We start from the raw sequence: 52531 nt of genomic DNA, 5'->3' as shown, positions 1-52531 counted from the left end.
CCGCCCGCATCCGCCCGCATCCGCCCGCATCCGCCCGCATCCGCCCCCTGCCGCATCCGCCCTGGGGGCATCCGCATCCGACGCCTGCTCTGCCCGGGGACGGGTTTGGCTAACTCAGGAGAATTCGCATCTGCGTCCGGTGGGCCCGCGGACCAGTGCGGCCGTTTCCCTTCGCCGCACTGGATCTCCTGAGTTAGCCACGAGCGGCGGTGGACACGAGCGGCGGTGGACACGAGGGGCGGTGGAGACGCGGGCGGGAGGGACGAGTTCGCCACAGGGGCGGGTGGGCCGGCGTTGTCCCCAGAACCATCGGAGGCCGGAATTCGCGGGCCGCGGGTCGTCAGGCTGCTGGCCATGAGCTGGGCCGAATACTTCCGCGACAACCGAGTGCAGATTGCCGAGACCGCGGCCCTGAACTCTGCCGGTGCCACCTGGCGAGCGCTTCGAGGCGCCGTAGACGCTGGACACCTGATCCGCGTGCGGCGGGGTCACTACGCACTGCCGGATACGGACGTCCACATCCTGGAGGCCGTGCGCGTCGGCGGACGGCTGACATGTGTTTCCGCCGCGGCGGACGTGGGCGTGTTCGCCTTTGACAGCAGGCTCGCGCATGTCCAGATTGATCCCACGGGTTCCCGTTTGCGCACACCTCACGACCGATTCCAGCTCCTCACGGACCAGAACCGACACGGCGTCGAGCTCCACTGGAACGTACTGCTCCAACCTGACGACGGCTCCGAGTACCGAGTCGGGCTCATCGACGCGTTGGTGCAGATTCTTCGCTGCCAGGAGCCCAGGTTCGCGCTGGCCTCCCTGGACAGTGCCCTGCACCAGCGCCTGATGCCTCCGACCGCGCTTTCTGTGATCTTCGCCGCGGTGCCGCGGGAAATCCTGTATCTCAGGCGCCTCGTCGATGCGCGCAGCGAAGCGGGTCAGGAAACCGTGCTTCGCTTCATCGTCGGGCAGGCCGGATACGAATTCGAGATCCAGGTGCGCATTGACGGGGTCGGTCGAATCGACATGATTGTGGAAGGGTGCATCGCCGTCGAGGCGGACAGCCGGCAGTTTCACGATGGCTGGGACGCCCACGCGCGCGACCGGACTCGTGATTGCGAACTGGCGATGCTCGGATACCTGCCCCTTCGGGTGCTCTACCGCGACATCATGTTCCACCCCGAGCGCGTGCTCGCCGCAATCGCAGGCCTGCTCGACGCAAGCCGCCACTACCGCCGCACGTTCGCCTAGCTGGGCCGTCCGCCGCCTGGCCGGCCCGCTCCCGGAGGTGACCCGCCCGGCCCCGGAAATGTGTGACCGGCCCGGTCCCGGAAATGTGGCCAGCCCTCTTCCGAAGGTGTGAGCGGCTCTCTCCCGGACGGTGCCGATGGCCTCCATCAGAGCGACTGCGCGTCCCTCGCGGTGGCTAACTCAGGAGATTCCGGATGCGTCGGGTGCCCTGAACCGCCATTTCGGGGGCCGGAGAACGCCGGATACGAATTCTCCTGAGTTAGCCACACCCGGCGGGTGAGTCGGCGCCGGGCGGGGGATCGCCAAGCGGTTGCTCGAGGGGCCAGCCGTCCTTCGGCTCCCGGGTGTCGGAGGAGCGGAGCACGGCGTGCCAGGACGGGGGATAGGTGCCGTCGCGGTGCGCCTGGATCGCCGGCCCGACCCCGGTGAACGTGAACCCGGCATTTCGCGCGCTGCGCGCGGACGCCATATTCCCCTCGAGGCATTGCCAGCTGATGGTGTCGACCACGCCGTTCGCGAACGCCCACTCGATCACCAGCCGCTGCGCCTCGGGGATGTGGCCGTGGCCGCGGTGGGGGGCGCCGAGCCAGTAGCCGATCGAGGCGCTCGGCAGCCGCAGGCCGATGACCCCCAGCAATTGCGCGGTCTCCGGGTCGCGAACCGCCCAGGTGTACTCCGAGTCCGCCGCCCACGCCGCCGGTATATACCCGGAGACGAATGAGTCGGCGTCGGAGCGCTGGTACGGCCACGGGATGTGCAGGTAGCGCTCGAAAATCGGGTCCTGGCAGTACTCGTAGACGCGCTCGGCATCGGCCGGGAGCAGCTGGTCCAGCCGCAGGAGCGGCGAGGACAGGGTGACGGGCCGCACCATCAGCGCCTCGGCAGCAGGCCGACGGCGTCGTAGGCCCGCGCCAGGGTGACGTCGGCCACGGCCGCGGCCCGGTCGGCGTTGTGCGCCAGCAGGCGGTCCAGCTCCGCCGGGTCGTCCAGCAGCTCGATCACACGCGAACGGATCGGCCCGAAGGTGCCCTCGACGACCTCGACGAGGCCCTTCTTCAGGTCGCCGTAACCGCGCCCCGCGTACTCGTCCTCTAGAGAGCCGATCGTGACCCCCGCCAGCACCGAATAGATCGTGAGCAGGTTCGCCACGCCGGGCTTGTTCTCCCGGTCGAAGACGACGCCGCCCTCCGCGTCGGTGACCGCACGCATGATCTTCTTCTTCGTCACCGACGGCTCGTCGAGCAGCCAGATCACCCCGGCGTGCGACTCGGCCGACTTCGACATCTTCGAGGTCGGGTTCTGCAGGTCGTAGATCTTCGCGGTCTCCTTGACGATGGCCACCTCCGGCACCGTGAAGGTCGAGCCGAAACGCGAGTTGAAGCGTGCCGCCAGGTCGCGGGTGAGCTCGACATGCTGCCGCTGGTCTTCGCCGACCGGCACGATCTCGGTCTGGTACAGCAGGATGTCCGCGGCCATTAGCGTCGGGTAGGCGAACAGTCCGACCGTCGTCGCGTCCTGTCCGTGCCGGGCGGACTTGTCCTTGAACTGGGTCATCCGGCTGGCCTCGCCGAAGCCGGTGATGGTGTTGAGCACCCAGGCCAGCTGCGCGTGAGCGGCGACATGCGACTGCACGTACAGGGTCGACGCCGAGGGGTCGATGCCGGCGGCGATGTACTGCGCCGCGGTGCGCCGGGTGTTCTCCCGCAGTGCGGCGGGGTCCTGCGCGACCGTGATGGCGTGCAGGTCGACGATGGAGAAGAACGCGTCGTGCGTCTGCTGCAGCGCCTTCCAGTTGAGCAGGGCGCCGATGTAGTTGCCGATCTGCAGCGATTCTGCGGAGGGCTGCATGCCGGAGTAGAGGCGGGGCTTGTCCATGAGGTCAGGTCTCTCGTGCGTGTGCCGTGGGCGGCAGGAAGGTCAGATGGCGTAGTCGACGACGACGGGCGTGTGGTCCGACCAGCGCTGGTCGTAGGCGGCGGCGCGGTCGACGGCGTAGTTGGTGACGGATGCCGCCAGCGCCGGGGTAGCGAGCTGGTAGTCGATCCGCCAGCCGGTGTCATTGTCGAAGGCCTGCCCGCGCCAGGACCACCAGGTGAACGGCCCGTCGACCTCGCCCGCCCACTTGCGGCCGACATCCACCCAGCCGAGGCCCGCCCCGGCGTTGTACGCCGGGTCGTCTTCCGCGCCGAGGATCCGGTCGAAGTAGGCGCGCTCTTCGGGCAGGAAACCGGCCCGCTTGACGTTTCCCTTCCAGTTCTTGATGTCGAACCTGCGGTGGCCGACGTTGAGGTCGCCGAGCACCACGACGCGGTCGCTGTGCGCGGCCAGCTCGGGCAGGCGCGCCAGCATGGCGTCGAGGAAGGTGTACTTCTCGACCTGCTTCGGGGTGTCGGCCTCGCCGGAGTGGACATAGGTGCTCACGACGGTGACGATGGTGCCGTTGACCTCGTAGTCGGCCTCGAGCCAGCGTCCGGCGCTGTCGAATTCGTCGGCGCCGAGCTGCACCCGGTGGATCGTGGCCGTCGATCGGCTCGCGATCGCGACACCGGCCCGGCCCTTGGCCGTCGCCGCGTCGTGCACTACGCTCCACTCCGGGCCGAGCAGGCCTTCGAGGTCATCCGTGGATGCCCGCACCTCCTGGATGGCGAGGATGTCGACGTCCCGGCCGGCGAGCCAGTCGCCCATGCCCTTGCGGAAGGCGGCACGCACGCCGTTCACGTTGATGCTGGCGATCCGGAGCGGTTTGGCGGGTGTGGCGGGGGAAGACGGCATGGATCAAGTCTAGTTTGGGCGCAGCCGCTTACCGTTTGGCGATCGGGTCCGCACCGGCTGCGCCTTCCCGCGCTGCGCGGTCGACAGCGGCGCGGAGGCGGCGGGAGGTGCCCCATTTGCGGTACCAGGCGGCTTCCCTGTGGGCGCGGCTGGCCTCGCGCAGTTCGGTGAGCACTGCCGCGCGTGCGGCCTCTGCCTCCTGGCGCAGACGCTCCGCCGCGGCCGCCGCGGAGACCGCGGCGCCCGGCCGCCGCGGGTCGATCCCCGAGTCCTGCATGCCGACGGAGATCCACGAGGCGGCCAGCAGGGTGACCGAGTTCGTCAGGTTGAACCAGATCAGCAGCCCGATGATGACGGCGAAGGTATCCAGCAACGGGTTTCGCCCGGCGCCGCCGAGGAGCGCCCCGCCGAGCACCTTGAGCCCGCCGAGCGCCACTCCGCCCAGCAGGGAGCCAACGAGGAGGCGGCGGAGGGGGATGCGCACCCGCGAGAGCACCCGGAAGAGCACGGCGAGCGTGGCCGTGTCGATGACCAGCACGAGGAGCAGGCCGACCGTGCGCGCTGACGCGCTGAACCAGAAGGACTCCTCCGGGATCCCGGCCAGCGCGAAGATTGCGCCGAGCGCCCAGGTGCTGGCCAGGGACACGAGCGCCGACACGACGAGGGCGAGCCCGAAGAGGAGGCCGAGGCCCAGCTCCCGGAGCTTGACCAGGGCGAAGAATGTCGTGTCGTGAGGCAGGCCGAAGATGGTTCGCACGGCCGTCGCTGTCGTCGACAGCCAGCCGAGTGCGGTGACGAGCAGGCCGACGAGGGCGATGGCGCCGGTCCAGCTGAGCACGCCGGCGCTGGCGAGTTCGGCGGGGTCGATGATGCCCTCGGTGCCGATCAGGCCGGGGATCGACTGGTTGATCAGGGCGAAGAGTTCTTCGGTCAGCGCGGGGTTGGAGTAGAGCCACAGCCCGGCGATGGAGAACCCGACCCAGATCGCGGCGAACATGGCGAAGATCGACTGGTACGACATGCCGCCGGCGAGGATGCCGCCACCGCTGTTCGTGAAGTGCGTGAACACGCGCACGGGTCGCCAGGCCAGGACCCGATTGACAGTCGCGGTGATCTTCACTTGACCAGCCTAGCGAGGCGCGTACCCGGCGGTGCGGTGCACCCCCAGTTCGGGGCGCAAATCATAAGTGAGCGAGTCTCACCTCTTGCGGAGGCTGCCTCGTCCTGCGACTATTCCACTGCTGAACCACTCGAGCCGCCACTCCATACCCCCGAACGTGGAGGGTGACCATGTCTCCGACGTACCCGCAACCTCGGCTACCCGATTCCGGGCATCCGAGTCGACGGATGCGCGCTGCCCAGGTCGCCGCGGTGGCTTTCGCGCTCCTATCGTGTGCCGGCCCGCCGGCGGCGTATGCCGCCGACGGACCGGCCGGGCACGGTGCGGTTGTGGTCGAGGCAGACGCGAATCGCGTCGGCCGGCCGGTGGCGCCGCGACCCGAAGCGGCCCCACCGGCTCCGGCCCGAGTCGCCGAGGCCGCAGCAGCCGAGGCCCCAGTCGCCCAGGACAGGACCGCTCGACCCGGAGCGCTCGACTTCGTCTGGCTTCTCCCGCTGGGCAGCGGCCTGGCCGTGCTCGGTACCGGCTGGGTGCTCAGCCGACGCAACCGCAACGACGATTCCGACTAGGCGAGACCGCCCGGCCGAGACCGCCCGGCCGAGACCGATCAGGCGGAAGCTACGGCTTGCCTCGCATCATGGCCTGCTTGACCTCGGCGATGGCCTGGGTGACCTGAATGCCTCGGGGGCACGCCTCGGTGCAGTTGAAGGTCGTGCGGCAGCGCCACACGCCCTCTTCGTCGTTGAGGATGTCGAGGCGCACGGCGGCGTTGTCGTCGCGTGAGTCGAAGATGAAGCGGTGCGCGTTGACGATCGCGGCCGGGCCGAAGTACTGCCCGTCGGTCCAGAACACCGGGCAGCTCGACGTGCACGCGGCGCAGAGGATGCACTTGGTGGTGTCGTCGAAACGCTCACGCTGGGCCACCGTCTGGATGCGCTCCTTGCCGTCCTTGGGCGCCTGCTGCGACACGAGGAACGGCTGCACCGCCTTGAACGACTCGAAGAAGGGCTCCATGTCGACGATGAGGTCCTTCTCCAGCGGCAGGCCCTTGATGGCCTCCACGTAGACGGGCTTCGTGATGTCGAGGTCCTTGATCAGGGTCTTGCAGGCCAGGCGGTTGCGGCCGTTGATGCGCATCGCATCCGAACCGCAGATGCCGTGGGCGCAGGAGCGGCGGAAGCTCAGGGTCCCGTCCTGCTCCCACTTGATCTTGTGCAGGGCGTCGAGCACGCGGTCGGTCGCGTACAGCTCGACGTCGAAGTCCTGCCAGTGCGGCTCGGCGTCGACCTCCGGGTTGAACCGGCGGATCATCAGCGTGACGGTGTACGACTCGATCGCCTCGGGAACGGCGGGCGGCGTAATGGTTGCGGTGGTCACCGTCAGTACTTCCTTTCCATCGGCTGGTAGCGCGTGATCGTGACCGGCTTCCAGTCGAGCGCGATGTGGTCGGCCGCGTCGGCGGAGTGCGGGTCCCCGGTCAGGTAGGCCATGGTGTGCACCAGGTAGTTCTCGTCGTCGCGCAGGGGGAAGTCGTCGCGCATGTGCCCGCCGCGGCTTTCCTTGCGGTTGCGGGCGGAGAAGACGACGACCTCGGCGAGGTCGAGCAGGAAGCCGAGTTCGACGGCCTCGAGCAGGTCGGTGTTGAAGCGGCGTCCCTTGTCCTGCACGCCGATGTTCTTGTAGCGCTCGCGCAGCGAGTGGATGGTGTCGGTCACGTCCTTGAGCGACTCGTCGGTGCGGAACACCTGGGCCTTGGCGTCCATCGTCTCCTGCAGTTCCTTGCGGAGCACGGCGATGCGTTCGGTGCCGGTGGAGCTGCGGATGCCCTCGATCAGTCCGCGGACGAACTTCGCCGGGTCGGCGGGCAGCGGCACGAACTCGGCGGTCTTGACGTACGCGACGGCGTTGTTGCCGGCGCGCTTGCCGAACACGTTGATGTCGAGCAGGGAGTTGGTGCCGAGGCGGTTGGAGCCGTGCACCGACACGCAGGCGCATTCGCCGGCGGCGTAGAGGCCGGGCACGACGGTGGTGTTGTTGCGCAGCACCTCGGCGTTCACGTTGGTGGGGATGCCGCCCATCGCGTAGTGCGCGGTCGGCATGACCGGCACCGGCTCGGTGACCGGATCGACGCCGAGGTAGGTGCGGGCGAACTCGGTGATGTCAGGGAGCTTGGTCTCGAGCACCTCGGCGCCCAGGTGGGTGCAGTCGAGGTAGAGGTAGTCCTTGTTCGGTCCGGCGCCGCGACCCTCCGCGACCTCCTTGACCATGCAGCGGGCGATGATGTCGCGCGGCGCGAGGTCCTTGATGGTCGGCGCGTACTTCTCCATGAACCGCTCGCCGCTGGCGTTGCGCAGGATCGCGCCCTCGCCTCGGGCGCCCTCGGTGAGGAGGATGCCGAGCCCGGCGAGGCCGGTCGGGTGGAACTGGAAGAACTCCATGTCCTCGAGCGGGAGGCCCTTGCGCCAGATGATGCCGACGCCGTCGCCGGTGAGGGTGTGCGCGTTCGAGGTGGTCTTGTAGATCTTGCCGAAGCCGCCGGTGGCGAAGATGAAGGCCTTGGCCTGGAAGACGTGCAGCTCGCCGCTGGACAGGTCGTAGGCGACGACGCCCGAAGGCTGCTCGACCCCGTCGACCTCGGTCATGATCAGGTCGAGCACGTAGTACTCGTTGAAGAAGTTGATGCCGCGCTTGACACAGTTCTGGTACAGCGTCTGCAGGATCATGTGGCCGGTGCGGTCGGCGGCGTAGCAGGCGCGGCGCACCGGGGCCTTGCCGTGGTCGCTGGTGTGGCCGCCGAAGCGGCGCTGGTCGATCTTGCCCTCGGGGGTGCGGTTGAACGGGAGGCCCATGTTCTCGAGGTCGATGACCGCGTCGATGGCTTCCTTGGCGAGGATCTCCGCCGCATCCTGGTCGACGAGGTAGTCGCCGCCCTTGACCGTGTCGAAGGTGTGCCACTCCCAGTTGTCTTCCTCGACGTTTGCGAGGGCCGCGGCCATGCCACCCTGGGCCGCGCCGGTGTGGGACCGGGTCGGGTAGAGCTTGGAGATGACCGCCGTGCTGGCGCCGGGGCCGGCTTCGATGGCGGCACGCATGCCGGCTCCACCCGCTCCCACGATCACGATGTCGAACTGGTGGTAGTGCACGCCGTCAACGACGGTGGACTCCGTGGGCGCTGTGGAAGAGGCAGGCGTTGTCATGATGGGTGTGTGCAGCTCCTAAAGGGCCGAGCAGAACGAGGGGAGAAGGTCGGCGGGCTGGCCGGCCGGGCAGGGGTCGAAGGTGAAGACGACCAGGGTGCCGAGAATGATGAGGACCGCGACGCTGGCGAAGATGGCCCACTTGAGGATGCCGCGGATGAGCGGCTTGGTTGCGTAGTCGTTGACCAGCGTGCGCATGCCGTTGCCGCCGTGGATCAGGGCGAGCCAGAGCATCAGCACGTCCCAGGTCATCCAGAACGGGTTGGTCAGCTTGCCGGCGACGAACGCGAAGTTGAGGGCGCTGACACCCTCGCCCAGCCAGAGGTTGACGAAGAGGTGGCCGAAGATGAGCACGACCAGCACGACGCCGGAGACGCGCATGTAGATCCAGCCCCACTTCTCCCAGTTGACGCCCCGCTTGCGGGGCGCACGGGCGTAGGGACTGCGGGGGGCTTCGATGGTGGTTGACATGTCGTCCCCTCCTAGTGGTTGAACACGTTGGTCAGGTGGCGGGGCACGAAGGCGAGCATCGTGACCACCCAGAGGCCGATGACGACGTAGAACATCACCTTCTGGTACTTCGCGTTCCAGAAGTCGATCAGGATGATCCGGATTCCGTTGAACGCGTGGAACACGATGGCCGCGACGAGGGCGGTCTCACCGAGGCCCATGATGGGCGTCTGGTACTGGCCGATCACCGCGTTGTAGGCCTCGGGGCTCACCCGCACGAGCGCGGTGTCGAGGATGTGGACCAGCAGGAAGAAGAAGATCGCCACGCCCGTGATGCGGTGCAGGACCCACGACCACATGCCTTCTCGGCCCCGGTAAAGGGTTCCGGCGGGGCGACGCGAGGTCGTCTTTTGCTGATATGTCGGGGTTCCTGCCGTTTGCTGTGGCATGAATAACCCTCCCTGGTTGAGATGTGGCCTCGATGAGACGAGGCAGTCGCGCTCATGAGCGCGTGTTCCCAGTCTAGGTGTCGGCGCTCAGTTTTTTTGCGGACGGGCCCGCCTAACGTCGCATCGAGAGCGGCACGAGCGTGCTCGCCCAGACCGCGGCGCGCTCGTCGATGGCTCGTTCGTAGTAGTCGAGGAGGGTCCCGCACACGTTCTCCCACGACCGGCCGAGCACGCTGCGGCGCCCGGCCTCGCCCATCCTTCGGCGCAGCTCCCCGTCTCCGGCCAGGCGCGTCACACAACGCCTCATGTCCCGTTCGTCGTTCGGGGTGAAGAGGTATCCGTCCTCTTCGTGCGAGATGAGGTCGATCGGGCCGCCCGCGCGCGGGGCGACCACGGGGAGGCCTGCGGCGTGGGCCTCCTGGATGGTCTGGCCGAAGGTCTCTTCCGTGCCGGCGTGCAGGAACAGGTCGAAGCTCGCGTAGGCGGCCGAGAGCTCGGCGCCGGCCAGGCGGCCGAGCCAGGTGACGGGCATCCCGGCCAGTTCACGCCGAACGAGGTCGGAGGACGGCCCGTCGCCGACGAGGGCCAGGCGGATGCCGTCCAGCCCGCGCAGCGCCCGGAACCGCTCCACCTGCTTCTCCGGGGCGATCCGGCCGACGTAGCCGACGACGACCTCGCCGCGGGGGGAGAGGCGCTCCCGGAGCGCCCTGGCCGTCGGGTCGCTCCGATGGTTGGGGTGGTAACCGACGAGGTCGACTCCGCGGGCCCAGGGCTCCAGCCGGCGCAGGCCGATGCGACGCAGGTCGGCCATCGACGCCGTCGAGGGCACGAGGGTGAGGTCCGCGCCCTCGTGCACCCACTTGACGAGGCGCCAGGCCAGGCCGGCGGCCTGGCCGAGGTTGTTCCGGCGGGCGTAGCCGGCGACATCCGTCTGGTAGATCGCGACGGTGGGGATGTCCAGGCGGTTGGCCGCGGCGATGCCCTGGGCGCCGAGCAGGAACGGGGACGCGGCGTGCAGCACGTCGGGCCGGAAGTCCTGCAGTAGCCGGGAGACAAAGGGGCTGGGCAGGCCCACCGGGAATTGCCGGTAGGCCAGGGCCGGCACGGTGTGCACCGGAAACCCCGCGTACTCGGGCGGCGCCCCGGCCGGCGCGATGACGATGGCGTCGTGCCCGTGTCGCGCGAGGTGCTCGAGCACCCGGCACACGCTCGTGGTGACCCCGCTGATCGTGGGCAGAAAGCTTTCCGTGATGACCGCGACCCTCATGAGGCGAGCGTACGGAGGCGAGATAGCCGCCGGGTGAATGGCGGGTATCCGGCCGGGCGGCGGCGGTAGTCTGGCCAGATGCCTCAGACCAGCACCCCCATTGAGCGGTTTTACAGCGTGATCCCGGCCGGCGGGATCGGCTCGCGGCTGTGGCCGCTGTCCCGCGCGGACGCCCCCAAGTTCCTGCACGACCTGACCGGGTCCGGCCAGACGCTGCTGCGCGACACCTGGGAACGCCTGGCCCCGCTCAGCGGCGAGCAGCGCGTCATGGTCGTCACCGGCCGGGCCCACCGCGCCGCCGTCGAAGACCAGCTGCCGGAGCTGGCCGACCACAACGTGGTGCTGGAGAGCGAGCCGCGCGAATCGTCCGCCGCAATCGGGCTGGCTGCCGCGATCCTGCAGAAGCGCGAGCCGGGCGTCATCATCGGTTCCTTCGCCGCGGACCACGTGATCAAGGGCTCCGTCCAGTTCCGCGATGCGGTCACCGAGGCCGTGGCCGCCGCCGACGCCGGCTACATCGTGACCATCGGCATCCGGCCGACCGAGCCGGCCGTCGGGTTCGGCTACATCAAATGCGCCGGCCCGCTCGCCATCCCGGGGGCCCACAGCGCCCTCGCGGTCGACACCTTCGTCGAGAAGCCGAGCCTCGAGACGGCAGAGGGCTACCTCGCCGACGGCCGGTACCTCTGGAATGCCGGGATGTTCATCGCCCGGGCCGACCGCCTGCTCGAAGAAATCGGACGGTCAGAACCCGAGCTGCTGGCCGGGCTGCTGGAACTGGCCGAGGCGTGGGACACCCCGCGTCGAGGCGCCGTCGTCGACCAGGTCTGGCCGCGCCTGAAGAAGATCGCCATCGACTACTCGGTCGCCGAACCCGTCGCCGCCACCGGCAAGCTCGCCGTCATTCCCGGCCTGTTCGATTGGGACGATGTGGGCGACTTCGCCTCGATCGCGAAGATCCACTCCGGCGGGCGCAAGCACGACCTGGCCATCCTCGGGGAAGGCGCCCGCGTGCTCGCCGACTCGTCGAGCGGCATCGTCGTCAGCCACACCAAGCGGATGATCGCCCTCATCGGCGTCGAGGACATCGTCGTCGTCGACACCCCGGATGCTCTGCTCGTCACGACGAGCGCCAACGCCCAGAAGGTCAAGGCCGTCGTCGACGCGCTGAAGCTGTCGGGCTCGAGCGACGTTCTCTAGACTCGTTCCACCCCTGTGAAGGAGCGTCACATGACCCGTCGTGGTTTCATCGTCCCGGCCGTCGCCGTTTCCGCCCTGCTGCTCGCCGGCTGCGCGCCGGCGCCGGAGGAGGACGCGCGGCCCAGCAGCACGGCGGCGCCGGACTATTGCGCGCGCATGGTGACCAACTCCGGGGGCCTGGAGGACCGCTCCTTCAACCAGTCGAGTTGGGAGGGGCTCCAGCAGGCCGCCACCGACTTCGACATCGAGGTCGACGCGATCGTCTCCACGTCCGAGACCGACCTGGCGCCCAACGTCGAGCAGGCCGTGGGCACCGGCTGCGACTTCATCCTGACGGTCGGGTACGAGCTCGCCGACGCCACCACGGCCGCGGCGCTGGCGAACCCGGAGGTGCACTTCTCGATCGTCGACGAGCAGGTCGCGGGGGAGAACATCAAGCCCGTCGTCTTCGATACCGCCCAGGCCGCCTTCCTGGCCGGCTACCTGGCCGCTGGGGTCAGCCGCACCGGGATCGTCGCGACGTTCGGCGGCGGCAACCAGCCGCCGGTGACCCTCTTCATGGACGGCTTCGTCGACGGGGTGGCCAAGTACAACGAGCTGCGCGGAACCGCGGTGCGGGTGCTCGGCTGGGACAAGGCCACGCAGGACGGCGTGTTCACCGGCGATTTCGAGGACACCCTGAAGGGCAAGACGACGACCGAGAGGCTCCTCGACCGGGGCGCCGACGTGATCATGCCCGTCGCGGGGCAGGTCGGCGAGGGCGCGGCAGCGGCCATCCTCGAGCACGGCGAGTCCTCGCTGATCTGGGTCGACAACGACGGCTACGACTCGCTGCCGGCCCAGTTCCGGCCGATCCTGCTGACCAGCGTGCTGAAGAACACCCAGGATGCCGTCCTGGCGATCATCGACGCGGACCTCAAGGGCGATTTCTCCAACAAGCCGTACGTGGGCACCCTGGAGAACTCCGGCGTCGACATCGCGCCGTTCCACGATCGGGCCGGGCTTGTCTCCAGCGAACTCGCCGCCGGCGTCGAGGAGCTCCGCGCGGCCATCGTCGCCGGGATCCTCGAAGTAACCGGCCCGAACACCCCCCGCTGACCGGTCTCTTCCGGCTGAGTTTCGGACAAAGTACCTTCGTTTCGCAATTGAGGGTTCCTTTTCCGCAACTCAACCCGAACCGGCTTCGGGGGGTGCTCATTTGAGCAAGTTAGTTCGGCTATGTAACTGTTCGGTCACGACTCCGGTTTGCTCATCTGAGCAGGCAATTGTTCGCTAAGTTGTACCCACATAGCCCCTGCCCACCGCAGGGCCGCATCTTGGAGGTCGCTTTGAGAATCACATCCCGTAAGCCCGCACTGAGCGGCCTTGCCGCGCTGGGTGTCGTCGCTCTCTTCGCCGGGTGTGCTCCGGCACCGGAGGAAGGCGGGGACACAAAGGCCCCCGTCGTCAGCGACTTCCTGCCCTGCATGGTTTCCGACGCCGGCGGGTTCGACGACAAGTCGTTCAACCAGCTGGGCTACGAAGGCCTGGTCAAGGCGGCCGACGAACTCGGCGTCAAGGAAAAGCATGTCGAGTCCGCCACGGCGACCGACTTCAAGCCGAACCTGACCAGCCTGGTCGACCAGGGCTGCAACCTGATCATCACCGTCGGGTTCGCCCTCGCCGAGGCCACCGCGGAATCCGCCAAGGCCAACCCGGACATCAACTACGTCAGCATCGACGACACGATCGACCTCGACTTCGACGGCAAGACCGACGTTCCGAATGTCAAGCCCATCGTCTTCGACACCGCCCAGGCGGCGTTCCTCGCCGGCTACCTCTCGGCGGGCGTCTCCGAGACCGGCAAGGTCGGCACCTACGGCGGAATGCAGTTCCCGACCGTCACGATCTTCATGGACGGTCTCGCCCAGGGCGTCGCACATTACAACAAGGAAAAGGGCGCCAAGGTCGAGGTCGTCGGCTGGAACACCGAAACGCAGAAGGGTGTCTTCTCCGGTACCTTCAGCGCCGGCACCCAGCCCCTCACCGACGCGCAGAACCTGATCGACGCTGGCGTGGACGTGCTGCTGCCCGTCGGCGGCCCGATCTACCAGAGCGCCGCTGCGGCCATCCGCGACTCCGGCAAGGAGATCGCCCTGATCGGGGTCGACGCCGACGTCTTCGTGACCGACCCGTCCGTCGCCGACCTGCTGCTCACCTCGGTCCTCAAGGGCATCGACGTCGGCGTGGAGGAAGCCGTCCTCAAGGCCGGCCGCGACGAGTTCGACGTGACGCCGTTCGTCGGCACGCTCGAGAACGACGGCGTCGGCCTGGCCGAATTCCACGACTGGGCCGACAAGGTCCCGGCCGAGCTGCAGGATGAACTCGACAAGCTGCGCGAAGACATCATCAGCGGCGACGTCAAGGTCACGTCCTACCTCGCCGGCTAATTTCGGCACGTAGATCTGTGGGGAGGCAGGCTCCGGCCGGCCTCCCCACAACATCGTTAACCACCCTAGGATCGGGAACATGAAGCTCGAACTGCGCGGCATCACGAAGACGTTCGGTGCCCTGGTCGCGAACGACCACATCGACCTCACGGTCGAGGCGGGAGAGATCCACGCCCTGCTCGGAGAAAACGGCGCCGGCAAGTCAACGCTGATGAACGTGCTCTACGGCCTCTACCAGGCCGACGCCGGTGAGATCGTGCTCGACGGAGTGGTGCAGAAGTTCGCCGGTCCCGGTGACGCGATGAACGCCGGCATCGGCATGGTGCACCAGCACTTCATGCTGATCCCCGTGTTCACCGTCGCCGAGAACGTCATGCTCGGCCATGAGGAGACGAACGTCCTCGGCCGGCTCAATCTCGGCGCGGCCCGCAAAAAGGTCAAGGAGATCTCCGACCGATTCGGCTTCCATATCGACCCGGATGCGCTCATCGAGGACCTCCCCGTCGGCGTGCAGCAGCGGGTCGAGATCATCAAGGCGCTGTCCCGGGAGGCGCGCGTGCTCGTGTTCGACGAGCCGACCGCCGTGCTGACCCCGCAGGAAACCGACGAGCTGATGGCCATCATGCGCCAGCTCAAGGAAGCCGGGACCTCGATCGTGTTCATCACCCACAAGCTCCGTGAGGTGCGCGAGGTCGCCGACCGGATCACGGTGATCCGGCGCGGCAAGGTCGTCGGCGAAGCGTCCCCGACGGCGACGAACACCGAGCTGGCCTCACTCATGGTGGGCCGGGCCGTCGAACTGACCGTGCACAAGGACGAACCGAAGCTGGGTCACGAAGCCCTGGTCGTGCGGGACCTCTGCGTCATCGACGCGCGCCACCAGCTCGTCGTCAACCACGTCAGCTTCGAGGTCCAGGCCGGGGAAGTGCTCGTCATCGCCGGCGTGCAGGGCAACGGCCAGACCGAGCTGATCGAGGCCCTGATGGGCCTGCAGCCCCGGGTGACGGGCACGATCGAGCTCAACGGCACATCCCTGCGCGGCCTCAGCGTGCGCAAGATCCTCGACGCCGGCGTCGGATTCGTGCCGGAGGACCGCACCGAGGACGGCCTGGTCGCCGCCTTCACCGTCGCCGAGAACCTCATGCTCGACCGCAGCACCGGAGCACCGTTCGTCAAGGCGGGCACCCTGCAGCGCGGCTTCCTCGCGGATTTCGCCCGGGAGAAGGTGACCGAGTTCGACATCCGCACCCAGGGCATCGACTCCCTCGCCGGCCAGCTCTCCGGCGGCAACCAGCAGAAGGTCGTGCTCGCGCGCGAACTCAGCCGGGAACTGCACCTGCTCGTAGCGACGCAGCCGACCCGCGGCCTGGACGTCGGCTCGATCGAATTCGTGCACAAGCGCATCATCGCGACCCGGGACGCCGGCATCCCCGTCATCGTCGTCTCCACCGAACTCGACGAAGTCGTCGGACTCGCGGATCGAATCGCGGTCATGTACCGCGGAGGAATCGTAGGTATCGTGCCCGGAACCACCCCACGCAGCGTCCTTGGACTCATGATGACGGGCGAACCCGCCCCCGGAACGGAGGCCGTGGCATGAGCGACAGCACCCGGCCGCCCGCCGAGCCCGCCGGCGCCGTGGCGGCGCCAGCCGACCACCCCGACGCCCCCCGGGGGCAGGACGCCGGCTCGGAGCGCTGGTCGCAGGCCATGCGCGACATCGTGGGCGGGAGCGCCGCCATCTCGGTGCTCGCCGTGTTCCTCGCCCTCGTCGTCGGCGCCATCCTGATCGCCCTCACCGATGAGCCGGTCCAGAAAGCCTCCGGCTATCTCTTCGCCCGGCCGGGGGACATGTTCGCCGCCGTGTGGGATTCCGTCTCCGGCGCCTACTCGGCGCTCTTTCAGGGCTCGATCTACAACTTCCGCCGGCCGGGATTCGCCGCCGGAATCCGTCCGCTCACCGAGACCCTCACCTTTGCCACGCCGCTGATCGCTGCCGGTCTCGGCGTCGGCCTGGCCTTCCGGGTCGGGATGTTCAACATCGGTGGCCGCGGGCAGATGCTGATCGCCGCCGCCAGCGCCGGCTGGGTGGCATTCGCCGTCGACCTGCCCGCCGGGATCCACCTCATCGTCGCCGTGCTCGCCGGCCTCGTCGGCGGTGCGCTGTGGGGCGGCATCGTCGGCCTGCTCAAGGCCCGCACCGGCGCACACGAGGTCATCGTCACGATCATGCTCAACTTCGTGGCGCTGTACCTGGTCTCGTACCTGCTGCGCACCCCCGGGCTGCTGCAGGAACCGGGGTCAAGCAACCCGCAAACGCCGCCGATGAAACCCACCGCCGTCTTCCCCGACCTGCTGGGGCCGACGTACAACCTGCACGCCGGCTTCCTCACGGTCGTCGCCGCAACGGTCTTCGTCTGGTGGCTGCTCAGCCGCTCGAACCTCGGGTTCCAGTTCCGGGCCGTGGGTGAGAACCCGAACGCCGCGCGAGTCGCCGGAATCAACGTGCAGAGCGTGTATGTGAGCGCGATGCTCATCTCCGGCGGGCTCGTCGGCCTGGCCGGGATCAACCAGGTGCTCGGCACCGTGACCACCGGTTTCGGCGCCGGGATCGACGCGAACATCGGCTTCGACGCCATCACGGTGGCCCTGCTGGGCCGTTCGCGTCCCTGGGGGATCTTCTTCGCCGGCGTTTTGTTCGGCGCGTTCAAGGCCGGGGGCTTCTCGATGCAGGCGGCCGAGGGCGTCCCCATCGACATCGTCCTCGTCGTGCAGTCCCTGATCGTGCTCTTCATCGCGGCGCCGCCGCTGGTGCGCGCGATCTTCCGGCTCCCGACACCGGGAACCAAACCCAGGTCGCGACCGACCGTCGTGAAGAAGGAGGTGACGGCGGGATGAGCACCATCACCCAGACCGTCCAGCCGAGCCAGGGCCAGCCGGCCCTGAGCACGGTCGTGCTCCGCAGCTGGAAGGCCGCGATCGCCCTCAGCATCTTCGCGGTCCTCGGCCTGCTCATCTTCGTCCTCCTCGGCGTGGACACCCAGGGGCAGGTGAGCACCTTCCGGCTGTCCCAGTCGCGCGATCTTATCCAGCTCCCGGACCTGGTGCTGCCGACCTTCGTCACCGCTGTCGTCTCCAGCATCCTGCTGTTTGCCATGGCCGCCTGGTCGATTTGGATCACCACTCACTCCCGCAAGGTGCCGCTCTGGCTCGTCGTGGTCTTCGCGGTGGTCTTCATGATCGGGTTCCTCACCTGGGCGGCAGCAGGCTCGACGATCCCCGTCCCGGGGCTCTTCGTGGGCACCATCACCCTCAGCGTCCCGCTGATCTTCGGGGCGCTCGGCGGTGTGATCTCCGAACGTTCCGGGGTCGTGAACGTGGCCATCGAGGGTCAGCTCCTCGCCGGGGCGTTCAGCTCCGCCGTCGTCGCCTCGATCACCGGCAACCCGTACCTCGGGCTCGTCGCCGCGGCGATCGCCGGCGTGCTCGTCTCGTTCGTGCTCGCCGCGTTCTCGATCAAGTACCTCGTCGACCAGGTCATCGTCGGTGTCGTGCTCAACGTGCTCGTGATCGGGCTGACGAGCTTCTTCTTCTCCCAGCTCCTCTCACCCAATGCCGCGGCGCTCAACACACCGGAGCGTTTCCCCCGGATCAACATCCCGCTGCTGAGCGAGATCCCGATCCTCGGCCCGGCGCTCTTCCGCCAGACGTTCATCGTCTACTTCATGTATGTCGCCGTCGCCGTGATCTACTTCGGGCTGTTCCACACGAAGTGGGGACTGCGGCTGCGCTCCGTCGGTGAGCACCCCAAGGCCGCCGACACCGTGGGCATCAACGTCAACGGCACCCGGTTTTGGAACGTGTCCCTGGCCGGTGCCATCGTCGGCTTCGGCGGTGCGTACTTCACCCTCGGATCCGTCGGCGCATTCAACAAGGAAATGACAGCCGGCCTCGGCTTCATCGCCCTCGCCGCCGTCATCTTCGGCCGGTGGGACCCGCTGAAGGCGACCCTCGCGGCGCTTCTGTTCGGTTTCGCCAGCAACCTGCAGAACGTGCTCAGCATCATCGGGTCACCGGTGCCGAGCGAGTTCATGCTCATGCTCCCGTACGTCGTGACGATCTTCGCCGTCGCCGGCCTCGTCGGCCGGTCCCGGCCGCCTGCCGCCGACGGCAAGCCGTATATCAAGTGATGACTTCAGGATCGGATGACGTGACCCCACCAGCGGGCGACATTGACTGGGATGCGCTGCGCGAAGCGGCCATGACGGCGATGGCCCTGGCCTATGTGCCGTACTCGAATTTCCCGGTCGGGGTGGCGGCACTCGTCAGCGACGGGCGGATCATCAGCGGCTGCAACGTGGAGAACGCGTCCTACGGGCTCACGCTCTGCGCCGAATGCGCCCTCGTCTCGTCGCTGCACATGACCGGGGGCGGCCGGCTGGTCGCGTTCACCTGCGTCGACGGCCACGGGCAGGCGCTGATGCCGTGCGGCCGCTGCCGCCAGCTGCTCTACGAACACTCCGCGCCCGGCATGCTGCTGGAGACGGTCTCGGGCCTGCGCACCATCGATGAGGTGCTGCCGGATGCCTTCGGGCCCAGGCAGCTGGCCGAGTACCAGGGAGAATGACGGGGATGACCATGGACTCCAGTGCCGGCGCCAGCGCCGCCGCCCTTCCGGCCGGTTCGGCCGGGAGCATCGAGGCGTTCGACACCGTCGACCTCATCCACGCCAAACGCGACCGCGGCGAACTCAGCACCCCGCAGATCGACTGGCTGATCGACGCGTACACCCGCGGCTATGTGGGCGACGAGCAAATGGCCGCCATGACCATGGCCATCTTCCTCAACGGCATGACCCGCCGGGAGATCCGCGACCTGACCATGGCGATGATCGACAGCGGCGAACGGATGAGCTTCGAAGGCCTCGGCAAGCCGACCACCGACAAGCACTCCACCGGCGGCGTCGGCGACAAGATCACCCTGCCGCTGATGCCCCTCGTCGCGGTGTTCGGCGTGGCCGTGCCTCAGCTGTCCGGCCGCGGCCTCGGCCACACCGGCGGCACCCTCGACAAGCTCGAATCCATCCCGGGCTGGCGCGCCAACCTCAGCAACGAGGAGATGATCGCCCAACTGCGCGAGGTCGGCGGCGTGATCTGCGCCGCGGGCAGCGGCCTGGCCCCGGCCGACGGCAAGCTCTACGCCCTGCGCGACATCACCGGCACCGTCGAGGCGATCCCGCTGATCGCATCCTCGATCATGTCGAAGAAGATCGCCGAGGGCACCAAGGCGCTCGTGCTCGACGTGAAGTTCGGCTCCGGCGCCTTCCTGAAGAACATCGAGCAGTCCCGGGAACTGGCCCGCACCATGGTCGCGCTCGGCCACGATGCCGGGGTCGCGACCTCCGCGCTGCTCACCAACATGAACGTCCCGCTCGGCCTCGCCATCGGCAACGCGAACGAGGTGCGCGAGTCGGTCGAGGTGCTTGCGGGCGGCGGGCCGGCCGACATCGTCGAGCTCACGATCACGCTGGCGCGCGAGATGCTCGCCCTCGCCGGGAAGACCGACGTCGACGTGGAGGCCGCCCTGAAGGACGGCCGGGCGATGGACAAGTGGCGCCAGGCCATCCGCGCCCAGGGCGGCGACCCGGATGCCGCGCTGCCGGTCGCCCGCGAAACCCACGTCGTTCTCGCCGACCGGGACGGCATCCTCGTGCAGCAGGACGCCCTGCCGTTCGGCATCGCAGCCTGGCGGCTCGGCGCCGGCCGCGCCCGCAAGGGGGACCCGGTGCAGCACTCGGCCGGCGTCGACCTGCACGCCAAGCCGGGGGACGCCGTCACGAAGGGCCAGCCGCTGTTCACGCTGAGCGCCGACGAGCCCGCCCGGTTCCCGCGCGCGCTCGAGTCGGTTGAGGGCGCCTGGCGGATCGGCGACCCGGGTGAGCCGGTGCTGACCGGCGGCCCGCTGATCGCCGAGCGCATCACCGCCGACGACTGACCCGTCTGCTACTCCGGGTCGCCGATTCGCTCGAGCGCGTCGACGATCAACGACCAGAACTTCTCGTGGTCGAGGTCGACGGCGACCTGCGTGGTGCAGTCCGCCGGGGCGGGGGCTCGGAAGTCGGCGACGGTCATGCCCAGGGTGAGCGTGCCGGTAAGTTCCACATCGAGCGGGGTGCGGCGCACCGCCATCACGCTGGGATCGATCACGTAGGCCACCGCGCACGGGTCGTGCACCGGCGGGTGGTCGAAGCCCTGCGCCTCCTTGTAGGTCCCGGCGAAGAACTCGAGAAGCTCCCCGACGAACCTGGCCGGCCCGGTGCCGACCGCGGCGATCCGCGCCGCCACGGCGGGCGTCGCGAGCGCCTGGTGGGTGAGGTCGAGGCCGATCATGGTGAGCGGCCACTTCTCGTTGAAGACGATGTGCGCGGCCTCCGGGTCGATCACGATGTTGAACTCGGCCGTCGCCGACCAGTTGCCCACGTGGTATCCGCCGCCCATCAGCACGACCTCCCTGACCCGCTGGGCGATCCGGGGTTCCTTGCGCACGGCCAGGGCGATGTTGGTGAGCGCGCCGGTGGGCACGAGGGTGATCTCGCCGGGCTCGTGCGCCATGATCGTGTCGATGATGAGGTCGACGGCGTGCCGGGGGTCGAGCCGGATGACGGGCTCGGGGAGTACCGGCCCGTCGAGGCCGGACTCGCCGTGGATGCTCGGCGCCGTCTCGATCCGGCGCACGAGCGGACGCGCGCAGCCGGCCGCGAACGGCACGCCGGTGATGCCGGCCACGCGCGCGACGGACAGCGCGTTGCGGGTGACCTTGTCGAGGGTCTGGTTGCCCATCACGGTGGTGACGGCGACGAGGTCGATGTCGGGGTTGCCGTGCGCGAGCAGCAGCGCGATCGCGTCGTCGTGGCCCGGGTCGCAGTCGAGGATGATTTTGGTCGGCATGTGCCCAATCTATCCGCGCGTCGCTAGTGGCCCGCCCCGAGTGGGCGACCGGTTGAGTTGCGGGGAAAGTACCTTCGTCAGCACTGTGAAGGTACTTTCTCCGCGATTCGGCGTGGCACCCAGCGAGCATTCAGGAAACAGGGAGGCTCGCGGGGCGCTCCGCCGGTAGATTAGGGGGGTGAACACGAGCCCAGACGAATACCTGCTGCCCGGCGGCGGAGCGAGCATCAACGCCCTGCCCAAGATCTCCCTGCACGACCACCTCGACGGCGGGCTGCGCCCCGCGACGATCGTCGAGCTGGCCGACTCCGCCGGCGTCGACCTGCCGACGACGGATGCCGCGAGCCTGGGCTCCTGGTTCGTCAGGCAGGCCAACTCCGGCTCCCTGGTCGAGTACCTCAAGACCTTCGACGTGACCACCGCCGTCATGCAGACCCGCGAGGGGCTCGTGCGCGTCGCCCGCGAATTCGTGGAAGACCTGGCCCGCGACGGCGTGATCTACGGCGAGGTCCGCTGGGCCCCCGAACAGCACCTCACCCGCGGACTGACCCTCGACCAGGCCGTCGAGGCGGTGCAGGAGGGTCTTGACGCCGGTGTCGAGCACGTCGGACAGGCCGGCCACGACATCCGCATCGGCCAGCTCGTCACGGCCATGCGGCACGCGAACCATAGCCTCGAGATCGCCGAACTGGCCGTTCGCCACCGGGGGAACGGCGTCGTCGGCTTCGACATCGCCGGAGCGGAGCTGGGTTTCCCGGCCCGCAACCACGTGGCCGCCTTCGACTACCTCGCCCACGAGTTCATGCCGGTCACCGTGCACGCCGGCGAGGCCGACGGGCTGGAGAGCATCCGCGGGGCCCTGTTCGACGGTCGCGCCCTGCGCCTCGGTCACGGCGTTCGCCTCGCCGAAGACGTGAAGATCGGCCGCGCCGACGGCGACAACACATTCGTCACGCTCGGCCCGCTCGCCCAGTGGGTGCGCGACCGCGAGATCGCCCTGGAGCTGAGCCCGTCCTCCAACCTGCAGACCGGCGCGATCGCGGCCTGGGGCAAGGACCTGCTCGACCACCCGTTCGACCTGCTCTACCAGCTCGGCTTCCGGGTCACCGTCAACACCGACAACCGCCTGATGAGCAATACCACCCTCTCGAAGGAGATGGCGCTGCTCAGCGACGCCTTCGGCTACGACATCGACGACCTCGAGGTGTTCCAGCTCAACGCGGCCGCGGCGGCGTTCCTCCCGCTCGAAGAACGCGAGGAACTGGCGGATGCCATCGTCGCCGGATTCGAGAACGAGTAGGCATCGGCCGCTCCGGTCGAGCCCGCGCGAACCGTGACACGATGACGCTCCTGCCCCTTCCCCTCGACGCGATCGAGATCGGCGTGCATGCCGATACCTGGCGTGCCGCAGTGACCGCGGCGGGAGACGCGCTGCAGCGCTCCGGCGCCACCGAGGCCGGCTACACCGAACGGATGATCCGCGTCATCGACGAATTCGGTGCCTACGTCGTGATCGCCCCCGGGCTGGCCCTGGCCCACGCCCGGCCGGGGCCCGATGTGATCACCGAAGGCCTGAGCATCGTCACCCTGGCCGAACCTGTCGCGTTCGGGCATCCGCACAACGACCCGGTCGGCGTCATCGTCGGCCTGGCCGTCCGGAACGGCGACGAGCACCTGCATGTCGTCGCCCAACTCGCCAATGTGTTCAACGATCCGCAGGTGATCCCCGCGATCGCGGCGGCGACGGATGCCGAGGCCATCCGTTCCCTGCTCGGAATGACCGACCCCGCGAAGGAACCGGAATGAAAATCGTCGTCATGTGCGGTGTCGGAATCGGGACGTCCGCCATTCTCAAGGTCAACGCCGAGCGCGCGCTGGAACGGCTCGACATCGACGCCGACGTGACGGCCACCGACGTCGCCGGCGTGCAGGCGGCCGGCTCGGACGCGCAGGTCATCCTCACCTCGCCGGAGCTCGTGCACGCGATCGGCAAGACCAACGCCGACGTCATCGTGATCGACAACTACTTCGACCTGGACGAGCTCACCGCGAAGCTGGAAGCGGCCCTGGGCTAGTTCAGGCGACGCCCGGAGCCGCCGGGCCGAGGGCCCGCCTGGGCCGATTGAGCCGCGGGAACACAACGGCTGCGAGCACAACGGCGAGCACCGGAGACGCGAAGGCTGCGAGGAGCAGAGCCGCGCCGGTGAGCACGGTCAGGCCGAGGCCGATCAGGGCCGCGGTGGAGGCCCGGCCCGGTCCGACCAGCGGCAGCCGGGCGAACACGCCCACCGCGATCGCCAGCCCGTAGAGGAGCAGGCCGAGGGCGGCGAGAATCCAGCCCACGGATGACCCCGTGCCGGCGGTCAGCACGTTGTCGGCGGAGAACGCCGCCGCGGCCAGGAGCGCGCCGGCCAGCAGCGCGGCCGGAGCCCAGGCGACCCACCGCGGCGCGTGCCTCGTCCGGCGCCGGTCCGCCACGAGCGCCAGGGCGAGCAGGAGCGGCAGCGCGCCGACGAGCCCCGCCGCTATGCCCCAGCCCATTGCCGTTGTGCCGTCGAGGCCGCGCCCGAGCCACGGCCAGTGGCTGCCCGACAGCGCAAAGGCCACGGCGCCCGCGCCGAGCCCGGCGCTGAGCCAGGCCAGCCCGCCGGGGCGCGGCCGACCGGGGCGCGTCCCTCCGGCTCCGCAGCCGCAGCCGGGGAATCGGCGGCACGGGGGGCCGCGCGCGGCGCACCGGCGAAGAGCACGAGCACGGTGACCGCGATGCTCGCCAGCACGGGGGTGACCGGCGCGACGAACGACATCCCGATGGCCGGCGCGGCGAACACGGCGATCAGGCAGGCCACGATCCCGCGGCGCGGGCGCGAGAGGCTCGTCCGGCGGACGAAGACGTCGAGGGCGGTGAAGACCGCGGCCGCGCCCAGCGGCCAGTTCGTGCCGAGGAAGACGAGGAACAGGTCGGCGAACAGCTCGGCGGAGGGGGTGGACGGCCGGTGGCCGTCCGCCAGATCGAAGCCGACCGCCCAGGAGGCCGCTGCGAGTGTGCCGGCGGTGCAGGCCGCCACGCCGAGCAGGGCGGCGGTCACCGCGTGGCGGGCCGGCACGAGGCGGGACCGAACGGCCCAGCTTGCGAGCACGACCAGGAGCAGGGCGGGCGCGGCGCCGAGGCCGAGCACGGTTCCCGCCATCGCCAGTGCGGGGTCCGCCGCCGCGCCGAGACCGAGTGCGAGTGCGAGGCCGAGGCCGGCCGTGGCGACCGCGACGAACCCGAGCCACGCCTCACCGACGTACCGCGCCGTTCCCCCCGGAGTGCTCATGCCGCCAGTATGGCAGCGCGCCGGGCCTGTCGAACGCTAGGCGATCAGGGCGCGCATGCCGCGGTCGAGGTCCGCGAGGGTGGCCTCGGCGGCGGCCTTGCGCTCGGGCACCGTGCCGATCGAGGAGCGCGTGTCGAGGTAGACCTTGAGCTTGGGTTCGGTGCCGCTCGGGCGCACCATCACCCGGGACCCGTCGGCGAGGCGGATCCGCAGCACGTCGCTGGGCGGGAGCCCGCCGACGCCCTGGCTGAGGTCGTCGATGGAATCGACCCGGATGCTGCCCACGAGCTTGGGGGGATTCGCGCGCAGCCGCGCCATCACCCGGTGGATCTCCGCGACGTCGGTGACCCGCACCGAGATCTGACCGGAGGCGAAGTGCCCGAACCGCTCGCTGAACCGGTCGAGGTGGTCGGCGACGGTGAGGCCGTCTGCCTTGAGCTCGCCGGCCAGGGCGAGGAACGCGAGCGCGGCGGAGATGCCGTCCTTGTCGCGCACCACGGCGGGGTTCACGAGGTAGCCGAGGGCCTCTTCGTAGCCGAAGATCAGCGCCGGGGCGCGGGAAACCCACTTGAAACCGGTGAGGGTCTCGACGAAATCGAGGCCGTACGCCGTGGCGACGGAGGCCAGCGCCGGCGAGGACACGATCGAGCAGGCCAGGGTCCCGGTGGGGCCCTCCGGCGAGTTCGCGGCGATCTCGGCCGCGCGCCAGCCCAGGATCGCGCCCACCTCGTTGCCGCTCAGGCGGCGGTAGCCGTCCGGGGAGTCGGCGTCGGGGATGGCGATGGCGAGACGGTCGGCGTCGGGGTCGTTGGCGATGATCAGCTCGGCGCCGGCCTCCCGGGCGGTGGCGTAGGAGAGGTCCATCGCTCCCGGCTCCTCGGGGTTCGGGAAGGCGACGGTGGGGAACGCGGCATCCGGGGCGATCTGCGCGTCGACGAGGGTCGGCAGGTCGAAGCCGGCGGCCTCGAGCACCCGGCGGGTGGTGTCCCAGCCGACGCCGTGCAGGGCCGTGTAGACGGCGTTCACCTGCGCGCGCGGCGGCGCCGCCAGGCTCGCGGTCGCCTCGATGTAGGCCTGCACGACCGACTCGGGGGCGGTCTCGTAGGCGGCCCGGGGCAGCTCCGGCACGAGGCGCTCGGCCGCGACGCGCAGGATTTCGGCGGCGATGCCCGCGTCGTCGGGGGACACGATCTGCGAGCCCTCGTTCTCCCCGCCGAGGTAGACCTTGTAGCCGTTGTCGTTGGGCGGGTTGTGCGAGGCCGTCACCATGACGCCCGCGCTGGCGCCGAGGTGCCGCACGGCGAAGGCGAGCACCGGGGTCGGCAGCAAACGGGGGAGCAGGATGGCGCGCACCCCGGCGCCCGCCATCAGCGCCGCCGTGTCGGTGGCGAACACGGAGGAGTTCTTGCGTCCGTCGTAGCCCACGACGACCGACGGGACGGTGCCTTCCGGGGCGCGGGCGACCAGGAACGCGGCGAGTCCGGCGGCGGCCTGGGCGACGAGCACGCGGTTCATCCGGTTCGAGCCGGCCGCGATCGCCCCGCGCAGCCCGGCGGTGCCGAAGGCGAGCCGTTCGTCGAAGCGGGCATGCAGCTCGGCGAGGGCCTCGGGGTCGCCGGCGGCCGCCGACGAGACGAGCGGACGGAGTTCGCCCTGGGTTTCGGGGTCGGGATCCTGGCCGAGCCACGCCCGGGCCGCTGCGATGACCGGATCGGCGGCATCCGCGGCAGTCGGTGCGGAGTGTCGCCCGCGCGCGTCGGGGCCGGCGCCGTTCTCCGGGCTCACAGGGCGGCCACGATCCGGGCGAGGAGGGCGCTGATCACGGGTTCGGCGTCGCGGCCGGCCTCGAGCACCTCGGCGTGGCTGAGCGGTTCCTTCTGGATGCCGGCGGCGAGGTTCGTGATCAGGGACATGCCGAGGATCTCCATGCCGGACTGCCGGGCGGCAATCGCCTCCAGCGCGGTCGACATCCCGACGATGTGGCCGCCGATGACCTTCGCCATCTGCACCTCGGCGGGCGTCTCGTAGTGCGGGCCGCGGAACTGGCAGTACACGCCCTCGTCGAGGGTCGGTTCGATGGTGCGGGCCAGGTCGCGCAGCCGGCTCGAGTACAGGTCGGTCAGGTCGACGAAGGTCGCTCCCTCGAGCGGTGAATCCGCGGTGAGGTTGATGTGGTCGCTGATCAGCACGGCTGTGCCCGGCTTCCAGGTCTCGCGGATGCCGCCGGCCCCGTTGGTCAGGATCATCGTGGTCGCCCCGGTGGCGGCGGCCGTGCGCACGCTGTGCACGACCCGGCGCACGCCGTGGCCCTCGTAGTAGTGCGTGCGCGCGCCGATCACGAGCGCGCGCTTGCCGCTCGGCAGCAGCACCGAGCGGAGCATGCCGCCGTGCCCTTCCAGCGCGGGGGCGCCGAACCCGGTGATCTCCTGCGCGGGAATCGTGTGCGTGGTCTCGCCGATCAGGCCGGCGGCGCTGCCCCAGCCGCTGCCGAGGGTGAGGGCGACGTCGTGCCGCGGGGCCCCGGTGATGTGGGCGATTTCCTGGGCTGCGATCCGGGCGATCTCAAAGGGATCGGCATCGGGCAGGTCAAGCGGGTTGGTCGGGGTCGTGAGCATCCCACCACTCTAATTGCCTGTCGAATTCGACGGACATATTGCTCACATGTGGGCGGCGTGGCGTTCCGACGAGGGCGCGGTTTGGCGAGGGGTGCCGTGGAGCGAGAGAATAGAGCAATGGCCTACGAGTTTGAACGCAAGCAACGCATCGCCGTACTCGGCGGAGGGCCCGGCGGCTACGAGGCGGCTCTTGCCGGCGCCCAGCAGGGAGCCGATGTCACCCTGGTCGAGCGAGTCGGTGTCGGCGGATCCGCAGTGCTCACGGATGTCGTGCCGTCCAAGTCCCTGATCGCCACGGCGGAGGCCTCCAACTCCATCGGCGAAGCCACCGACCTCGGGGTGCAGTTCTTCGTGCGCGGGGACACCGGAAAGCCGTCCCGGCCGGAGGTTGCGATCAACCTGACCGCGGTCAACAAGCGTCTTCTGGCGATGGCACGGCAGCAGTCCGAAGACATGAAGGCCACGCTCATGCACGCCGGCGTGCGCCTCGTGCAGGGCCACGGCCGGCTCGACGGCACCAGCGGCGTCATCGTGTCCACGGCGGACGGCGAATCGGGCACCGACTTCGACCGGATCGACGCAGACACCATCGTCGTGTCGGTCGGCGCGAGCCCGCGCATCCTGCCGTCGGCGCTGCCGGACGGCGAACGCATCCTCACCTGGACCCAGCTCTACAACCTGCGCGCCGTGCCGGAGCACCTGATCGTCGTCGGGTCCGGCGTCACCGGCGCCGAGTTCGCCTCCGCCTACCGCGCCCTCGGCGCGAAGGTCACCCTCATCTCCAGCCGCGACCAGGTGCTGCCCGGCGAGGACGCCGACGCCGCGCACGTGATCGAGAACGTGTTCAAGCGCAACGGCATGGTCGTGCTGTCCAAGTCACGCGCGTCCTCGGTCGAGCGCACGGCCGGCGGCGTCCTCGCCACCCTGTCCGACGGCCGCACGGTCGAGGGCAGCCACTGCCTGATCGCGGTCGGCTCCGTGCCGAACACCGCGGGGATCGGCCTGGAGGAGGCGGGCGTGCAGCTGGCCGACTCCGGCCACATCCGGGTCAACCGGGTCGCCCGCACGTCGATGCCGAACGTCTACGCGGCCGGGGACTGCACGACCGAGCTGCCGCTGGCATCCGTCGCGTCGATGATGGGCCGCACGGCCGTCTTCCACGCGATGGGCGACGCGGTCAACCCGATCGAGATCCGCAACGTGGCCGCGAACATCTTCACCCAGCCGGAGATCGCGACGGTCGGCTGGTCGCAGAAGCAGATCGAGGAGGGGCTCATGCAGGGCGACATCTACAAGCTGCCGCTCGCCTCGAACCCCCGCGCCAAGATGATGGGCATCAAGGACGGCTTCGTGAAGCTGTTCGCCCGCACCGGCAGCGGCACCGTGATCGGCGGCGTGATCGTGGCCCCCAAGGCCAGCGAGCTGATCTTCCCGCTCGCCCTCGCGGTGGAGCACCGGCTCACCGTCGACGACGTCGCGCAGGCGTTCCCGGTCTACCCGTCGCTCACCGGCTCGATCACGGATGCCGCCCGCGCCATGCACGTCGTCCTCTAACCTCTTCAAACGTCCCTCGATACCCCGCGAAACCGCAGTTGTGCGCGCTAAAACGCGCTCATAACGCGCACAACTGCAGACTCGCGGGGTCTACGCAGCGTCGAGGACGGTGAGCAGAAGATGGCCGGATGACACGGTCGTCCCGACCTCGGCGCCAACGCTGCCGATCACGCCGTCCTTGTGCGCCATCAGCGGCTGCTCCATCTTCATCGCCTCGAGCACCAGCAGCAGGTCCCCCTTGACGACGGCGTCGCCCACGGCCACGAGCAACTTCACGATGGTGGCCTGCATGGGCGACTTGACGGCGTCGCCGGTGGCCGTGTCGATGGCGTGGGCGCCCGCGCGACGGCGGGGAGCCGGGCCGCCGGTGGCCTGGGCCGCGCCGCCGGGCAGCAGACGCGTGGGGAGGGACACTTCGATGCGCCTGCCCTCGACCTCGACGACCACGCTGTGCCGCTTCTGCGGTCCGGCGGTCTCCTCCAGGGTGCCGCTCCACGGTTCGATGGTGTTCTCGAACTCGGTTTCGATCCACCGGGTGTACACCGAGAACGGTGCGCCGTCGGCCGGGGCGAACGCGGGGTCGCGCACGATCGCACGGTGGAACGGCAGCACAGTCGGCAGCCCGGCCACTTCGAACTCGTCCAGGGCGCGCCGGGAGCGCTCGAGGGCCTCTTCGCGGGTGGCGCCGGTGACGATGAGCTTGGCGAGCAGGGAGTCGAACGACCCCGAGATCTCGTCGCCGGCCTGCACGCCACTGTCGACGCGCACGCCGGGGCCGCCGGCGGGCTTGAAGACGTGCACGGGGCCCGGTGCCGGCATGAAGCCGCGGCCGGCGTCCTCGCCATTGATCCGGAATTCGAAGGAGTGCCCGACGGCAACCGGGTCACCGTAGGTCAGTTCTCCGCCCTCCGCCATCCGGAACTGCTCGCGGACGAGGTCGATGCCGGTGACCTCCTCGGAGACGGGGTGCTCGACCTGCAGGCGGGTGTTGACCTCGAGGAACGAGACGGTGCCGTCCTGGCCGATCAGGAACTCGCAGGTGCCGGCGCCCACGTAGCCGACCTCGGCGAGGATGGCCTTCGAGGCGCGATACATCTCGGTGGTCTGCGCCTCGGTGAGGAACGGAGCCGGCGCTTCTTCGACCAGCTTCTGGTGGCGCCGCTGGAGCGAGCAGTCCCGGGTGGAGACGACGACCACGTTGCCGTGCACGTCGGCGAGGCACTGCGTCTCCACGTGGCGGGGCTTGTCCAGGTACTTCTCGACGAAGCATTCTCCCCGACCGAACGCGGCCACGGCCTCGCGCGTGGCCGAATCGAAGAGCTCGGGGATTTCTTCGCGGGTGCGGGCGACCTTGAGGCCGCGTCCGCCGCCACCGAAGGCGGCCTTGATCGCGACGGGCAGCCCATGCACGTCGACGAAGTCGAGCACCTCGGATGCATCGACGACCGGATTGAGGGTGCCCGGGGCCATCGGGGCGTGCACCTTCTCGGCCACGTGCCGGGCGGACACCTTGTCGCCGAGCTTCTCGATCGCCTCGGCCGATGGGCCGATCCAGATCAGGCCGGCGTCGATGATGGCGCGGGCGAAGGCGGCGTTTTCGGCGAGGAAGCCGTAGCCGGGGTGCACCGCGTCGGCGCCGGAGCGGCGGGCAATGGAGAGGATCTTCTCGATCACGAGGTACGTTTCAGCGCTGGTGGTCCCCTCGAGGCCGTAGGCCTCGTCGGCGAGCCGCGCGTGCAGGGCGTCGCGATCCTGGTCGGCGTAGACGGCGACGGAGAGGATGCCGCTGTCCTTCGCGGCGCGGATCACCCGGACGGCGATCTCGCCCCGGTTGGCGATGAGGACCTTCGTTATAAGCGACACAGTGACCTAGCTTAGGCGGCGCGGTGAGCCGGGCTTTGGTTCCGTCATACAAAAAGGTGCCGGTAAGGAGTGCGGATCCCTACAACGATTGCCCGAGCGCTCAGAGGGCCCCGGCGCGGTTCCACAGGCTCGGCCACGAGTATCCGAGACCCGAAACCAGCCGGCGCAGCGTCGGCAGGGACAGCCCGACGACCGTAGAGGGGTCGCCGGAAATGCGGGTGATGAACGGCCCGCCGAGGCTGTCGATCGTGAAGGCGCCCGCCACGAAGAGGGGCTCGCCGGTGGCGATGTACGCGTCGAGTTCATCGTCGCCGATGTCGTCGGCGAAGGTGACGTCGGCGACGGCGACCGCGCCGACCGCCCGCCCGGGCGCGCCGCCCAGCTGCTCGATCAGCCAGTGGCCCGAATACAGCTGCCCCGTGCGGCCGCGCTGGTTGTGCCAGCGCTCACGGGCCTTCTCCGGCGTGTGCGGTTTGCCGTAGATGACCCCGTCGATCACGAAGACGGAGTCCCCGCCCAGGATGAGGCCGTCGATGGGCGCCGCCCCGTCCGCCGCCCCGTCCGCCGACCCGTTCCCGGCCCGCGACACGGCCTCGGCCTTGGCCCGGGCCAGCAGCTCCACCACGTGGTGCGGGGTCAGCGGGGCTCCCTGCACCCGGGCTGCCTCCGCAGCGACCGCGTGCTCGTCGACGTCGGGGGCCAGCGTCACCGGTTCGATCCCGGCCGAACGCAGCAGCGTGAGTCGCGCCGGCGAGGTCGAGGCGAGGTAGAGGCGCATGGGGTCCTTCGTACAATGTCGAGCGGTGTGGGATGCTCAATGAATGGTTTCGAGCAATAACATTCAAGCGGATTCGAGCGGTCAGGCACCCGAGGTGGGCACCGAGCTCGAACTCGACGTCACCAACGTAGCCCACGGCGGAATCTTCGTCGCCCGGCACGAGGGTCGCGTGGTGTTCGTGAGCGACACCCTGCCCGGCGAACGAGTCCGGGCGCGGCTGACCGACGCCAACAAGAAGAGCTTCTGGCGGGCGGAGACCATCGCGGTGCTGAGTGCTGCGCCGGAGCGCCAGCCGCACGTGTGGTCGGCCGCCGCGATCGAGCGCGCCCCCGAGGACCGCGCCGGCGGGGCCGAGTTCGGGCACATCGAGCTCGGCTTCCAGCGCGAACTCAAGCGGCAGGTGCTCGCCGACGCCCTCCAGCGCATGGCGGGCGTCGAATCGGATGTCACCGTCGAGGCTGTCCCGGTCGGCCGCAACGCGTCGCCCGGTGACGCGATGGACGGCACCGGCTGGCGCACGCGCATCCGCCTGCACGTTGCCGACGACGGGTCGATCGGCCCGTACGCGGCGAGGTCGCACCGGGTGATCGCCGTGGGCGACCTTCCCCTGGCCGAACGGTCCGTGGAGGCGGCCGCGCCGCTCGACACCCGCTTCCCGGGGGCCGCATCCGTCGACGTCGTCGCCCCGAGCGTCGGCGACGTGCAGGTACTCGTCGCCGAGAAGGATGCCAGGGGCAAGCGCATGCCGACCCCGCGCAAGGTCATTCGCGAGGTCGTGGGCGACCGCGAGTTCCGTCTCGACGCGGCGGGCTTCTGGCAGGTCCACTCCAGGGCGGCGGAGACCCTGTACCGGGCCGTGCAGGACAGCATCGACGAGGCCGACTTCGACCCGCGCGCGTCGAACCTCGACCTGTACGGCGGCGTCGGGCTGCTCGCCGCGGCGGTCGGGGACCGTTTCGGCTCCGACGTGCGCATCACCTCGGTCGAGAGCGACCCGCAGGCGACCGATTTCGCGGCCGAGAACCTCAGCGACTGGATCGGCGCCCGCGCGCAGACCGACCGGGTCGACCGGTACCTGCAGGGCATCGTGCGTGACGCCGGCGCGCTGGAGCGCGGCCGGCAGCAGGCGGCCACCGTCGTGCTCGACCCTCCCCGGGCCGGCGCGGGCAAGGCCGTCGTCGACCAGCTCGGAGCGCTCGGACCGCGCCGGATCGTCTACGTGGCCTGCGACCCGGTGGCCCTGGCGCGCGACGTCGCCCTCTTCGCCGGCCACGGCTACGAGCTCCGCGCGCTGCGCGCCTTCGACCTGTTTCCGAATACCCACCACGTTGAATCCGTCGCAGTGCTGTCCAGGTAGATATCCTTAGCCCGGACACCGAAACAAAGGACACCACTCACGTGACCCAGATAACACCAGAAGCCACAGCCCCGTTGCCGGGGAGCACGGCCGTCCGGGTCGGCATCATCGACGACCACGAATCGGTTCGGCTGGGACTCAAGGCGGCCTGTGAGAACGTGGGCTACGAGGTCATCCACACGGCCGCCTCCGCCCGCGACTTCGTCGAGGGCCTGGGCGACCGCACCTGCGACGTGATCGTGCTCGACCTCTCCCTCGGCGATGGTTCGGTCGTGACCGAGAATGTGCGACTCGCCCAGAGCACGGGTTCGTCGGTGCTCGTGCACAGCATCGCGGACCGGGTCGCCCTCGTGCGTGAGGCGCTCGCCGCCGGCGCGGCCGGGGTCATCCCGAAATCGTCCGCGACCGCGACGGTCATGGCCGCCGTCGCCACCGTGGCGCGCGGCGATGTGCTCAACAACCTCGAGTGGGCCACGGCCATCGACGCCGACAGCGATTTCGCCAAGGCACAGCTTGGCCGCCGCGAACGGGATGTCCTGCACCTGTACGCCTCCGGCCTGCCGCTCAAGATGGTTGCCATGCAGCTCGGCATCGCGCATTCGACCGCCCGCGAGTACCTCGACCGCATCCGGGTGAAGTACATCGAGGTCGGCCGGCCGGCCCCCACCAAGGTGGACCTGCTCCGGCGCGCCGTGGAAGACGGCATCCTCCCCGGGCTCGACCCGGATGGCGGGGATGCGCGCGCCTAGGCCCGCGCCGTCCCCGGGCGACGGCGGCACGGTCCGGTCAGTGGCCTTCGGCGCGGACCCGCTCGAGGTGGAACTTCTCGGCAAGGCCAGGCAACCGCGCAAGCCGATCAGCCGCGCTCAGATCGAAACGGTTGTCTCCCGGTCGGTGGCCGGGGTCGGCGTGGTCTTCGCCCTGCAGGCGCTGCCGGTCATGATCGAACAGCTTCAGGTTCGCCTGCCGGCGGTGGGCGTGATCGGGCCCGTGATCCTCGCTGTGGCCCTCGGCTTCGTCGTGCTCGCCACGACGTTCAAGGTGGGCATCAAGACCGCCACCGGCTCCGTCGCCATGATCTACCTGCTGGCCCTCATGGCCTGGCCGTTCCTGATGCGCGATCCCGAGCAGGTCCTCGACGGGGTGCCCTGGCTCTGGTTCCTCTGCACCGTCGCCACCTCGTGCGCCGCGATCGCTTTCCCGCTGTTCTGGGCGGCCGGGTACACGCTGGCCATCCCGGTCCTGTACGGCGTCCTGCGGGTGACGCCCTCCGGCGGCGGCGCAGACGGCCTGCTCGCCTCGCTCGACGCGGTGTACGCGATGCTGCTGGGCCTGGTCGTGCTGATCATCATCGCCATGCTTCGCCAGGCCGCGGCGGCGGTGGATGCCGCGCAGCTGAATGCGCTCGACCGGTACGCCCTCGCGGTGCGCCAGCACGCCACCGAGAGTGAACGGGTCGAGGTCGACTCGATCGTGCACGACACCGTGCTCGCCACCCTCCTGTCCGCCGCGGGGGCCCGCAACGCGACGGCGGCCCGCCTGGCCGCGGTGATGGCCCGGAACTCGCTCGACCGCCTGGAGGAAGCCGGTTCGGCGTCCGTGAGCGACGAGACGGTGATCCCGTTCGAGGTCCTCAGTCGGCGCATCCGGGATGCGGCGGCCGCGATCGCCAGCTCGTTCGTCGTGACGGAGCAGGACCTGGGCGCGGCGACGGTGCCCGTTCACGCGGCCGAAGCCCTTTATTCGGCGAGCGTCCAGGCGATGGTGAACAGTCTTGAGCACGCCGGGACGGCCGGGGCAGCCGTTGCGCGGACGCTCACGATGGGCCCCAACGCGCGGGGCGGATGCACCATCGAGATCGCCGACACCGGTGTCGGGTTCGACCCCGCGCTGGTGCCGGGCGAGCGCCTCGGCCTGCGCGTCTCGATCCAGGAGCGCGTCACGAGCGCCGGGGGCTCGGTCGTCGTACGCACGGGCGTCGGCCGGGGGACCAGGATCGTCATTGACTGGCCGCGGTCGGCGGGGGCGGCCGACCCCCTGGTCGGGCTGGTCCCGCCCGAGGAGCTTCCGCTGCTCCCCCTCGCGGATGCCGCACCGACCGACGCGGGGCCGACGGCATGATCACCGTCCCCCGAGGGCTCGTCGTTGGACTGGCCGCCCTGTTCTCGGCCTACCACGTCGTGCTCGGCATCTATTCGCTCGGCGTGGCGTACCACCCCGCCCCGGCGATCGTCGCGATCGGTCTGTACGTCGTCGCGACCACACTGAGCCTGTGGCCGTCCGGCCCGGTGCGGATGCCGCTCTCGCTGGCGCTCTTCAATGTCGCGGTCTGCGCCTCCCTGCCGCTGCTCGTGGGCAGCCAGCTGGATGGCTCGTCCTCGGCTAACGGGTACGCTACCTGGTACGTGGCCGCCGTCGGAACGCTTATGACGATCACGGCCACCCGGAAGCAGCAGGGCCCGTCCCTCGTCGGAGTGATCTTCCTGATGGTGCACACCATCGTCTGGGCAGGCCCGGGTGCCCTGGCGTCAATGGGAGTCATCGGGAGCGCGGTCTGGGTGGTCGTCGCAATCCTCACCTCGCGGGCGCTCGCCAAAGCCGGCCGCGACGCCCGGCAGTACGCCCTCGCGGAACGCGAAGCGACGGAGTGGCAGGCAGCGCAGGAGGCTCACCTCGACGAACGGCAGGTTCGGCTCGCCCACACCATCCGACTGGCGGCACCGATGTTGCGCCGGATCGTCGAGGTCGGCGGCGCACTGAGCGAAGCGGAACGGCAGGAATGCCGATACCTGGAGGCTGCCGTCCGCGATGAAATCCGTGGCCGCAAGCTGCTCAATGACGCCGTGCGCCAGAACGTCATGGCCGCCAGGCGGCGCGGCGCGGTCGTCACACTGCTCGACGAGGGCACCATTGACGACCTCTGCGGGAGCGAACTGGACGGCGTGCTCAACCGGCTCGCGGACGCGATCGGCCGCACCACGGCCGACAAGATCATCGCTCGCACCTCGGCGAACGGCTCGGACACCGCGGTCACCGTGGTCGGCCTGAGCGGCGCAGACACGAGCAGCGCCGACCCGAGCGTCAGCGCGCTTGGCCAGGACACGCCCGGCGAGGAAGTCTACCTCTGGCTCGAAATCCCGCGCGCTCAGCCCGACCCGCGCGCGCAGGGCCGCTGACCTTCGCCGAACTGTGAGTTTGGCACCTTCCGGGCGCCCGGGAAGGTGCCAAACTCACAGTTCGGCGCGACGATGGATGCGCGATGAGGAATGCGAAAGGGGACCAGCCGTGAGGTTGGTCCCCTTTCGCATTCTGGGCCAGAGCGACAACCCGAATGCCACCCTGACGGGCCCCCAGCCGAATCGGTTACTTACCCTAGTCGCCGAGCGGTGGGTGGTGTGCCTGCGAGAGGCGCACCGGGCAATACTCATCCTGGAGGAGCGGCGAGCCCCCGCACAGTCGGCACTTTAGGGGACATTCCGCGTCTACCGCGCGGCCCCGAGAGGGTGCGCGGCGGCGGCCTCAGGCCGAGAAGCCGCGCCAGCGGCCGTGGCCGGGCGTCATCGGGCCGCGGATGCCGCGCTGGCTGACCTGCCAGGCGCTCTGCCCGCGCTCGGGGGCCGCGCGGATGCCGTCGGACTCCTCCTGGAGCACGCCGCGCAGCACGGCGGTCACCGCGGATGCCTCGGCGTCGGTGACCCGACGGGTCACGAAGGCGAGCTCCGACGGATCGAAATCGGCTGAATTCGTTGAGGCAGTCATGGCGCCGCTACAGCGGAATGTTCCCGTGCTTCTTGGGCGGCAGGCTGGCCCGCTTGGTGCGCAGCGCGCGCAGGGCCTTCGTGATCGCGACCCGGGTCGCGGCCGGCTCGATGACGCCGTCCAGCTCGCCGCGCTCGGCCGCCAGGAACGGGCTGGCCACGTTGTACGTGTACTCGTTGGCCAGGCGCGTGCGCACGGCGGCGACATCCTCGTTCGCTGCCTCCGCCTTCTTGATCTCGGCACGGTAGAGGATGTTGACGGCGCCCTGGCCGCCCATGACCGCGATCTCCGCGGTCGGCCAGGCGAGGTTGATGTCCGCGCCGAGCTGCTTGGACCCCATCACGATGTACGCGCCGCCGTAGGCCTTCCGGAGGATGACGGTCACCAGCGGAACGGTCGCCTCGGCGTAGGCGTAGAGCAGCTTCGCGCCGCGGCGGATGACGCCGGTCCATTCCTGGTCGGTGCCGGGCAGGAAGCCGGGCACATCGACGAGGGTGAGGATCGGGATCGAGAAGGCGTCGCAGAACCGGACGAACCGGGCCGACTTCTCGCCGGCCTGGATGTTCAGGGTTCCGGCCATGGCGAGCGGCTGGTTGGCCACGATGCCGACCGAGCGGCCGTCGATCCGGGCGAAGCCGACGACGATGTTCGGCGCGAACAGCGGCTGGGTCTCGAGGAAGTCGCCGTGGTCGACGAGGCTCTCGATGACCGTCTTCACGTCGTACGGCTGGTTCGGCGAGTCGGGAATGATCGTGTTGAGCTTGTGGTCGGCGTCGGTGATCTCCAGCTCGGCCTCGCTGTCGAACACCGGCAGCTCGGCCAGGTTGTTGTCCGGCAGGAAGCTGAGCAGGGTTCGCGCGTAGTCCAGGGCGTCGGGCTCGTCGCTGGCGAGGTAGTGCGAGACGCCGGACACCGTGTTGTGGGTGAGCGCGCCGCCGAGCTCCTCCATGCCGACATCCTCGCCGGTGACGGTCTTGATCACATCGGGGCCGGTGACGAACATCTGGCTGGTCTTGTCGACCATGATCACGAAGTCGGTCAGGGCGGGGGAGTAGACCGCGCCGCCCGCGGCGGGGCCGCAGATGATCGAGATCTGCGGGATCACGCCGGATGCCGCCGTGTTGCGCCGGAAGATCTCGCCGTACTTGCCGAGGGCGACGACGCCCTCCTGGATGCGCGCTCCGCCGGAATCGAGGATGCCGATGATCGGCACGCCGGTCTTCAGCGCGAGGTCCATCACCTTGATGATCTTCTCGCCGGCGACCTCGCCGAGCGAGCCGCCGAAGATGGTGAAGTCCTGCGAGTAGACGCAGACCTGGCGGCCGTGGATGGTGCCGGTGCCGGTGACGACGGCGTCGCCGTAGGGCCGTTTCTTCTCCATGCCGAAGGCGACGGTGCGGTGGCGCACGAATTCGTCCATCTCGACGAAGGAGCCGGAGTCGAGCAGCATGTTGACGCGCTCGCGGGCGGTCATCTTGCCCTTGGAGTGCTGCTTCTCGATGGCCGCCTCGCCGCTGGCGGTCACGGCCTCGTGGTAGCGCGCCTTGAGGTCGGCGAGCTTTCCCGCGGTCGTGTACATGTCGGGGCCCGAATCGGGCGAGTTCTCAGTCACGCGGTTCACTCTACCGGCCAGCCCGTGGCGGCACCCGTTGACGATTCTCCACAAAGATCGCCCGTTTCGCTGGTCGGTTCCCCTTCCCCTCCCGCGGCCAACACTTCCCCTCCCGGGGTCAACTCAGGAGAATCCGGGAACTGGGGCCCGAAACTCGGTCTTTCGGCACCGATTCGGCAGAATAGCCTGAGTTAGCCCCGGGAAGAGGTGCGCATGGAGTTTCCACTCAGCAGCAAGGTCGCCCCGCGGCTGGAATACCTGGCCGAGGTCGGCTCGACGAACGACGTCATGGCCGGGCACGCAAGTGGGCCGGATGCCGCCGCCTGGCCCAACCTGTCGGTGGTCGTCACCGACAACCAGACTCGCGGCCGCGGCCGGCTCGGCCGCACCTGGCTCGCGCCGACCGGCAAGTCGCTCGCCATCTCGGTGATCCTGCGCCCGACGACACGCGGCGGCCAGCCCCTGCCGCCCGACCAGCTCGGCTGGTTCCCGCTGCTCGCCGGGGCGGCGATGACCAGGGCCGTGCGGGGCGTCGTCGAGGCCAGCGCCGCCCGGCCCCGGCCCTCCGACGCGCCGGGCGAGGACGCGCCCCGGCACGAGGTCACCCTCAAATGGCCCAACGACGTGCTCATCGACGGCTACAAGGTGTCCGGCGTCCTGTCCGAACTCCTGCCGGATGCCCGCGGCCTCATCATCGGGACCGGCCTGAACCTGAGCCTTGACGAACACGACCTGCCCACCCTCACCTCGACCTCGCTCCTGCTGGTCACGGGCAGCAGCCCGAGCCCGGATGCCGTGCTCGCACGCTACCTCACCGAGCTGCGGGACCTCGCGGGCGCGTTCACCGCCGCCGGCGGGGATGCCGTGGCCAGCGGCCTGCTCGAGCAGGTCACCGAACTGTGCGGAACACTCGGCTCCCCGGTGAGGGTGGAGCTGCCCGGCGGGACCGACCTGATCGGCACCGCAATCGCCCTCGACACGCACGGACGGTTGATCGTCGAGGACCACGCGAATGGCGAGCTGCAGGCCGTCGCCGCGGGCGATGTGACCCACCTACGGTATTAATGGAGGTATGACGAAAAGTGCAGGGGCTGCGTCCGCGGCGGGATCGACGGAGCAGTGGGCGACCACACCCCTGTCCGCCACGCGCGGGTCCTCGCCCTCCCCGGCGGCCGCGGCCACCTCCGGCTCCTCTCTCGCCGGCTCGTCGCCCGCCGGCTCTTCGCCCGCCGAACGAGTCGTCGCCCGGCTCCGCCCGCACGCCCGGCGTCTCTTCTGGCCGACCGTGGCGCTCCTGCTCGTCTGCGGCGCCACCGGATACTTCTACGGGAACCTGCCCGAAGACTGGCAGAACACCGGCCTCATCGTGCTGGCCGCGGCGGTCGTCGTGTTGCTCTGGCTCCTGCCCCTGGCCTCGTGGCTGAACCGGCGGTACACGATCACCACCCGGCGCATCATCTTTCGGCACGGGTTCTTCGTGCGCAGCCGCCAGGAGCTGCTGCACGGTCGCGGCTACGACGTGACGGTACGCCAGAACTGGCTGCAGGCCTCGTTCCGCTCCGGCGACGTGCTCGTCAACTCGGGGCTGGAGCATCCGCTCGTGCTGAAGGATGTGCCGAGCGCCGACCTGGTGCAGCAGGTGCTGCACGAGCTGATGCAGGAGTCGCAGACCGTGATCGGGTCACGACGCCAGGAACAGTCAGCGCTCCCCGACCAGCCCCCGTGGGCCGGCCGTTAGCCGATCGACCGCAGGCGCGGCAGGCGCGGCGTCGACGCGGCCAGGGGCGAAGACCCAATAACGGTAGAGCGTGAACCGGAAGACGGCGCCCAGGCCGAGGCCGATCACATTCGAGGACACGTTGTCGGCGATGATGCTGGTGTAGCCGAGCACGTAATGGCTGAGCCACAGGCAGAACAGCCCGATACCCATGCCCACCAGGCTGACGGCGAAGAATTCGAGCCCCTCACGCAACGCCCGCGGCCGGCGGGACGTGCCGAAGGTCCAGTAGCGGTTGCCGATCCAGTTGGCGAGGATGGCCAGCACGGTGGACACGATCTTCGCGTAGATCGGTCCGGCATGCACGATCTCCGGATCGAAAACGGTGCTGCGGAGCAGGTTGAACACGGTGACGTCCACCACGAATCCCACGAGCCCGACGGCCCCGAACTTGCCGAGCTGGCCGGCGAAGGCCACGAGGCGGCTCCTGGTGACCGCGTTTGTCGACATGCGTCCGTCCGGGCTGGGTATAGGAAGATGGATCTGTGAGCGAGGATAGAACTCCGCGACCCGCAGTCTATGGCGAGGTCGGGATCACAGGCTGAGAGTTGACTCCGGGCCGAATGAAGGTTCGCACAGGAATTGGTGGAGATTATGGCTAGGACTGTTGGCGTCATCGGTGGTGGCCAGCTGGCCCGGATGATGATCCCTGCCGCGGTGAACCTCGGGATCGACATCCGCGTGCTCGCCGAGAACGAGGGCATGGCGGCCGGGCTGGCCGCGGTCCAAATCGGCGACTACCGCGACCGCGACGTCGTGCTCGCCTTCGCCGACACCGTCGACGTGATCACCTTCGACCACGAGCACGTGCCGCAGGAGATCCTGCGGGAGCTCGTGCAGCGCGGCGTGGCCGTGCACCCCGGGCCGGACGCCCTGCTCTACGCGCAGGACAAACTGCTCATGCGTGAACGACTGACCGAGCTGGGGCTGCCGGTGCCCGACTGGGCGCGGGTGGAGAACACCGACCAGCTCGCCGCGTTCCTGGCCGAGCACGGCGGCCGCGCGGTGCTCAAGACCGCCCGCGGCGGCTACGACGGCAAGGGCGTGCGGATGATCACCCACGAACACGAGGCCGACGACTGGTTCGCGGCGCTCGCCGAAGACGCCAACGACGGCGCGCTGCTCGTCGAAGAGCTCGTCGACTTCCGCCGGGAACTGGCCCAGCTGGTGGCCAGGCGCCCGTCCGGCGAGACCCGGGCCTGGCCGGTCGTGGAGACCGTGCAGCGGGACGGCGTCTGCGCCGAGGTCATCTCCCCGGCCCCGCAGGCACCCGGGCGGCTCATCGAGGTGGCGGCCGAGATCGGCATGGCCGTCGCGAACGGACTCGGCGTGACGGGCGTGCTCGCCGTCGAACTGTTCGAGACGACGGATGAGCGGGTGCTGATCAATGAACTGGCCATGCGCCCGCACAACAGCGGTCACTGGTCGATGGAGGGCTCGACGACGAGCCAGTTCGAGCAGCACCTCCGGGCCGTGCTCGACCTCCCGCTCGGCGCCACCGAGTCCCGCGAACCGTGGTCGGTCATGGTGAACATCCTCGGCGGCCCGGCGACGGGCTCGCTCGACGACCGGTACGAGGCGGCCTTCGCGGCGCATCCGGGCGTGAAGATGCACAACTACGGCAAGGATCCGCGGCCCGGACGCAAGGTCGGCCACGTCACCGCGAGCGGTCACGATTTGGACGAAGTCGCCTACCAGGCGCGTGCCACTGCGGCGCTCTTTCAGGACTGACGCCTAAGATCGTCTGCGTGCCAGAGAACCCCGTGAATGAGACCTCCCCGTTCGGCAGCGCCGGTGCGCCCCTGGTCGGGGTCGTCATGGGCTCCGATTCGGATTGGCCGGTGATGAGCGACGCGGCCCAGCTGCTGCGCGACTTCGGAGTGCCGCACGAGGTGCAGGTCGTTTCCGCGCACCGCACCCCGGAGAAGATGATCGCCTACGGCAAGAGCGCCCATGAGCGCGGACTGAAGGTCATCATCGCCGGGGCCGGGGGCGCCGCGCACCTGCCCGGCATGCTCGCCTCGGTCACCACCCTGCCCGTCGTGGGCGTGCCCGTGCCGCTGGGCCGGCTCGACGGCCTCGATTCCCTGCTCTCCATCGTGCAGATGCCGGCCGGCGTCCCCGTCGCGACCGTGTCGATCGGCGGCGCGCGCAACGCCGGGCTGATCGCGGTCAAGATCCTCGCCACCGCCGATGACTCCCTCCGACTCAAGCTGGCCGGCTACGCGGAGGCGCTCGCCGCACAGGTCGAGCAGAAGAACCGGGACCTGCAAGCCAGGCTATGAGCAGCGCCCGAAGCCCGATCCGCTACCCGGATGCCCGATCCGCGCCCGTGATGACCAAGCGAGCCTGGTGGCTCGTCGTGCTCAACACGGTGCTGCCCGGTTCGCCGCAGGTGCTGGCCGGAAACCGAAAACTCGGCCGCTTCGGCCTGCGCCTGACCCTGACTGTGCTCATCCTGGGCATCATTGCCGGCGTCGCCTGGGTGCTCTGGCCGCAGGTCGTGCTCACGGTCTTCACGAGCACGATCGGCCTGTGGGTCGCCGCGCTGGCGCTCGCCTTCTGCGCGGTCGCCTGGGCGGTGCTCAGCATCGACACCATCCGGCTGGCCCGCCTCGTGCGCACCTCTCCGAAGGCCCGGCCGATCATCGCCGGCCTGGCGGTCGTTCTGATGGCGTTCACCAGCGGCACCGCCGCCTACGGCGCCTATGTGGCGACCACGGCGAGCGGTTTCCTGTCGTCCGTGTTCTCCGCCGGGCCGTCGGAGCCGCCCGTCGACGGCCGGTACAACATCCTGCTGCTCGGCGGCGACGCCGGACCCGGCCGCGATGGCCTGCGCCCCGACAGCATTTCCGTGGTCAGCATCGATGCCAAGACCGGCCAGGCCACCATGATCGGCCTGCCCCGGGACCTCGAGAACGTGCCCTTCCCGGCCGACTCCCCGCTCGCGGACATCTACCCGGAGGGCTACGGCGCCATCGACGGATGCGACGTCTCCGCCTGCATGCTCAACTCCATCTACACCGAGATGGAACTCAAGCGCCCAGAGCTGTACCCCGACGCGGCCGCCCAGGCCAGCTCGCCCGGCATCGAGGCCATGCGGGACGCCGCCCAGGGCGTCACCGGCCTGAGCATCCAGTACTACGTGCTGATCGACATGCAGGGCTTCACCGACCTCATCGACGCGCTCGGCGGCGTGGACATCAATGTCAAGGAGCGCCTGCCGATCGGCGGCGACGAGCAGTTCAACAACGTCGACGGCTGGGTCGAGGCCGGGCAGCAGCACATGGACGGGTACACCGCGCTCTGGTACGGCCGGGCCCGCCACGGCACGAGCGACTACGACCGGATGGCCCGCCAGCGGGTGCTCCAGGAGGCGATCCTCAAGCAGTTCAACCCGGCCAACGTGCTGACCAAGTTCCAGGCCGTCGCCACGGCCGGCGCCCAGGTCGTGAAGACGGATGTCCCGCAGGGCATGCTGGGCTACTTCGTCGACCTGGCCTCGAAGACGAAGAAGCAGCCGATCAACTCGGTCGAGCTCGTGCCGGAGAACGACGTCAACCCGGAAGATCCCGACTACGACTACATCCGTTCTCTGATCGACAAAGCCCTCGCGCCCCCCGCCTCTCCCACGCCCGCCCCCTAACGCCCCCGCAAGTCCCCGCGAAACCGCAGTTGTGCGCGCTAAAACACGCGAATAACGCGCACAACTGCGGTTTCGCGGGTCAGGTGGTGACGGGATCGGGGGCGAGGGCGGCCACCCGGGCTGCCTCGCGGCGGGCGAGCCGGGCATCCCAGCGGCTGCGCAGGAACCGTTCGCAGGGCTTCTCGACGGCGTAGTGCAGGGCCGCCGACATCATCAGCGCCAGGGCGAGCATTCCCACGTACCACAGGATGCTCCACCGGCTGTAGGGCTGCGGGCCGACCTGGGCAAGCACAATGTAGATCCCGGTGGCGTGCACGAGGTAAAACGTGTACGACCACTCGCCGAGCTTCACCAGGGGCTTGCTGCGCAGGATCGACCGGCCGCCGCGGACGTCCCGGGACGCGACCGTCACCACGAGCAGGGCGCAGAGCAGCAGCATCCACTCGTTGGTGCTGCTGCGCACGGCCAGGCCGATGGCCCCGCCGCCGACGATCTCGGCGTTCGCGGGACTGAGCAGGATGGGCGGAAGCACGTACCAGGCAATGAACAAGCCGCCGGCGAGGTACATGACGATGGGGGAGAGCCGTGTGGTCCAGCCGAGGCGCATGGCGTGCGCGGCGGTCATGCCGAGCGCGAACTCGCTCAGCCGCACGACCGGCCACGGGATGTCGGTCACGAACGTTCCCGGCCAGGCCAGGCTCGCGGCCCGGTAGCCGAAGCTGAGCACGACGATGGCCAGCGCCGCGATCAGCGTTCCACGCAGCCGCAGCATCCGCAGGAACGTGTTCAGGGCCGGGTGCAGGGCATAGAAGAAGGACTCGAACGTCAGCGTCCAGCCGGCCGGGTTGCCCGAGAACAGCACCACGGGATCCTTCGACCAGCCCTGCAGCAGCACGACCGACAGCAGCAGGATGCCCACGTCGACCGGCTTGACCCACCAGTCCGCGGGGTCGGGGGCGAAGCTGTAGAACACCGGGATCGCGATGATCAGCGCCACGAGGTAGGCGGGGTAGATCCGTGCGAAGCGGCGCCACCAGAACGTCGTCGGGGAGACCTTCGCGTTGGCGGACCAGGTCAGGACGAACCCGGAGAGCAGGAAGAAGAACATGACCCCGTAGTTGCCGAACCGAAGGATCGGAAAGATCGGAAGTGGCGCCAGGTTGTTCATGTGGAACAGGAAGACGCCGAAGGCGGCCCACCAGCGCAGTCCGGTCAGGGAGTCCAGGCGCCGGGCGCGCGGGACCTCGGTCGGGGACGAATGCATAGGCTTTAGGTTACCGTGCGCGAGGCGGCGGGCTACAGGTCGGCGTGCAGCTGCCAGACGCGCTCGGCCGAGTCTCGCCAGCTGAACGCCCTGGCCCGATCGCTGCCGGCGATGCTCAGCCTGCGGGCGAGCTCGGCGTCGCCGAGCACCCGGGACACCGCGGCGGCGAGCCGTTCGGGGTAGCCGGCCGCGTCCTGCCGCTCGACGACGAACCCGGCGTCACCGGCCGCTTCGACGTTGGCGGGGGCATCCGAATGCACGACCGGGGTGCCGAAGTGGAAGGCCTGGATGATCGGGGTGGAGAAGCCCTCCTCCAGGCTCGGGAAGACGAAGACCGAGGCGCGGGAGATCACGACCGCGAGCTCCTCGTCGCTCAGCCCGGTCATCGCCCGCACGCGGCCCGGCGCGAGGCCCGCCTCGTCGGCCACCGAGGCGATATCGAGCTCACCCCAGGAATCCGGCCCGAGCACGATGAGGGGCAGATCGGGCGCGCCGGGCAGCCCGAGGGCGGTGATCAGCGCGGTGATCGCCTTGCGCGGCTCGAGGGTGCCCGCCGCGAGGATGTATTCCGCCGGGAGCCCGAGAGCCTCGGTGGCCGCCACCCCCGAGGAGAGCGTGCCGGAGACGAGGTAGTCGGTGGGAAGCCGGAGCCCGCTGGCCACGGCGCCGCCGATCACGCGCACCCGGTCCCCGAAGTCGGCGATCTCCGACAACTGGTCGGCGACCGCGTGGCTCGGCACGACGACCGCGTCGGCGTGCTTGCGGGCGCGCTTCAGCATCGCCTTCGTCCAGGCGACGGTCGTCGGCGTGAGCGCCTCCGGATGCGTCCAGGCGAGCACGTCGTGGACGGTCACGGCCAGCTGGGTGCCGTCGGCCAGGTCGTGCCGGCGGAGCGGGGCGAGGAGGCCCGTCGCGTGGATCAGGCCCGGCCCGGGCGAGGTGGTCATTCCGAGCTGCCAGGCGGCCGCCAGCTCGCGGCGGGCGAGGGTCGTCTTGTACAGCCCGGACAGGCCGGGCAGCGTCCGTTCGACGTACTCGTACTGGTCGCTGGAAGACGACGAGACGATGCCCTCGACGAAGCAGTCGGCAGGCGCGGTCGCGATCAGCTGCCGGGTGAGTTCCTCGGTGTAGCGACCGATGCCGCCGGGAACCGGCGCGATCATCTGGTCGACGAGGACGCGGAGGGTGATCATGTTTCTCTTTCGGGACAAGGGCTCTGTCGATTCTAGCTGGCCGGTTCGGCGGCAACCTGATGACACCAGAACGGGCGCTATCGCCAGCTGGGCGTTTACTGATTTACTTCTGGGAGTGCAGCAGGTGCTGCTCACCCAGGGGGAGCAGTACCGATGATGCGCAGACCAGCCGCGCGGCGCCACGTCGCGATCCTGACCATGGCGATCCTGGGACTCGGGTTGATCCCGACCGCGCCCGCCGCGCTCGCCGCAGCCCCGGCCGCGCCGCCTGCGGCCGAGGACTCGCTTACGACCCTGGCCGGCGACGACACCGTCAGCCCCACGGACTTCCTGGGTGCGGCGCCTGTGGCCCGCCGGGGCGCACCATCCGACATCCCGGTGGCCGGATACTCGCAGGGCGCGCACACGGTCGACGTCGCCGTCGTGACGCCGAGCGACTCGAACCCGCCGGCGCCGCTGCTGGCTGACGCCGGGGTGCGCGACCTGGTGGCGAAGACGGGCGCGTACTGGAAGGCGCAGAGCAATAAGCAGGTTCTCTCCCTGACGCCCAACGCCGCCATCCGGCGCTACGCGAGCGACTACAGCTGCAACGACGACCCCGGATGGCTCTGGGACGAGGCGGCAAAGCTCTTCGGCCGCGATGGCGAGTACTACGTGGCGGCGCAGGGGCACCACCTGCTGGTGCTCGTGCCGGAAGGCTGCGGCGGCGCCGGAGTCGGCACCATCGGAAGTTTCGACGCGGCGGTGAGCACGGCGAACGGCGGGGCCATGTGGGCCCAGCTCACCGGCCCGACCACCCTCGACATCGTCGCCCACGAGTTCGGCCACAACCTGGGGCTGGAGCACTCGAACACGCACGTGTGCCCTGACCCCTCGGTCATCGAGGGGATCTACTCGAAGGCGGACAACACGTACTCCGACGGCTGCTCGGACGAGGAGTACGGGGACTTCTACGACGTGATGAGCTCCGCCAACTCCATGAACTGGGACGGAACGCTCTACACCAACACGCGGCCGACCGCGCTCAACGTCACGCAGAAGGAACGGCTCGGCGCGCTGGTCACGGGGGAGGTGCAGGGCATCACGCTGCCGGCCGGCACGGCCATCCAGGACACCCGGACGACGCTCGCGTCCACCGGCGCAGCCAGCGGCAGGCGGGCGCTCAAGGCCACCGACCCGCTCACCGGCCAGGTGTACTACATCGATTTCCGCGGCGGCGGCGGTGCTGACGCCGGGTCGCTCTACGAAACCGGCTACATGAATTTCCTCGGCGTCGACAATGGCGTGCGGGTGCTCACCCGGCGCGCCGACCAGACCTCGGTCGTGCTCCTCAACCCCGCCCCCGAGCTGGACGCCGTCAGCAGCAAGCTCTACCTCAAGCCGGGGCAGAGCCTCGCCACCCGGTCCGGCGGCCTGCGCGTGAGCGTGCAGTCCATCGCCGGGGGGCTGGCGTCGGTGACGGTCACCCTGTCGACGCCGGTCGCGCGCCTGTGGGGCGCCGACCGCTTCTCGGCGTCGGCGGACATCTCCAAAAAGAACTTCCCGGTGGGGGTCGAGGTGGCGTACATCGCCAGCGGACGCAACTTCCCGGATGCCCTGTCGGGCGCCCCGGTTGCGGCCGGCAAGGCCGCGCCCATCCTGCTGGTCGAGGCCGGCAGCATCCCGTCGTCGATCGCGACGGAACTTGCCCGGCTCAAGCCGGGGAGGATCGTCGTGCTAGGCGGATCGGGATCGGTGTCGTCCGCCGTCGCCACCAAACTGACGTCGTACACGGCCGGCACGGTCACCCGGTTGTGGGGAGCCGACCGGTTCTCGGCGTCGGCCGCGATCTCCCGGGCGAACTTCGCTGTCGGGCGGCCCGTCGTCTACATCGCTAGCGGACGGAACTTCCCGGATGCCCTGTCGGGTGCCCCGGTGGCGGCCGGCAAGGGCGCGCCCATCCTGCTGGTCGAGCCCGGCAGCATCCCGTCGTCGATCGCGAAGGAACTCGCCAGGCTCAAGCCCGGCAAGATCGTCGTGCTCGGCGGACCGGGTTCGGTGTCGGGCGCCGTCGCGACGACGCTCAAGAAGTACACGGCCGGCACGGTCACCAGGCTGTACGGCCCGGACCGGTTCTCGGCGTCGGCGGCCATCTCCCGGGCGAACTTCGCTCCCGGCGGGACCGTGGTCTACATCGCAAACGGGCGCAACTTCCCGGACGCGCTGTCGGGCGCCCCGGTGGCGGCAGGCAAGCGCGCGCCGATCCTGCTGGTCGAGGCCGGCAGCATCCCGGCGTCGATTGCGACGGAACTCGACCGGCTCAATCCGGCCAGTATCGTCGTGCTCGGCGGCCCCGGGTCGGTCAGCAACGCCGTCGCGGCCAGGCTCTCCGGATATGTTGGCTAGGGCCACCGGCGCAACCTGCCCAGAGTCGTAGACTGCCCGACCGGCTGTCCCGGCCCCCTCCCCGGGAGGCGCCCAGCGGGTGCTTGTAGAGTTGCGCAGTGAGTACTTTGCAGAACAGCGACAGTCCCATCCTGATCATCGGTCACGGGACTGCGGGCACGGCACTGGCCCGGAATATCGCCCTGCGCGGCGGCAACGTCGTGGGCTACCTGGATGACTCGTCCACCGCGCCCGAGGTTCTCGGCACGCTGCGCGACGTCAACGATGTCATCGCCGAACACCGCATTGCGACGGTGTACTTCGCGATCCCCTCGGTGGGGTCGAAGACCGTGCGTGACTTCATCAACAGCATCGCAACGGACGACATCGAATTCGCGATCGTCCCACGCACGTACAGCACGCTGACCCGCGAGACCGTCGACATCGAGGACCTCACCGACGTCGATGTGCTCGACCTCGTCGGCCGGGAGCCGGTCAAGCACGATCTGGAGTCCTCCCGCCAGTTCATTGCCGGCAAACGCGTCCTGGTGACCGGGGCGGCCGGGTCGATCGGCTCCCAGCTGGTGCGGCAGATCGCCGGGATGAACGCCGAGGCGATTGCCTGCGTCGACTGGTGGGAAAACGGCATGTTCTTCCTCGGCCAGGACCTCGCCGCACAGGAGAACATCGAATACCACATCGCCGACGTCAAGAACGAACCGCTCCTCGACGCCATCATCGGTGATTTCAGGCCGGACATCATCTTCCACGCCGCCGCGTACAAGCACGTGCCGCTGATGCAGGCGAACCCGCTGGAAGCCATCAACAACAACGTGTGGGGCACCCTCAACCTCATGCGGCTGGCCATCGCGCACGCCGTTCCCAACTTCGTCTACGTGTCGACCGACAAGGCCGTCAACCCGGTCAATGTGATGGGTGCGACGAAACGACTGGGCGAGATGACGATGGAGGCTCTCGCCAAGGGGTCGCACGGCACGACGTTCAACGCCGTGCGCTTCGGCAATGTCATCCAGAGCAACGGATCGGTCATGCAGATCTTCCGGAAGCAGATTTCCCGGAAGGCCCCGCTCACGGTGACGCATGCCGATGTCACCCGCTTCTTCATGACCATCGACGAAGCCAGCCAGCTCATCATCCAGTCGGCAATGATGGGCAGCGACAGCGACATCTTCGTGCTCGACATGGGTGAGCCCGTGAAGATCCTCGATCTGGCGCGCAGCCTCGTCAAGGTCGTCGATCCGAGTCTCACGATCGAGATCACCGGGCTCCGGCCGGGCGAGAAGATGTTCGAGGAACTCACCTACGAACCCGACAACGTGGGCACGACTAAGAATCCCAAGATCTTCGTCGTCCGCGACGAGATCGATTTCGACGAGTCGGCGTTCATCCGCTCCCTGGACGAGTTCCTCGACCAGACCAGGGCGTACACGATCAAGCCGGACCTGGCCGTCGACTTCCTGAAGCGGATGGGATTCGCGCTCCGATGAGGGTGCTCGTGACAGGTGCACACGGTGCCATCGGCCGACGGCTCGTCGCGGCGCTGGGGCAGCGCCCCGGATTCAGCCCCGTTTCCCTGGTCTCGCCCCGGGCGGGCGGGAGGCCCGGCCAGGTCGCCGTGGACGTCGGCGATCCGTTCGCCTTCCGGGCCGTCCTGGCCGACGTGCGGCCCGACGCCGTCGTGCACCTGGCGGCACTGACCGGGGCGGCCTGCGACATCGACCCGGAGCTGACCGAGGCCGTCAATGTGGGCTCCGCCGTGACGCTGGCCGAGGCCCAGCGCGACGCGGGAATCGGCCGCATCGTGTTCGTCTCGACGTCGGCCGTGTACGGCGACCAGTACGACCGGCCGGCCGACGAATCCGCGCCGCTCCGCCTCGGCACCAGCTACGCGAGCAGCAAACACCGGGCCGAACAGGCGCTCGCCGCGGCGACAACCGGCGACAGCGTCAGCCTGAGGGTGTTCAACATGTTCGGTCCGGGAACACCGAACTCCCTGGTCACCCGCTTGCTCGAGGCGACCCCGGATCGGCCGGTTCCCCTTCGCGGACCCGACAACTTCGTCCGAGACTACGTTCACATTGACGACGTGACGGCGGCGATCGTCTCGGCGCTGGCGGCGCCCCTCCCGCAGCAGCATTCGGTCTTCAACATCGGATCCGGAATCGCAACGAGCAACCGCGACCTGGTGCGAGAACTGGGGATCGCCGAGCAGAACTACACGCTCACCCGGTCCGAGGCCAGCTACAGTTGCGCGCGGATCGAGGCGGCTCGCCAGTGGCTGGACTTCCAGCCTGTTCATCCGTTGCGTGACGCGGGCCGGGCGCCGCGGGTCTGACCTGCCCGCCCTGACCACCGGCTACGATGGTTTTTGCTTGCCCGCATGCCCCGAGAGAGAGCCACGTGTTGACGAAAACCGATCCGGTCGATTTGACCGGCTTCTCCGTTCCCGGGCGGGGCAACGGCATCCTCGATGTATTCCGACGTCGTTACCTGCTGCGCCTGCTCGTGCGCAAGGGCGTGTCGACCCGTTACCGCAATTCGGCGCTCGGCTGGGGCTGGTCGTACGTCAAGCCGCTCACCCAGTACTTCATCTACTTCTTCGTCATGGGCATCGTGCTCGGCCGCAACAACGGCATCGACAACTTCGCCGTGTACCTGCTCTCCGGCATCATCGTGGTCAACCTGTTCAACGAGGCGTTCTCGAACGCGACCAAATCGATCGTCGACAACAAGGCGCTGGTCAAGAAGATCTATCTGCCCCGGGAGATGTTCCCGATCGCGGCCGTCATCGTCGCCTTCGTTCATTTCCTCCCGCAGGTGGCCGTGCTCGTGGTCGTGTCGAGCCTTGTCGGCTGGGTACCGAGCCTGCTGGAACTCGGCGCGATCCTGCTCGGGGCGCTGATCGTCATCCTGTTCGCCACCGGCCTGGGCCTGATCTTCGGCGCGGTCAACGTCTCCTACCGGGACGCGCAGAACCTCGTCGAGATCATCAAGATGCTCGCGACCTGGGGCTCCCCGGTGCTCTACAGCTACGACCTGATCGCCCGGGTCCTGCCGGATTGGCTCCAGACGCTCTACATGATGAATCCGCTCACCTCGGCGGTCGAGCTCTTCCACTACGGATTCTGGTTTTCCACGACCGACGGCGGCCTCCAGCCTCCGCCCAACCTGGTGCGTGACTCGCTGATCGGCCTGCTGATTGTGCTCGCCATCACGGCCATCGGCCAGCTGGTCTTCCGCCGGTTCGAGCGTCGGTTTGCGCAGGACCTCTAAATGGACACCACAACGATCGTCACGAAGACCCGGCCGAGCATCATCGTCGAGAACGTGCAGAAGACCTTCCTGCTCCGCCACACGCACTCCTTCAAGGAGGCGTTCATCGCCCGGATCAAGAAGAAGAAGATCTCCACCTCGTTCCAGGCGCTGCAGGACATCACCTTCACCATCGACCAGGGTGAGTCGGTCGCCATCCTCGGCTACAACGGCTCCGGCAAGTCCACGCTGCTCAAGCTCATCGCCGGCGTGCTCGAGCCCGACGGGGGCAAGATCCTCACCCGCGGTCGCGTCGCCGGCCTGATCGAGGTGGGAGCGGGCTTCCACCCGGACCTGTCCGGGCGGGAAAACGTCTACCTGAACGCCGCCATCCTCGGCATGAACAAGGCCGAGATCGACGCGCGCTTCGACGACATCGTCGCGTTCTCCGAGATCGAGGAGTTCATCGACAGCGAAGTCAAGCACTATTCGTCGGGCATGTTCCTGCGCCTCGCCTTCTCGGTCGCCATCCACGTCGACCTCGACATCCTCCTCGTTGACGAGATCCTGGCCGTGGGCGACGCCCCCTTCCGGGAGAAGTGCCGCCTGAAGATCCGGGAACTGGTGGAGCAGGGCAAGACGATGGTCGTCGTCAGCCACGACACCAAGACCGTGCAGGACCTCTGCGACCGCGGCATCGTGATCAAGAAGGGCGTGAAGGTCTTCGACGGCCCGGTTGCCGAGGCCGTCGAGGTGCTCAAACACCCGTAAGGGGGTCAAGCGCGGCTCGCGGTGTCCGCTAGGCTTCGATAATCTCTCACGATTCGAAGGGGCGGTTCGGGATGCGTCGGGTATTGAGTCTGCTGGTTTCCTGCGCCGTTCTGGCCGCGTTCGCCGGAGTTTCCGCCGCGCCGGCCCAGGCGGCGCCCCGCGCCGGCCAGGTGAAGGCACTGACCGCCTGCGCTCCGCTGGCCAAGCCCACGATCAAGCTGGCCTACGGCGACCGATCAATCACCGTGGCGTGGTCGACCGTGCCGGGAGCGGTAGCGTACGACATCCTGTACAGCTTCAGTTCGAACATGG

Annotated in this window: 50 protein-coding genes (1 of these 50 running past the window's edge); 29 read left to right on the top strand and 21 right to left on the bottom strand. The window is 69.2% G+C overall.

Annotation, left to right across the window (positions count from 1 at the left end; translation table 11 throughout):
* Nucleotides 1-354 precede the first annotated feature (354 nt).
* A complete protein-coding gene (locus BLQ39_RS08370) occupies nt 355-1245 on the top strand; it encodes a hypothetical protein (RefSeq protein ID WP_092323212.1) in 891 nt (296 codons plus the stop codon).
* A gap of 259 nt (nt 1246-1504) precedes the next feature.
* On the opposite strand, the gene BLQ39_RS08365 is transcribed toward BLQ39_RS08370, so the two are convergent.
* The 4 genes from BLQ39_RS08365 to BLQ39_RS08350 are packed head-to-tail and all read right to left on the bottom strand — an operon-like array spanning nt 1505 to nt 5137.
* Nucleotides 1505-2116 (bottom strand): GNAT family N-acetyltransferase, encoded by a 612-nt coding sequence (locus BLQ39_RS08365; RefSeq protein ID WP_092323211.1) that lies wholly within the window; start codon nt 2114-2116, stop codon nt 1505-1507.
* Nucleotides 2116-3120 (bottom strand): tryptophan--tRNA ligase, encoded by a 1005-nt coding sequence (gene trpS / locus BLQ39_RS08360; RefSeq protein ID WP_092323209.1) that lies wholly within the window; start codon nt 3118-3120, stop codon nt 2116-2118. Before trpS ends, BLQ39_RS08365 begins: the two co-directional genes overlap by 1 nt.
* A 42-nt stretch (nt 3121-3162) precedes the next feature.
* Entirely contained in the window at nt 3163-4017 is an 855-nt protein-coding gene (locus tag BLQ39_RS08355) for an exodeoxyribonuclease III (RefSeq protein WP_092323208.1), read from the bottom strand.
* Between the two features lie 28 nt (nt 4018-4045).
* Complete coding sequence (locus BLQ39_RS08350) at nt 4046-5137, bottom strand: YihY/virulence factor BrkB family protein (protein WP_092323206.1); 1092 nt, start codon at nt 5135-5137, stop codon at nt 4046-4048.
* A gap of 227 nt (nt 5138-5364) precedes the next feature.
* Here BLQ39_RS08350 and BLQ39_RS08345 point away from each other — a divergent pair, with 227 nt between their 5' ends.
* Nucleotides 5365-5706, top strand: coding sequence for a hypothetical protein (locus tag BLQ39_RS08345; protein ID WP_092323205.1), 342 nt, complete (start codon nt 5365-5367; stop codon nt 5704-5706).
* A 49-nt stretch (nt 5707-5755) separates the two neighbouring features.
* Here BLQ39_RS08345 and BLQ39_RS08340 read toward each other — a convergent pair whose 3' ends face one another.
* The 5 genes from BLQ39_RS08340 to BLQ39_RS08320 all read right to left on the bottom strand — a co-directional run bounded on the left by BLQ39_RS08340 (nt 5756) and on the right by BLQ39_RS08320 (nt 10500).
* Entirely contained in the window at nt 5756-6514 is a 759-nt protein-coding gene (locus BLQ39_RS08340) for a succinate dehydrogenase iron-sulfur subunit (protein WP_092323203.1), read from the bottom strand.
* A 2-nt stretch (nt 6515-6516) separates the two neighbouring features.
* Nucleotides 6517-8334 carry a succinate dehydrogenase flavoprotein subunit gene (gene sdhA, locus BLQ39_RS08335; RefSeq protein WP_092323202.1) on the bottom strand — a complete coding sequence of 606 codons (1818 nt, stop codon included), beginning with the start codon at nt 8332-8334 and terminating at the stop codon, nt 6517-6519.
* Nucleotides 8335-8352: 18 nt separating this feature from the next.
* The gene (locus BLQ39_RS08330; RefSeq protein ID WP_092323200.1) at nt 8353-8805 is read right to left on the bottom strand and encodes a succinate dehydrogenase hydrophobic membrane anchor subunit; all 453 of its coding nucleotides are present in this window, start codon (nt 8803-8805) and stop codon (nt 8353-8355) included.
* Between the two features lie 11 nt (nt 8806-8816).
* Nucleotides 8817-9233, bottom strand: a complete 417-nt coding sequence (gene sdhC / locus BLQ39_RS08325; protein WP_092323199.1) for a succinate dehydrogenase, cytochrome b556 subunit — start codon at nt 9231-9233, stop codon at nt 8817-8819.
* A gap of 112 nt (nt 9234-9345) precedes the next feature.
* A complete protein-coding gene (locus BLQ39_RS08320; RefSeq protein WP_092323197.1) occupies nt 9346-10500 on the bottom strand; it encodes a glycosyltransferase family 4 protein in 1155 nt (384 codons plus the stop codon).
* 78 nt (nt 10501-10578) lie between these two features.
* On the opposite strand from BLQ39_RS08320, the gene BLQ39_RS08315 reads away from it, so the two are divergent.
* The 8 genes from BLQ39_RS08315 (at nt 10579) to BLQ39_RS08280 (ending at nt 20123) form a co-directional block, all read left to right on the top strand.
* Nucleotides 10579-11700 carry a mannose-1-phosphate guanylyltransferase gene (locus tag BLQ39_RS08315; protein WP_092323196.1) on the top strand — a complete coding sequence of 374 codons (1122 nt, stop codon included), beginning with the start codon at nt 10579-10581 and terminating at the stop codon, nt 11698-11700.
* 30 nt (nt 11701-11730) lie between these two features.
* Nucleotides 11731-12798, top strand: a complete 1068-nt coding sequence (locus tag BLQ39_RS08310; RefSeq protein WP_092323194.1) for a BMP family lipoprotein — start codon at nt 11731-11733, stop codon at nt 12796-12798.
* Between the two features lie 230 nt (nt 12799-13028).
* Nucleotides 13029-14129 carry a BMP family lipoprotein gene (locus tag BLQ39_RS08305; protein WP_092323193.1) on the top strand — a complete coding sequence of 367 codons (1101 nt, stop codon included), beginning with the start codon at nt 13029-13031 and terminating at the stop codon, nt 14127-14129.
* 79 nt (nt 14130-14208) lie between these two features.
* Entirely contained in the window at nt 14209-15729 is a 1521-nt protein-coding gene (locus tag BLQ39_RS08300; protein ID WP_092323191.1) for an ABC transporter ATP-binding protein, read from the top strand.
* A complete protein-coding gene (locus BLQ39_RS08295; protein ID WP_135109392.1) occupies nt 15726-17027 on the top strand; it encodes an ABC transporter permease in 1302 nt (433 codons plus the stop codon). Before BLQ39_RS08300 ends, BLQ39_RS08295 begins: the two co-directional genes overlap by 4 nt.
* A complete protein-coding gene (locus BLQ39_RS08290; RefSeq protein WP_092323190.1) occupies nt 17024-18319 on the top strand; it encodes an ABC transporter permease in 1296 nt (431 codons plus the stop codon). Before BLQ39_RS08295 ends, BLQ39_RS08290 begins: the two co-directional genes overlap by 4 nt.
* A 20-nt stretch (nt 18320-18339) precedes the next feature.
* Entirely contained in the window at nt 18340-18756 is a 417-nt protein-coding gene (locus BLQ39_RS08285) for a cytidine deaminase (RefSeq protein WP_255452888.1), read from the top strand.
* A gap of 11 nt (nt 18757-18767) precedes the next feature.
* The gene (locus BLQ39_RS08280; protein WP_092323228.1) at nt 18768-20123 is read left to right on the top strand and encodes a thymidine phosphorylase; all 1356 of its coding nucleotides are present in this window, start codon (nt 18768-18770) and stop codon (nt 20121-20123) included.
* An 8-nt stretch (nt 20124-20131) separates the two neighbouring features.
* Here BLQ39_RS08280 and uriH read toward each other — a convergent pair whose 3' ends face one another.
* Complete coding sequence (gene uriH, locus BLQ39_RS08275) at nt 20132-21076, bottom strand: uridine-preferring nucleoside hydrolase UriH (protein WP_092323187.1); 945 nt, start codon at nt 21074-21076, stop codon at nt 20132-20134.
* Between the two features lie 178 nt (nt 21077-21254).
* Here uriH and BLQ39_RS08270 point away from each other — a divergent pair, with 178 nt between their 5' ends.
* Genes BLQ39_RS08270 through BLQ39_RS08260 form a run of 3 tightly spaced genes read left to right on the top strand, consistent with a single transcriptional unit; the run spans nt 21255 to nt 23151 of the window.
* On the top strand, nt 21255-22376 hold the full coding sequence (locus BLQ39_RS08270; RefSeq protein ID WP_092323185.1) for an adenosine deaminase: 1122 nt from the start codon (nt 21255-21257) through the stop codon (nt 22374-22376).
* A gap of 41 nt (nt 22377-22417) precedes the next feature.
* Complete coding sequence (locus BLQ39_RS08265; RefSeq protein ID WP_092323184.1) at nt 22418-22882, top strand: PTS sugar transporter subunit IIA; 465 nt, start codon at nt 22418-22420, stop codon at nt 22880-22882.
* Entirely contained in the window at nt 22879-23151 is a 273-nt protein-coding gene (locus tag BLQ39_RS08260) for a PTS sugar transporter subunit IIB (protein WP_092323182.1), read from the top strand. Before BLQ39_RS08265 ends, BLQ39_RS08260 begins: the two co-directional genes overlap by 4 nt.
* Before the next feature lies 1 nt (nt 23152).
* Here BLQ39_RS08260 and BLQ39_RS08255 read toward each other — a convergent pair whose 3' ends face one another.
* The 4 genes from BLQ39_RS08255 to BLQ39_RS08240 form a co-directional block, all read right to left on the bottom strand.
* On the bottom strand, nt 23153-23617 hold the full coding sequence (locus BLQ39_RS08255) for a hypothetical protein (protein WP_092323181.1): 465 nt from the start codon (nt 23615-23617) through the stop codon (nt 23153-23155).
* Nucleotides 23602-24393 (bottom strand): hypothetical protein, encoded by a 792-nt coding sequence (locus BLQ39_RS08250; RefSeq protein WP_092323179.1) that lies wholly within the window; start codon nt 24391-24393, stop codon nt 23602-23604. Before BLQ39_RS08250 ends, BLQ39_RS08255 begins: the two co-directional genes overlap by 16 nt.
* 36 nt (nt 24394-24429) lie before the next feature.
* Nucleotides 24430-26097, bottom strand: coding sequence for a phospho-sugar mutase (locus BLQ39_RS08245; RefSeq protein ID WP_241986979.1), 1668 nt, complete (start codon nt 26095-26097; stop codon nt 24430-24432).
* A 77-nt stretch (nt 26098-26174) separates the two neighbouring features.
* Complete coding sequence (locus tag BLQ39_RS08240) at nt 26175-27008, bottom strand: purine-nucleoside phosphorylase (protein ID WP_092323176.1); 834 nt, start codon at nt 27006-27008, stop codon at nt 26175-26177.
* Nucleotides 27009-27125: 117 nt separating this feature from the next.
* Between BLQ39_RS08240 and BLQ39_RS08235 the strand changes: the two genes are divergently transcribed.
* On the top strand, nt 27126-28562 hold the full coding sequence (locus tag BLQ39_RS08235; RefSeq protein WP_092323175.1) for an NAD(P)H-quinone dehydrogenase: 1437 nt from the start codon (nt 27126-27128) through the stop codon (nt 28560-28562).
* Nucleotides 28563-28652: 90 nt separating this feature from the next.
* Here BLQ39_RS08235 and BLQ39_RS08230 read toward each other — a convergent pair whose 3' ends face one another.
* Together BLQ39_RS08230 and BLQ39_RS08225 are read right to left on the bottom strand one after the other, a co-directional pair.
* Nucleotides 28653-30425 (bottom strand): acetyl/propionyl/methylcrotonyl-CoA carboxylase subunit alpha, encoded by a 1773-nt coding sequence (locus BLQ39_RS08230; RefSeq protein ID WP_092323173.1) that lies wholly within the window; start codon nt 30423-30425, stop codon nt 28653-28655.
* 100 nt (nt 30426-30525) lie between these two features.
* Nucleotides 30526-31203 carry a Maf family protein gene (locus BLQ39_RS08225; protein WP_092323172.1) on the bottom strand — a complete coding sequence of 226 codons (678 nt, stop codon included), beginning with the start codon at nt 31201-31203 and terminating at the stop codon, nt 30526-30528.
* Between the two features lie 43 nt (nt 31204-31246).
* Here BLQ39_RS08225 and BLQ39_RS08220 point away from each other — a divergent pair, with 43 nt between their 5' ends.
* From BLQ39_RS08220 to BLQ39_RS08205, 4 genes are read left to right on the top strand one after another with little or no spacing between them, the layout of a single operon-like run.
* Nucleotides 31247-32560 (top strand): class I SAM-dependent RNA methyltransferase, encoded by a 1314-nt coding sequence (locus BLQ39_RS08220; RefSeq protein ID WP_092323170.1) that lies wholly within the window; start codon nt 31247-31249, stop codon nt 32558-32560.
* A 50-nt stretch (nt 32561-32610) separates the two neighbouring features.
* On the top strand, nt 32611-33309 hold the full coding sequence (locus tag BLQ39_RS08215) for a response regulator transcription factor (RefSeq protein WP_422386375.1): 699 nt from the start codon (nt 32611-32613) through the stop codon (nt 33307-33309).
* 40 nt (nt 33310-33349) lie between these two features.
* Nucleotides 33350-34681, top strand: a complete 1332-nt coding sequence (locus tag BLQ39_RS08210; protein ID WP_092323167.1) for a sensor histidine kinase — start codon at nt 33350-33352, stop codon at nt 34679-34681.
* Nucleotides 34678-35736, top strand: a complete 1059-nt coding sequence (locus BLQ39_RS08205) for a hypothetical protein (RefSeq protein WP_092323166.1) — start codon at nt 34678-34680, stop codon at nt 35734-35736. The genes BLQ39_RS08210 and BLQ39_RS08205 overlap by 4 nt, the downstream gene beginning before the upstream one ends.
* 343 nt (nt 35737-36079) lie before the next feature.
* On the opposite strand, the gene BLQ39_RS08200 is transcribed toward BLQ39_RS08205, so the two are convergent.
* Together BLQ39_RS08200 and BLQ39_RS08195 are read right to left on the bottom strand one after the other, a co-directional pair.
* Nucleotides 36080-36319, bottom strand: coding sequence for an acyl-CoA carboxylase epsilon subunit (locus tag BLQ39_RS08200; protein ID WP_092323164.1), 240 nt, complete (start codon nt 36317-36319; stop codon nt 36080-36082).
* 7 nt (nt 36320-36326) lie between these two features.
* Nucleotides 36327-37898, bottom strand: coding sequence for an acyl-CoA carboxylase subunit beta (locus BLQ39_RS08195; RefSeq protein ID WP_092323227.1), 1572 nt, complete (start codon nt 37896-37898; stop codon nt 36327-36329).
* A 246-nt stretch (nt 37899-38144) separates the two neighbouring features.
* Between BLQ39_RS08195 and BLQ39_RS08190 the strand changes: the two genes are divergently transcribed.
* Together BLQ39_RS08190 and BLQ39_RS08185 are read left to right on the top strand one after the other, a co-directional pair.
* The gene (locus BLQ39_RS08190; RefSeq protein ID WP_092323163.1) at nt 38145-38996 is read left to right on the top strand and encodes a biotin--[acetyl-CoA-carboxylase] ligase; all 852 of its coding nucleotides are present in this window, start codon (nt 38145-38147) and stop codon (nt 38994-38996) included.
* A 7-nt stretch (nt 38997-39003) separates the two neighbouring features.
* Complete coding sequence (locus BLQ39_RS08185) at nt 39004-39669, top strand: PH domain-containing protein (RefSeq protein WP_092323161.1); 666 nt, start codon at nt 39004-39006, stop codon at nt 39667-39669.
* On the opposite strand, the gene BLQ39_RS08180 is transcribed toward BLQ39_RS08185, so the two are convergent.
* Nucleotides 39631-40158: a GtrA family protein gene (locus BLQ39_RS08180; RefSeq protein ID WP_092323160.1), complete on the bottom strand. Its 528-nt coding sequence runs from the start codon at nt 40156-40158 to the stop codon at nt 39631-39633. The genes BLQ39_RS08185 and BLQ39_RS08180 overlap by 39 nt on opposite strands.
* 144 nt (nt 40159-40302) lie before the next feature.
* Here BLQ39_RS08180 and BLQ39_RS08175 point away from each other — a divergent pair, with 144 nt between their 5' ends.
* The 3 genes from BLQ39_RS08175 to BLQ39_RS08165 all read left to right on the top strand — a co-directional run bounded on the left by BLQ39_RS08175 (nt 40303) and on the right by BLQ39_RS08165 (nt 43354).
* Nucleotides 40303-41439 carry a 5-(carboxyamino)imidazole ribonucleotide synthase gene (locus BLQ39_RS08175; protein ID WP_092323158.1) on the top strand — a complete coding sequence of 379 codons (1137 nt, stop codon included), beginning with the start codon at nt 40303-40305 and terminating at the stop codon, nt 41437-41439.
* 86 nt (nt 41440-41525) lie between these two features.
* The gene (purE, locus tag BLQ39_RS08170; RefSeq protein ID WP_092323224.1) at nt 41526-41993 is read left to right on the top strand and encodes a 5-(carboxyamino)imidazole ribonucleotide mutase; all 468 of its coding nucleotides are present in this window, start codon (nt 41526-41528) and stop codon (nt 41991-41993) included.
* Nucleotides 41990-43354 (top strand): LCP family protein, encoded by a 1365-nt coding sequence (locus tag BLQ39_RS08165; RefSeq protein ID WP_241986971.1) that lies wholly within the window; start codon nt 41990-41992, stop codon nt 43352-43354. Before purE ends, BLQ39_RS08165 begins: the two co-directional genes overlap by 4 nt.
* A gap of 79 nt (nt 43355-43433) precedes the next feature.
* Here the strand turns inward: BLQ39_RS08165 and BLQ39_RS08160 are convergent, their stop codons facing one another.
* Entirely contained in the window at nt 43434-44618 is a 1185-nt protein-coding gene (locus BLQ39_RS08160; RefSeq protein WP_092323157.1) for an acyltransferase family protein, read from the bottom strand.
* 32 nt (nt 44619-44650) lie between these two features.
* On the bottom strand, nt 44651-45811 hold the full coding sequence (locus tag BLQ39_RS08155; protein ID WP_092323155.1) for a glycosyltransferase family 4 protein: 1161 nt from the start codon (nt 45809-45811) through the stop codon (nt 44651-44653).
* A 153-nt stretch (nt 45812-45964) separates the two neighbouring features.
* Here BLQ39_RS08155 and BLQ39_RS08150 point away from each other — a divergent pair, with 153 nt between their 5' ends.
* From BLQ39_RS08150 to BLQ39_RS08125, 6 genes are all read left to right on the top strand, one after another.
* The gene (locus BLQ39_RS08150; RefSeq protein WP_092323153.1) at nt 45965-48196 is read left to right on the top strand and encodes a cell wall-binding repeat-containing protein; all 2232 of its coding nucleotides are present in this window, start codon (nt 45965-45967) and stop codon (nt 48194-48196) included.
* A 98-nt stretch (nt 48197-48294) separates the two neighbouring features.
* Nucleotides 48295-49683 carry a polysaccharide biosynthesis protein gene (locus tag BLQ39_RS08145; RefSeq protein ID WP_092323151.1) on the top strand — a complete coding sequence of 463 codons (1389 nt, stop codon included), beginning with the start codon at nt 48295-48297 and terminating at the stop codon, nt 49681-49683.
* 8 nt (nt 49684-49691) lie between these two features.
* Nucleotides 49692-50531: an NAD-dependent epimerase/dehydratase family protein gene (locus BLQ39_RS08140; protein ID WP_167738566.1), complete on the top strand. Its 840-nt coding sequence runs from the start codon at nt 49692-49694 to the stop codon at nt 50529-50531.
* A gap of 65 nt (nt 50532-50596) precedes the next feature.
* Nucleotides 50597-51469: an ABC transporter permease gene (locus BLQ39_RS08135; RefSeq protein ID WP_241982861.1), complete on the top strand. Its 873-nt coding sequence runs from the start codon at nt 50597-50599 to the stop codon at nt 51467-51469.
* The gene (locus BLQ39_RS08130) at nt 51470-52219 is read left to right on the top strand and encodes an ABC transporter ATP-binding protein (RefSeq protein WP_092323147.1); all 750 of its coding nucleotides are present in this window, start codon (nt 51470-51472) and stop codon (nt 52217-52219) included.
* An 83-nt stretch (nt 52220-52302) separates the two neighbouring features.
* Nucleotides 52303-52531, top strand: partial view of an endonuclease/exonuclease/phosphatase family protein gene (locus BLQ39_RS08125; RefSeq protein WP_092323145.1) — the beginning only. Its footprint extends 1415 nt past the window's final position; the window shows 229 of its 1644 coding nt (coding positions 1-229); the start codon lies at nt 52303-52305; the stop codon falls past the right edge of the window.

The organism is Cryobacterium psychrotolerans, from assembly GCF_900101115.1.
GTDB classification, from domain to species: domain Bacteria; phylum Actinomycetota; class Actinomycetes; order Actinomycetales; family Microbacteriaceae; genus Cryobacterium; species Cryobacterium psychrotolerans.
Note: the sequence above shows the minus strand (reverse complement) of the source record. Positions and strands in the feature narration are given on the sequence as shown.

Excerpts from the sequence above, each read along its gene's own strand:
- BLQ39_RS08295 (WP_135109392.1), top strand. The coding sequence starts at position 15,726 with ATGAGCGACAGCACCCGGCCGCCCGCCGAGCCCGCCGGCGCCGTGGCG.
- BLQ39_RS08155 (WP_092323155.1), bottom strand. The coding sequence starts at position 45,811 with ATGATCACCCTCCGCGTCCTCGTCGACCAGATGATCGCGCCGGTTCCC.
- BLQ39_RS08250 (WP_092323179.1), bottom strand. The coding sequence starts at position 24,393 with ATGAGCACTCCGGGGGGAACGGCGCGGTACGTCGGTGAGGCGTGGCTC.
- BLQ39_RS08220 (WP_092323170.1), top strand. The coding sequence starts at position 31,247 with ATGGTTTCGAGCAATAACATTCAAGCGGATTCGAGCGGTCAGGCACCC.
- BLQ39_RS08310 (WP_092323194.1), top strand. The coding sequence starts at position 11,731 with ATGACCCGTCGTGGTTTCATCGTCCCGGCCGTCGCCGTTTCCGCCCTG.
- BLQ39_RS08365 (WP_092323211.1), bottom strand. The coding sequence starts at position 2,116 with ATGGTGCGGCCCGTCACCCTGTCCTCGCCGCTCCTGCGGCTGGACCAG.
- BLQ39_RS08255 (WP_092323181.1), bottom strand. The coding sequence starts at position 23,617 with ATGGGCTGGGGCATAGCGGCGGGGCTCGTCGGCGCGCTGCCGCTCCTG.
- BLQ39_RS08190 (WP_092323163.1), top strand. The coding sequence starts at position 38,145 with ATGGAGTTTCCACTCAGCAGCAAGGTCGCCCCGCGGCTGGAATACCTG.
- BLQ39_RS08175 (WP_092323158.1), top strand. The coding sequence starts at position 40,303 with ATGGCTAGGACTGTTGGCGTCATCGGTGGTGGCCAGCTGGCCCGGATG.
- sdhC (WP_092323199.1), bottom strand. The coding sequence starts at position 9,233 with ATGCCACAGCAAACGGCAGGAACCCCGACATATCAGCAAAAGACGACC.
- BLQ39_RS08260 (WP_092323182.1), top strand. The coding sequence starts at position 22,879 with ATGAAAATCGTCGTCATGTGCGGTGTCGGAATCGGGACGTCCGCCATT.
- BLQ39_RS08265 (WP_092323184.1), top strand. The coding sequence starts at position 22,418 with ATGACGCTCCTGCCCCTTCCCCTCGACGCGATCGAGATCGGCGTGCAT.
- sdhA (WP_092323202.1), bottom strand. The coding sequence starts at position 8,334 with ATGACAACGCCTGCCTCTTCCACAGCGCCCACGGAGTCCACCGTCGTT.
- BLQ39_RS08315 (WP_092323196.1), top strand. The coding sequence starts at position 10,579 with ATGCCTCAGACCAGCACCCCCATTGAGCGGTTTTACAGCGTGATCCCG.
- BLQ39_RS08180 (WP_092323160.1), bottom strand. The coding sequence starts at position 40,158 with ATGTCGACAAACGCGGTCACCAGGAGCCGCCTCGTGGCCTTCGCCGGC.
- BLQ39_RS08185 (WP_092323161.1), top strand. The coding sequence starts at position 39,004 with ATGACGAAAAGTGCAGGGGCTGCGTCCGCGGCGGGATCGACGGAGCAG.
- BLQ39_RS08330 (WP_092323200.1), bottom strand. The coding sequence starts at position 8,805 with ATGTCAACCACCATCGAAGCCCCCCGCAGTCCCTACGCCCGTGCGCCC.
- BLQ39_RS08165 (WP_241986971.1), top strand. The coding sequence starts at position 41,990 with ATGAGCAGCGCCCGAAGCCCGATCCGCTACCCGGATGCCCGATCCGCG.
- BLQ39_RS08225 (WP_092323172.1), bottom strand. The coding sequence starts at position 31,203 with ATGCGCCTCTACCTCGCCTCGACCTCGCCGGCGCGACTCACGCTGCTG.
- BLQ39_RS08235 (WP_092323175.1), top strand. The coding sequence starts at position 27,126 with ATGGCCTACGAGTTTGAACGCAAGCAACGCATCGCCGTACTCGGCGGA.
- purE (WP_092323224.1), top strand. The coding sequence starts at position 41,526 with ATGGGCTCCGATTCGGATTGGCCGGTGATGAGCGACGCGGCCCAGCTG.
- uriH (WP_092323187.1), bottom strand. The coding sequence starts at position 21,076 with ATGCCGACCAAAATCATCCTCGACTGCGACCCGGGCCACGACGACGCG.
- BLQ39_RS08200 (WP_092323164.1), bottom strand. The coding sequence starts at position 36,319 with ATGACTGCCTCAACGAATTCAGCCGATTTCGATCCGTCGGAGCTCGCC.
- BLQ39_RS08320 (WP_092323197.1), bottom strand. The coding sequence starts at position 10,500 with ATGAGGGTCGCGGTCATCACGGAAAGCTTTCTGCCCACGATCAGCGGG.
- BLQ39_RS08345 (WP_092323205.1), top strand. The coding sequence starts at position 5,365 with ATGCGCGCTGCCCAGGTCGCCGCGGTGGCTTTCGCGCTCCTATCGTGT.
- BLQ39_RS08355 (WP_092323208.1), bottom strand. The coding sequence starts at position 4,017 with ATGCCGTCTTCCCCCGCCACACCCGCCAAACCGCTCCGGATCGCCAGC.
- trpS (WP_092323209.1), bottom strand. The coding sequence starts at position 3,120 with ATGGACAAGCCCCGCCTCTACTCCGGCATGCAGCCCTCCGCAGAATCG.
- BLQ39_RS08300 (WP_092323191.1), top strand. The coding sequence starts at position 14,209 with ATGAAGCTCGAACTGCGCGGCATCACGAAGACGTTCGGTGCCCTGGTC.
- BLQ39_RS08290 (WP_092323190.1), top strand. The coding sequence starts at position 17,024 with ATGAGCACCATCACCCAGACCGTCCAGCCGAGCCAGGGCCAGCCGGCC.
- BLQ39_RS08370 (WP_092323212.1), top strand. The coding sequence starts at position 355 with ATGAGCTGGGCCGAATACTTCCGCGACAACCGAGTGCAGATTGCCGAG.
- BLQ39_RS08240 (WP_092323176.1), bottom strand. The coding sequence starts at position 27,008 with ATGCTCACGACCCCGACCAACCCGCTTGACCTGCCCGATGCCGATCCC.
- BLQ39_RS08280 (WP_092323228.1), top strand. The coding sequence starts at position 18,768 with ATGGACTCCAGTGCCGGCGCCAGCGCCGCCGCCCTTCCGGCCGGTTCG.
- BLQ39_RS08205 (WP_092323166.1), top strand. The coding sequence starts at position 34,678 with ATGATCACCGTCCCCCGAGGGCTCGTCGTTGGACTGGCCGCCCTGTTC.
- BLQ39_RS08195 (WP_092323227.1), bottom strand. The coding sequence starts at position 37,898 with ATGTACACGACCGCGGGAAAGCTCGCCGACCTCAAGGCGCGCTACCAC.
- BLQ39_RS08150 (WP_092323153.1), top strand. The coding sequence starts at position 45,965 with ATGATGCGCAGACCAGCCGCGCGGCGCCACGTCGCGATCCTGACCATG.
- BLQ39_RS08160 (WP_092323157.1), bottom strand. The coding sequence starts at position 44,618 with ATGCATTCGTCCCCGACCGAGGTCCCGCGCGCCCGGCGCCTGGACTCC.
- BLQ39_RS08130 (WP_092323147.1), top strand. The coding sequence starts at position 51,470 with ATGGACACCACAACGATCGTCACGAAGACCCGGCCGAGCATCATCGTC.